This window comes from Paenibacillus nuruki (genome assembly GCF_001721045.1).
In the GTDB taxonomy this organism is placed as follows: Bacteria; Bacillota; Bacilli; order Paenibacillales; family Paenibacillaceae; genus Saccharibacillus; species Saccharibacillus nuruki.
Genome location: NZ_MDER01000024.1, coordinates 1 through 57671, shown reverse-complemented (window position 1 = coordinate 57671; position 57671 = coordinate 1). Strand labels below are relative to the sequence as shown.

52 protein-coding genes (1 of these 52 running past the window's edge) are annotated in these 57671 nt (G+C 39.1%); 7 read left to right on the top strand and 45 right to left on the bottom strand.

Features of this window, described 5'->3' with window-relative positions:
* The 11 genes from PTI45_RS02180 to PTI45_RS02130 all read right to left on the bottom strand — a co-directional run.
* Positions 1–670, bottom strand: partial view of a Gfo/Idh/MocA family protein gene (locus PTI45_RS02180; protein ID WP_069325895.1) — the 5' portion only. It extends 338 nt beyond the left edge of the window; only the first 670 of its 1008 coding nucleotides appear in the window; its start codon is at positions 668–670; its stop codon lies beyond the left edge, outside the window.
* Positions 671–761: 91 nt separating this feature from the next.
* On the bottom strand, positions 762–1124 hold the full coding sequence (locus PTI45_RS02175) for a replication termination protein (protein WP_069325894.1): 363 nt from the start codon (positions 1122–1124) through the stop codon (positions 762–764).
* Between the two features lie 480 nt (positions 1125–1604).
* Entirely contained in the window at positions 1605–4781 is a 3177-nt protein-coding gene (locus tag PTI45_RS02170; RefSeq protein ID WP_069325893.1) for a bifunctional cytochrome P450/NADPH--P450 reductase, read from the bottom strand.
* Positions 4782–4793: 12 nt separating this feature from the next.
* Positions 4794–5372 carry a TetR/AcrR family transcriptional regulator gene (locus PTI45_RS02165; protein WP_069325892.1) on the bottom strand — a complete coding sequence of 193 codons (579 nt, stop codon included), beginning with the start codon at positions 5370–5372 and terminating at the stop codon, positions 4794–4796.
* Positions 5373–5614: 242 nt separating this feature from the next.
* Complete coding sequence (locus PTI45_RS02160) at positions 5615–6775, bottom strand: acyltransferase (RefSeq protein WP_069325891.1); 1161 nt, start codon at positions 6773–6775, stop codon at positions 5615–5617.
* A gap of 46 nt (positions 6776–6821) precedes the next feature.
* Complete coding sequence (locus tag PTI45_RS02155; RefSeq protein ID WP_069325890.1) at positions 6822–7031, bottom strand: hypothetical protein; 210 nt, start codon at positions 7029–7031, stop codon at positions 6822–6824.
* Between the two features lie 230 nt (positions 7032–7261).
* The gene (locus PTI45_RS02150) at positions 7262–7945 is read right to left on the bottom strand and encodes a general stress protein (protein WP_069325889.1); all 684 of its coding nucleotides are present in this window, start codon (positions 7943–7945) and stop codon (positions 7262–7264) included.
* Positions 7946–8092: 147 nt separating this feature from the next.
* Positions 8093–10639: an ATP-dependent helicase HrpB gene (hrpB, locus tag PTI45_RS02145; protein ID WP_083243295.1), complete on the bottom strand. Its 2547-nt coding sequence runs from the start codon at positions 10637–10639 to the stop codon at positions 8093–8095.
* 105 nt (positions 10640–10744) lie between these two features.
* Positions 10745–11110 carry a DnaJ family domain-containing protein gene (locus PTI45_RS02140; protein ID WP_069325936.1) on the bottom strand — a complete coding sequence of 122 codons (366 nt, stop codon included), beginning with the start codon at positions 11108–11110 and terminating at the stop codon, positions 10745–10747.
* 156 nt (positions 11111–11266) lie between these two features.
* Positions 11267–12073 carry an SDR family oxidoreductase gene (locus PTI45_RS02135; protein WP_139129204.1) on the bottom strand — a complete coding sequence of 269 codons (807 nt, stop codon included), beginning with the start codon at positions 12071–12073 and terminating at the stop codon, positions 11267–11269.
* Positions 12074–12250: 177 nt separating this feature from the next.
* Positions 12251–13084, bottom strand: coding sequence for a hypothetical protein (locus PTI45_RS02130; RefSeq protein ID WP_069325887.1), 834 nt, complete (start codon positions 13082–13084; stop codon positions 12251–12253).
* 378 nt (positions 13085–13462) lie between these two features.
* Between PTI45_RS02130 and PTI45_RS02125 the strand changes: the two genes are divergently transcribed.
* Positions 13463–13702, top strand: a complete 240-nt coding sequence (locus PTI45_RS02125) for a hypothetical protein (RefSeq protein WP_069325886.1) — start codon at positions 13463–13465, stop codon at positions 13700–13702.
* Positions 13703–14058: 356 nt separating this feature from the next.
* On the top strand, positions 14059–14412 hold the full coding sequence (locus tag PTI45_RS02120; protein ID WP_069325885.1) for a winged helix-turn-helix transcriptional regulator: 354 nt from the start codon (positions 14059–14061) through the stop codon (positions 14410–14412).
* 171 nt (positions 14413–14583) lie between these two features.
* Here the strand turns inward: PTI45_RS02120 and PTI45_RS24005 are convergent, their stop codons facing one another.
* The 3 genes from PTI45_RS24005 to PTI45_RS02110 all read right to left on the bottom strand — a co-directional run bounded on the left by PTI45_RS24005 (position 14584) and on the right by PTI45_RS02110 (position 17534).
* Positions 14584–14727, bottom strand: a complete 144-nt coding sequence (locus tag PTI45_RS24005; protein WP_175425102.1) for a hypothetical protein — start codon at positions 14725–14727, stop codon at positions 14584–14586.
* Between the two features lie 269 nt (positions 14728–14996).
* Complete coding sequence (locus PTI45_RS02115) at positions 14997–16469, bottom strand: aldehyde dehydrogenase family protein (RefSeq protein ID WP_069325884.1); 1473 nt, start codon at positions 16467–16469, stop codon at positions 14997–14999.
* Between the two features lie 255 nt (positions 16470–16724).
* Entirely contained in the window at positions 16725–17534 is an 810-nt protein-coding gene (locus tag PTI45_RS02110) for a class I SAM-dependent methyltransferase (protein WP_069325883.1), read from the bottom strand.
* Positions 17535–17682: 148 nt separating this feature from the next.
* On the opposite strand from PTI45_RS02110, the gene PTI45_RS02105 reads away from it, so the two are divergent.
* Positions 17683–18906 carry an MDR family MFS transporter gene (locus PTI45_RS02105; RefSeq protein WP_069325882.1) on the top strand — a complete coding sequence of 408 codons (1224 nt, stop codon included), beginning with the start codon at positions 17683–17685 and terminating at the stop codon, positions 18904–18906.
* Between the two features lie 3 nt (positions 18907–18909).
* Here the strand turns inward: PTI45_RS02105 and PTI45_RS02100 are convergent, their stop codons facing one another.
* From PTI45_RS02100 to PTI45_RS02090, 3 genes are read right to left on the bottom strand one after another with little or no spacing between them, the layout of a single operon-like run.
* A complete protein-coding gene (locus PTI45_RS02100) occupies positions 18910–19275 on the bottom strand; it encodes a hypothetical protein (protein WP_069325881.1) in 366 nt (121 codons plus the stop codon).
* Between the two features lie 25 nt (positions 19276–19300).
* A complete protein-coding gene (locus PTI45_RS02095) occupies positions 19301–20188 on the bottom strand; it encodes an NAD-dependent epimerase/dehydratase family protein (RefSeq protein WP_069325880.1) in 888 nt (295 codons plus the stop codon).
* A gap of 12 nt (positions 20189–20200) precedes the next feature.
* Positions 20201–20797: a hypothetical protein gene (locus PTI45_RS02090; RefSeq protein WP_069325879.1), complete on the bottom strand. Its 597-nt coding sequence runs from the start codon at positions 20795–20797 to the stop codon at positions 20201–20203.
* A gap of 203 nt (positions 20798–21000) precedes the next feature.
* Between PTI45_RS02090 and metE the strand changes: the two genes are divergently transcribed.
* Positions 21001–23301, top strand: coding sequence for a 5-methyltetrahydropteroyltriglutamate--homocysteine S-methyltransferase (gene metE, locus PTI45_RS02085; protein ID WP_069325878.1), 2301 nt, complete (start codon positions 21001–21003; stop codon positions 23299–23301).
* Positions 23302–23437: 136 nt separating this feature from the next.
* On the opposite strand, the gene PTI45_RS02080 is transcribed toward metE, so the two are convergent.
* From PTI45_RS02080 to PTI45_RS02070, 3 genes are all read right to left on the bottom strand, one after another.
* Positions 23438–23743, bottom strand: coding sequence for an NIPSNAP family protein (locus PTI45_RS02080; RefSeq protein WP_069325877.1), 306 nt, complete (start codon positions 23741–23743; stop codon positions 23438–23440).
* Positions 23744–23758: 15 nt separating this feature from the next.
* Positions 23759–24313 carry a nitroreductase family protein gene (locus tag PTI45_RS02075; RefSeq protein ID WP_069325876.1) on the bottom strand — a complete coding sequence of 185 codons (555 nt, stop codon included), beginning with the start codon at positions 24311–24313 and terminating at the stop codon, positions 23759–23761.
* Positions 24314–24737: 424 nt separating this feature from the next.
* A complete protein-coding gene (locus PTI45_RS02070) occupies positions 24738–25196 on the bottom strand; it encodes a DIP1984 family protein (RefSeq protein ID WP_069325875.1) in 459 nt (152 codons plus the stop codon).
* A gap of 136 nt (positions 25197–25332) precedes the next feature.
* Here PTI45_RS02070 and PTI45_RS02065 point away from each other — a divergent pair, with 136 nt between their 5' ends.
* On the top strand, positions 25333–25818 hold the full coding sequence (locus PTI45_RS02065) for a CYTH domain-containing protein (protein WP_069325874.1): 486 nt from the start codon (positions 25333–25335) through the stop codon (positions 25816–25818).
* A 116-nt stretch (positions 25819–25934) separates the two neighbouring features.
* Here the strand turns inward: PTI45_RS02065 and PTI45_RS02060 are convergent, their stop codons facing one another.
* From PTI45_RS02060 to PTI45_RS01990, 15 genes are all read right to left on the bottom strand, one after another.
* The gene (locus tag PTI45_RS02060; protein WP_069325873.1) at positions 25935–26339 is read right to left on the bottom strand and encodes a hypothetical protein; all 405 of its coding nucleotides are present in this window, start codon (positions 26337–26339) and stop codon (positions 25935–25937) included.
* Positions 26339–26770, bottom strand: a complete 432-nt coding sequence (locus PTI45_RS02055) for a ribosomal maturation YjgA family protein (protein ID WP_083243294.1) — start codon at positions 26768–26770, stop codon at positions 26339–26341. Before PTI45_RS02055 ends, PTI45_RS02060 begins: the two co-directional genes overlap by 1 nt.
* Before the next feature lie 168 nt (positions 26771–26938).
* The gene (locus PTI45_RS02050; RefSeq protein ID WP_069325872.1) at positions 26939–28357 is read right to left on the bottom strand and encodes a sugar porter family MFS transporter; all 1419 of its coding nucleotides are present in this window, start codon (positions 28355–28357) and stop codon (positions 26939–26941) included.
* Positions 28358–28765: 408 nt separating this feature from the next.
* Positions 28766–30040: a 2-oxoglutarate dehydrogenase complex dihydrolipoyllysine-residue succinyltransferase gene (gene odhB, locus PTI45_RS02045; protein WP_069325871.1), complete on the bottom strand. Its 1275-nt coding sequence runs from the start codon at positions 30038–30040 to the stop codon at positions 28766–28768.
* On the bottom strand, positions 30037–32937 hold the full coding sequence (locus tag PTI45_RS02040; protein ID WP_069325870.1) for a 2-oxoglutarate dehydrogenase E1 component: 2901 nt from the start codon (positions 32935–32937) through the stop codon (positions 30037–30039). Before PTI45_RS02040 ends, odhB begins: the two co-directional genes overlap by 4 nt.
* A gap of 495 nt (positions 32938–33432) precedes the next feature.
* On the bottom strand, positions 33433–33882 hold the full coding sequence (locus PTI45_RS02035) for a GNAT family N-acetyltransferase (RefSeq protein ID WP_069325869.1): 450 nt from the start codon (positions 33880–33882) through the stop codon (positions 33433–33435).
* Positions 33883–34182: 300 nt separating this feature from the next.
* A complete protein-coding gene (locus tag PTI45_RS02030; RefSeq protein WP_069325868.1) occupies positions 34183–36591 on the bottom strand; it encodes a glycoside hydrolase family 94 protein in 2409 nt (802 codons plus the stop codon).
* 111 nt (positions 36592–36702) lie between these two features.
* On the bottom strand, positions 36703–37527 hold the full coding sequence (locus tag PTI45_RS02025; protein ID WP_069325867.1) for a carbohydrate ABC transporter permease: 825 nt from the start codon (positions 37525–37527) through the stop codon (positions 36703–36705).
* A 51-nt stretch (positions 37528–37578) separates the two neighbouring features.
* Positions 37579–38484 (bottom strand): carbohydrate ABC transporter permease, encoded by a 906-nt coding sequence (locus tag PTI45_RS02020; RefSeq protein ID WP_069325866.1) that lies wholly within the window; start codon positions 38482–38484, stop codon positions 37579–37581.
* A gap of 145 nt (positions 38485–38629) precedes the next feature.
* Positions 38630–39892, bottom strand: a complete 1263-nt coding sequence (locus PTI45_RS02015; protein WP_069325865.1) for a sugar ABC transporter substrate-binding protein — start codon at positions 39890–39892, stop codon at positions 38630–38632.
* 111 nt (positions 39893–40003) lie between these two features.
* Positions 40004–41263 (bottom strand): sugar ABC transporter substrate-binding protein, encoded by a 1260-nt coding sequence (locus tag PTI45_RS02010; RefSeq protein WP_069325864.1) that lies wholly within the window; start codon positions 41261–41263, stop codon positions 40004–40006.
* A gap of 69 nt (positions 41264–41332) precedes the next feature.
* Positions 41333–42328 (bottom strand): LacI family DNA-binding transcriptional regulator, encoded by a 996-nt coding sequence (locus tag PTI45_RS02005; protein WP_069325863.1) that lies wholly within the window; start codon positions 42326–42328, stop codon positions 41333–41335.
* Between the two features lie 332 nt (positions 42329–42660).
* Positions 42661–42963 (bottom strand): hypothetical protein, encoded by a 303-nt coding sequence (locus PTI45_RS02000; RefSeq protein ID WP_069325862.1) that lies wholly within the window; start codon positions 42961–42963, stop codon positions 42661–42663.
* A 132-nt stretch (positions 42964–43095) separates the two neighbouring features.
* A complete protein-coding gene (locus PTI45_RS01995) occupies positions 43096–43371 on the bottom strand; it encodes a hypothetical protein (protein WP_371748214.1) in 276 nt (91 codons plus the stop codon).
* Positions 43372–43607: 236 nt separating this feature from the next.
* The gene (locus PTI45_RS01990) at positions 43608–44687 is read right to left on the bottom strand and encodes a lactonase family protein (protein ID WP_069325860.1); all 1080 of its coding nucleotides are present in this window, start codon (positions 44685–44687) and stop codon (positions 43608–43610) included.
* Positions 44688–44892: 205 nt separating this feature from the next.
* On the opposite strand from PTI45_RS01990, the gene PTI45_RS01985 reads away from it, so the two are divergent.
* Complete coding sequence (locus tag PTI45_RS01985) at positions 44893–45573, top strand: S-layer homology domain-containing protein (RefSeq protein ID WP_069325859.1); 681 nt, start codon at positions 44893–44895, stop codon at positions 45571–45573.
* 118 nt (positions 45574–45691) lie between these two features.
* Here the strand turns inward: PTI45_RS01985 and PTI45_RS01980 are convergent, their stop codons facing one another.
* From PTI45_RS01980 to PTI45_RS01935, 10 genes are all read right to left on the bottom strand, one after another.
* Positions 45692–46249 (bottom strand): GNAT family N-acetyltransferase, encoded by a 558-nt coding sequence (locus tag PTI45_RS01980; RefSeq protein WP_245703393.1) that lies wholly within the window; start codon positions 46247–46249, stop codon positions 45692–45694.
* A 226-nt stretch (positions 46250–46475) separates the two neighbouring features.
* The gene (locus tag PTI45_RS01975; RefSeq protein ID WP_069325857.1) at positions 46476–48191 is read right to left on the bottom strand and encodes an ABC transporter ATP-binding protein; all 1716 of its coding nucleotides are present in this window, start codon (positions 48189–48191) and stop codon (positions 46476–46478) included.
* Positions 48192–48512: 321 nt separating this feature from the next.
* A complete protein-coding gene (locus PTI45_RS01970) occupies positions 48513–49226 on the bottom strand; it encodes a GntR family transcriptional regulator (protein WP_069325856.1) in 714 nt (237 codons plus the stop codon).
* Positions 49227–49279: 53 nt separating this feature from the next.
* Positions 49280–50365, bottom strand: a complete 1086-nt coding sequence (locus tag PTI45_RS01965) for a CehA/McbA family metallohydrolase (RefSeq protein ID WP_069325855.1) — start codon at positions 50363–50365, stop codon at positions 49280–49282.
* A 4-nt stretch (positions 50366–50369) separates the two neighbouring features.
* A complete protein-coding gene (locus PTI45_RS01960) occupies positions 50370–50816 on the bottom strand; it encodes a hypothetical protein (protein WP_069325854.1) in 447 nt (148 codons plus the stop codon).
* Positions 50817–50878: 62 nt separating this feature from the next.
* Entirely contained in the window at positions 50879–52231 is a 1353-nt protein-coding gene (locus tag PTI45_RS01955; RefSeq protein WP_139129203.1) for a hypothetical protein, read from the bottom strand.
* A 5-nt stretch (positions 52232–52236) separates the two neighbouring features.
* The gene (locus tag PTI45_RS01950; RefSeq protein WP_069325934.1) at positions 52237–53070 is read right to left on the bottom strand and encodes an ABC transporter permease; all 834 of its coding nucleotides are present in this window, start codon (positions 53068–53070) and stop codon (positions 52237–52239) included.
* A gap of 2 nt (positions 53071–53072) precedes the next feature.
* Positions 53073–54230: an extracellular solute-binding protein gene (locus PTI45_RS01945; RefSeq protein WP_069325852.1), complete on the bottom strand. Its 1158-nt coding sequence runs from the start codon at positions 54228–54230 to the stop codon at positions 53073–53075.
* A 39-nt stretch (positions 54231–54269) separates the two neighbouring features.
* Positions 54270–55352, bottom strand: coding sequence for an ABC transporter ATP-binding protein (locus tag PTI45_RS01940; RefSeq protein WP_069325851.1), 1083 nt, complete (start codon positions 55350–55352; stop codon positions 54270–54272).
* A gap of 52 nt (positions 55353–55404) precedes the next feature.
* Positions 55405–56229, bottom strand: a complete 825-nt coding sequence (locus PTI45_RS01935; RefSeq protein WP_069325850.1) for an ABC transporter permease — start codon at positions 56227–56229, stop codon at positions 55405–55407.
* A 409-nt stretch (positions 56230–56638) separates the two neighbouring features.
* On the opposite strand from PTI45_RS01935, the gene PTI45_RS01930 reads away from it, so the two are divergent.
* The gene (locus tag PTI45_RS01930; RefSeq protein ID WP_245703392.1) at positions 56639–57658 is read left to right on the top strand and encodes a tyrosine-type recombinase/integrase; all 1020 of its coding nucleotides are present in this window, start codon (positions 56639–56641) and stop codon (positions 57656–57658) included.
* Positions 57659–57671 lie beyond the last annotated feature (13 nt).

The following is a 57671-nucleotide window of genomic DNA, read 5'->3' as shown; positions in this document are numbered from 1 at the left end:
GAAATTCAATCAGACCGGATGCCATCATATCGACATGATCATGTTTAGAAGAAAAGAATCCTTGTACGGTTACAGCTACAGGTTCAGACCCGAAATACATACGTGCAGCAGAGACAGGATAGACACCCAAATCATATAATGAGCCGCCACCCATTTCACGGCGATATCTTACGTTATCAATATCTTCTGCATTGTTAGATGTAAATCGTCCATGCATCGAACGAATCGTACCAATCTCGCCGGATTCAATAATATCTCTGACACGTGCATGCTTCGGATGGTAACGATACATAAATCCTTCGGCAAATAACACCCCTGATCTACGACATACGTCCACCATTTCAGCCGCTTCTTGCGCATCCAGTGCCGCAGGCTTTTCACATAATACATGTTTGCCAGCTTCTGCTGATTTGATCGTCCATTCTTTGTGCAAATGATTCGGCAATGGAATATACACGGCATCAATATCAGGATCAGCTAATAACTCTTCATAGCTACCATAGGCTCTTGGAATATTGCACTGTTCGGCTACTACTTGCGCCAGTTCTAACGAACGACTTGCAATCGCTAATGTTTCATTACGTAACGATTCATGAATAGAAGGGATGACGGCGCTTACAGCAATCCCTGCGGTGCTCATAATGCCCCACTTTAATTTACGTTCAGTCATGATTGTATTCCTTCCCTTCGTTTTAAATTAAATGATTTTAACTTTCCGGCAAGGAGTTTAACTCATTTCTACACTATATACCCATTTGTAGTTATTTGTAATTGTCTGTGGCGGCTTTGGTGAGCATTCCGATACATCGGTCCAGATCGACCTTTACTTGTTTCTTATACAGATTCGCTTTCTCATGCCCATCATCTGTAAAATGATAAATAACAATCTCCTGAAAATCGACTTTGGGATCATTACCTTTTAATTGCTTCGTCCGGTAAAGTACACCATCATGCACCAATTCGTGCAAAGCTCGATAAATTTCGCTCTGTGGAGGAGAATAACCAAACGACTCAAATCGTGCTTTCATCTCTTCAAGCATCTCATATCCATATCCATGATGTTCTTCAACCATAGAAATCAGATACAATTTGATAAAGGCTCGTTGTGCAATCATAAACGCCATTTTCTCGTCCCCCTTCTGCATACTGGTGTGTGACCCGTTATCCAAAGGGTTATCCCATCAGAACATCTGTCCATGTTCTATTATATGAAATTTTCACTGGTTTGAAAAGTTAAGCAGTCTTTAATGACATAACTAGAGATCGTGGTGTTGGAATATAGCCATTAATACGTGATTTTTGGTTTTCTATTGTGAATTTTTCATATATTGAAATAATCATTAATTACTTTTGTACTCATATACGTTCTGTTTAAATGAGTTGCTCATTTCCGGCTATCCCTCGTCGGTTCTAGCCATTTTGTGATTGTTATATCCTTCTATTCACTGTTTCGAATTTTTCATGTCATTAAATTTAATAATAAATAAAAAAAAACACCTTCAAATATTCAATCCAGCTCGAATACAAAAGAACTGAATAAAATCTTGAAGGTATTCTGTTTGAAGGTAGTTTAACGATTATTTTGAGATTCTTGGTTCTACTTTTTAGATCCCTGTCCATACATCTTTAGCATATTGACCTTTACTGAGTAGGTCGTCTAGCCATTGTACGGATTGTTCTTCACTTGCTCCATGCACTTCTTGATACGCTTCTCGCAAAGTTTGCTCTACATCTGGAGCCATCTTCGTTCCATCTCCACAGATATAGAAATGAGCACCTTGATCTATCAGTTCGATTAGCATAGGAGTATCTTTCTTCATTTGATGTTGAACATATACTTTGACTTCTTCTTTTTCACGAGAAAAAGCAGTATGCAATGTCACAATTCCTTTATGTGCATATTGTTCTAATTCTTCACGATACAAAAAGTCGTGTTCTGGATGACGGCAACCAAAGTATAGATGAGCTTGTCCCAGTGTTTTGCCTTCTTGTTGTAATACTTCTCTGGCTTGTAAAAAACCGCGGAAAGGAGCTACACCTGTACCCGGTCCTACCATAATGATCGGTGTTGCTGGATCATCAGGTAATTGGAAACCTGATTGCGGTCTACGAATAAACATAACGATAGATGAACCGATGGCTTGTTCTGCAAGATAATTAGAAGCAATACCACGATATTCTCCTTTGCCACTACGCGCAGCTCCACGTACAACACTTACCGTAATACTGATTCGATCGGAATGAACTTTAGGCGAACTTGAGATTGAATAGTAACGTGGTTTGAGTGGTGGCAATAATTCCAAGAAACGGTCGAATGGAATTTCGCAAGCTTCATATTGTTCGATTAGATCCAGCATAGTGATTCGCTTAGCGAGTACTTCTGTTTTGTATTTTTCTTCATCTAATAATGCTTCTAGTTCTTTACGATGTGGTGGACATACAGTATATGCAGCCACTTCTCGAATCTGTGCACGTGTAGCAGCATCTTGTAATTCGACGCTGTGTCCTAATAAGTCAGGCAAGCTTACTGGACGTTCTAATGGTAAATGAGCTGCACTACGTCCACTACCTTTAAGCAATAGATGATCTGACAATTTCAAATGAAAACGATCGGTCACTCGCTTAATCAGACTGGCTGGATTCTGTGGCAATATGCCTAAATGATCACCTTCACGATAGGATGCTTCGGCAGGCAAAGACACTTCAATATGTCGTGTGCTACGACCGCTATCATAATGTTGCAATTCACGATTGTCTAGAATCTCGGAATGGAACGCATCATAGGTCTCAGCGAGTGGTGTACCTACCATCCCACTAACAAAACTAACCGATAGATTGCTGTGTTCTTTCTTGTCACCACCCGCATAATTAAGATCGAATGCCCCCATCAATTGCGGCCATAATTGCTCTTTCCAATCATCTAATTGCTTTTCAAAATCATCACTTGCATCGCCTTCACCTTGCTCATAAAGACGCTGTGCTCCCAGTTCATTCAATCGTTGATCTACCCAATGAGGTATTTTCTGATAGGTGCTTGCCCAGTTATGATCTCCACAACCAAATACAGCATATTTCACACCTTGTAATGCGCTTGCTTCTGCTCCTTGCAACCAGTCCACAAAGTACTTCGCATTATCTGGCGGATTGCCATTATACGAAGCCGTAACGATTAGTACAGCACCTTCTGTTGGTAGTTTGGCTGCGTATTGATCCAGTGTTCCGACTTCACTATGGAAACCAAGATAATGACCAGTTTCTGCTAGTTCACGTGCAATCCCTTCAGCTGTGCCTAGATTAGAACCGTACAATACCAATAATGGGGTATTATGACCTGCTAATTTGGGATCAGCTTCGATTTTTTGCGCTTTTTCTTGCTCTTGCTGACTTTCTTCCATAATAGCGACAGCTGTTGGATTTTTGCGTACTTTCACTTTCATTGTAAAATTGTCCGGTTTGAGGGTTAGCGTTTCTTTGATTTTGAGCTGATAATCGGTATGATCAATAATCTCAAAATGTTTTAACACCATTCCTAATACTAATGTCGCTTCATGCAAAGCAAACTGTTGACCGATACAGGCACGTTGCCCATTACCAAACGGTTTGTACGCATGATGAGGAACTTTACTGTCATCTTCAAATCGTTCAGGACGGAATTCTTCTACATCTTCACCCCATGCTTCAGTATCCCGATGTAACTTGGGAATCAATACACTAACTGCATCGCCTTTATTCAAATGATATTGACCATCCAAAACCGTATCTTCTTTGGCATATAGTGAAAAGGCAGGCGCTGTTGGCCACAGACGCAATGCTTCATTTAAGATCATTCGTATATAATCTAACTGTCTGACTTGCTTATACGATGGCAATGGATCCACTAATACACGATCTACTTCTTCATATGCTTTTTGCAGTTTATCTTTATTTTTGAGCAAATAATATATCGCAAATGATAGCAATCCACTGGTTGTCTCATGTCCAGCAATAAGGAAGGTAATCATCTGATAGCGAATATTTTCATCGTCTAATGTCTCGCCCGTCTCAGGGTCTTTGCCGTTAAGCATATGAGATAACAGATCGTCCTTGCCTTCGGTCAATCCCTCGCGGCGTTCAGCAATAATTTTATCAACAGTAGAGAACATATGCTCAATATCATGCTTGTACTGCCGTTTTTTCGTAATCATTAATTTATCTTGAATACCTAGTCGTTGCAATTGACTCATCGCTTCATCTAATGCACGAGTCATACTTACAATAAATGGATGAGGTTGATCACGGTAGAAGCTATTAAAGCGATAATTAAAACCACATAATCCAATCGTATCCAGTGTCAGGCGGGTCATATCTTCAGGTACATTGACACTTTCGTCTGGATTCAATCGTGCCCATTTCTGAACTAATTGAGTAGCAATATCGACCATCATATTCTGATACCCTTGCATCGCTCGCTGGCTAAAGCTTGGCAACAAAATATGGTGTGCTTTTTTCCAATTGGGTTCATGCGTCCAACTTGTAAATAATCCATCGCCTGTAAATGGACGGACATTTTGCAGAGGTGCCCATACATTTTTATCAAATCGAGATTCATCACATGCTTCCTGTACTAATTTGTGTCCGGAAAGGTAAACTTGCTCTCTTCCGGGCAACTCCATTCGAAAAATCGGTCCATATTGATAAGATAACTTTACAATCGATTGCAACGGAGCTTCAGCATCGATCAAGGGTAAATTACCGAGTAAGCCTACTTTTTTCGGTTGTGGAATATCTGTATAGGTGGTCATTATGATTCCTCCTTATTTCTTCTGCTCTATCGCGTTCCAGCAACATTCCTCCACTTGCTCTATCAATTCTGCGGACAGTATTACACCGCCCAGACGTACTGCATTATACAATTCTTTGAAAGCACCAAATACGATCGCTATTAATACAGGTGATGGCAATGGACGAATCATCTGTTGCTCAATGCCATAATCACAAAAGGCATAAAGTCCATGTTGTAACTGTTCAAATAATTGTTTGTTAGCATCTGTCAAATACCATCCTTGTGCATGTGTGACAATAAAGTGCAGATGATTGATATCTTGTTTGGCGAAGTGTACCATGCCATAAAATAAATGCCTGAACTGTGTGCGTACATCTTCACCATTTTGATACAATTGACCTACTGTCGCTTCTGTGAGTGATAACGTCCCTTGCTCAAATAATACATTCACCAGTGCTTCTTTATTTTCAAAATAACGATAAATCGTGCCTGCTCCTACTTTGGCGGCTTCGGCAATAACCGGTACTGTCGTACCATCGAATCCACGATCAGCAAATAATTGAAGTGCAGCCGATAAGATTAAATCTTGCTTGTGAAGTGTTGCTTCCATCGTATTCACTCCTTTCTATCCTGTGTGGTCTATCTCTATTTTGCTCTACATTCATCAGCTAATCTTTAAGTGATGTTAGCGGAATGAACATTCATTCCGTAAATACACTATAAACTTCTTAACCATTTGATTTCAACTTTGACACTCTTTAGCTTTATACATTCTCTTCTTTTAGGGATAACAAATAAGAACTTAAAAAAGCAGACACCTTTTATAAACGGATGTCTGCTTCTTTGGATACACTATAGTTTAACTGGATTCTTTTTACGTAATGACATGCCTGTTAGCCAGTGTCCGTAAGGAATATGTGAGATCACATAAGTAACGAATACCGATAATACGAGCGTAATTATCCATACGATAATCATTCTTACTGTAATATTCATTCCTGCTAATAACGACTCTTCTATGATATAACTTATTCTTAACATCAAAGCATGTGCCAAATAACCACCATATGAATATCGACTTAGTGTAATCCATAATTGTCGATGATACGTACCACCACTAGATAGGATACTCAAAGCTATAATATAGATCAGCAATAAAAATGAAATCAGGAACAGTCCCATGGCAGGTTGTAATAAGGTTAATGCGATAAACCGTCTACCAAATGGAGCTTCTGGAGGAAAATGTCCTAAGACCAGCCCTGTATAATACACCGCAAACAACCCGCATATCACTATCACAGGAAATTTCACCCGTTTTAGGATATCCAGGAACACATTGATATGTAGTCCAGCTAAAGCACCTAATAGAAAATAAAACAAGTAATAGATCACATTACGATCAGCATAGGTTGTAAAATATGCACTAAGAATCGGAATATTTAACATGGTGGCTGTATCGGTAATATAAGGTCTTGCAAATAAAATAAGTTCATATCCTACAACTAACCCGATCATCAATATCCATGCACGATAACGTTGTCCATTAATCCATGCTATCGTTTTTCTTACACCTATACGTAGCGGCGGAAACAACAGATACATCGGAATAATCATCACAATATACCATAAGTGATAACTTGATTTACCTGTGAGCCAGAAGCGAATCATGGTCGTGATCCATTCCCACGGTGGATTATTGTAAATACCTAACATAAACGAATAAATAACTGACCATAACAGATAAGGCACAATAATGTCTTTAAATCGTTTGCGAACAAACGATACATAATTGATTTTGTCTTCATAGTTATAAAAAAGCACCAGCCCTGTGATGAAAATAAAGGCCGGTACTGCAAATTTGGCCGCTAATAGCAATAAAGTAAGCCGAGCCCCATCCTCCATTTTCAATTCTGGGACTACAGAAAAATGAGCAATCGAATGCTGAAGCACGACAGCGGCAAAAGCCATACCACGCAAAATCTCGATTTCTCTTAATCTAGGTTTTTTTGTCATAATGTTACTCCTGAGGGAATATTCAATAGTTCTTCATAAGTCGGTCTTATGAAGTTAAACGTGATCCACAACCCCAGCTTGCAGTGTTAGACATTGTTGGTGTTGGCATGCGTTGTGATTCATTTCTAGGCGATGGTGATGGTGCACCTGGAAGACGAAGTTCGTTACGTAACTTGTTGATCCATTTACGACGATTTCTTTTTTTGTCCTTTGCAGAACCAGATGTGGGCTGAGTCAGTTTATCCTGTACGTCCATGATTATAACCTCCTCATTCATAAAGTAAAGGGAACATAATATATACCCTTTCACTGTCAGTATACCTCTTCTAGCGATAATCTAACAGGGCATTTATAACCTAATGCACGTTTTTTTGGCAATTACTGTAGCGAATCTAGTAGAATAATGACGAAAAGCCTATCTCTGGCAGAAAATCTGACCAAAGATAAGCTTTTGAATGTTTCTTTATATAATTTAGGAAAAATCAATTATACGCCGTAACCGCCATTAGAATATGAAGTCAATTTGTTGTCTGATCCTTGACTATCATCGTTAAGACTGTCTTTATCTATTTCTTTGTGAACTTTAGACGCATTCGGATCTTCTTCTGTACGTCCTACCGGTTGATCTTGCTTTGTTGTAGACTGGTCTAGCGTACCTTGACGGTCTGCTTGTGTACGGTAACGAGTCTCATTCAATGTACGGTTATTACGGAATACGCCGTATACATTGTCATAACGGTCATCATCTTCTACAAGTACAAGAATTTTACCATTATTCACATAACCTTCGTATTCAGTAGCTTCCTCTTCCGGTATACCCATACCGATTAGTCCGCCCAACAATCCACCTGCTCCAGCACCTACAGCTGCGCCAGTAATTGTCGCTGCAATCGGTCCTGCTGCTAGAATTGGTCCGATACCCGGTATAGCTAGCGCACCAAGACCTGCTAACAAGCCTGCTGTTCCGCCAAGTACTCCGCCTGTAGTCGCTCCTGTTGCTACACCTTCTGGTGCTTTGGTATCTGTTTCTTCTGTAATATTACGTAATTCTTCACGGTCTTTGGTAATCACAGAAATTTCATCTGTAGAAAATCCTTGACCTTTTAATTGTTCAATTGCATTAGAAGCTTCTTGTTCTGTATTAAATACGCCTACGATTTTTTTATCCATTGTTGTTACCTCCCGAGTATTAACCTTTTATCACCTAATTTGGTATCAGGTTGCATGTGAAGTTATTACCCTTGAAGGCATATTTTCAATCGGAATCCCCAAAAAAGTGTTGACAAAATCATATTTCTGTAGTTAGACACTTAGCATTTAAGATTGACGTGGTTTAGCACGATGTGTAGGTTCAGCTGTTAGCGGATTTTCAGGCCAATAATGCTTGGGATATCTGCCTTTCAAATCTTTTTTGATTTCAAAATAGGCTTCTTGCCAAAAGCTATTCAAATCGTTCGTGACCTGTACCGGTCGCCCTGCTGGAGATAATAAATGGATCGTCAGCGGAGTATGATAACCTATAGTCGGTGTAGTGAGACAACCAAATAACTCTTGTAATCGTACAGCGATAAATGGACGCAATGGATCATGATAGTTAACCGGAATTCGTGATCCGCTAGGAACGTCAATATGTGTAGGTGCCAATCGCTCTATCGCTTGACGTTGTTCCCATGATAACTGCTGAGTTAGCAGCTCTGTGATATTTACCTTACGCAATTCACTAAATCGACGGATTCCTTCTATATAAGGGAGTAACCATTGATTCATATCTGCTAATAATGTCTGATCATCCATAGCAGGATAATCGGCTTGAAGATGATGCATAAAAGATATTCGTTCTCTCCACTGCACAGCTGTTTTGGTCCAGTTCAAGCTATCCAATCCTTTGCGCCGAATAGCTTCTATCATTGCCTGCTGAATCTTTTCTGCTGAAGGCTTAGGATCAGGCACCGATTGCAAAGTAATAGATCCCAGACAAGTATCAATACTTGCAGATATCCTTTCGCTCTCTTCATCGTAGTGAACTTGAGAGACCAATTGAATATGAGCTTGATGGACTTCCCGAATGTGTGCTTCACTTATAACTGCGGCTAATCTAATCATACTATCTGTGCCTGTACCATCTAATTCGGCGGCGACAAGATACGAAGCAGTTGCTAAATATTCAGAATGAGCCAGTTTCTTATTCCATACAGCTCCTTTTCCCATACGTAATAGAAAGGTACCATTCCCACGATTTTTGGCTATTCGGTCAGGATAAGCAAGTGATAATAACAGCCCTGTATGGAATTTAGAAGAAAGATGTTCTAATGGAGCATCCTTAATATCCACTTTAACTAAACGTGCTTGCTTCTCAAATCGTTGACTCCATTCACGAATACGTTTGATTGCCGCCTGATCTACTGTATACGATGTATTGCCATGAAGAGCTTGTACACGATGTTCCAAATCTGCACCTACTTCATGAAATGACAATATATCGCGTTCTTGTAACAAAGCGGCTAGATCACACGCTTGTTGAACCAGACCTAAAGGAATAGCTTTTACAATCATATGAGCAAGACGAGGATGAACCCGAAGCTTAGTTAATTCACGTCCATGCGCTGTTATACATTTCTGATCGTCCAGAGCTTCCAGATGGATCAATAATTGACAAGCTTGCTCATAAGCGGCTCTCGGTGGCTGATCCAACCAGTTCAATTCATTCACCTCTGTTCCCCAGAGTGCAATTTGCAACGCCGTCGAAGCCAGATCACTTTGCATGATTTCCGGTAAACGGGTAGGCGATAAATACAATTGTTCTTCTTCACTCCACATGCGATAACATATGCCAGCATTTTGTCGTCCTGCTCGGCCTCGGCGTTGATCTGCACTATCTTGAGATACACGTTCTGTTGCCAAATGTTGCATCCCTGTCCGAGCGGAAAAGATAGGCGTACGCATCAGACCGCTATCAATAACAATATGGATTCCATTTATTGTAATACTGGATTCTGCTAACGATGTGGATAATACGACTTTACGTGTATGTTCTATAGAAGGAGCAAGCACTTGATCCTGTTCTGATGCGCTCATACCACCATGTAAAATGACTATTTCTGCCTTACTACCCATCAGATGAATTAAAGATGCACATTCTCGATATACTGATCGAATCTCACGTATACCTGGCAAAAAGACCAGTACATTTCCTTCATGTTGCTGTAATGCTTCTTGGATAGTCGAAGCTACTTTTTTAGCCCAATCAGAATATGGACGTTGATACATATTAAAAATCGACTCGCCTGCCACATAATAAGTTTCTACAGGATATGTTCGTCCTGCACTTGAAAGTATAGGCGCATTCCCTAATAAAGCTGCAATAGGATGTGGATTCATCGTAGCAGACATAACGACTATCCTTAGATCTTCACGCAAAATAGACCTGCTCTCTATCGCCAGAGCAAGCCCCAGATCAGCATGCAGATTCCGTTCATGAAATTCATCAAAAATAATCAAACCTACTTGTTCTAATGAAGGATCATGCTGGATCATTGCTGTCAAAATACCTTCAGTCACCACTTCGATCACTGTATGCTTACTTACTTTGCTATCCAAAGCTACTCGATAACCAACCGTTTGACCGACTTGCTCTCCTAAGGAAGCCGCCATAAAGCGTGCCGCAGCAATCGCAGCTACACGGCGAGGTTCTAGCATAATAATGCGCTTATGTTCTAGCCATTTTTCATGGCGCAAAGCAAGTGGAATACGCGTTGTTTTACCCGCTCCCGGTTCCGCTGTTAATACGGCTATTCCTTGTTGCTCTAAATATAATTTCAAGTCCGGAATCAACGTATCTACTGGTAAATTCAATAATTCAGTCAAATCATAATTCCTTTCTGTAAACGTCTGATTATCTATATAAACGCTATCTAATAAAATGAGAATTAAATATTCCAAGCGAACCTTTTTCAATCACATATTACTATTCTAAGTGAATTTACGACGAATTTGATGTTCATATCGTTGATAAGAAGCATTATCATACAATCCTCTTTGAGCTGTAATCATCTGTAAACGCAATGTTTTCTCATCTAATCTACGATGTAAAGCTTGTCGTTCACCTGCATGCTGACAAGCTGCGATCAGATCGGTTAAGGTTAACATCTCTTGTCGCAATTGTAACTCTTCTGGAATGACACCTGCATTTTTCATCAATTTATAAGCGGCACGTAATTCTTCAGGCACATGAGATAAATCTTCCAATTCCAGTGGCTTTCCTTTTCCCGGAAGATCATCGAATTCTCCTTGTTGTATCGCTTCATTAATCTTCTGTTCAGCTAACCAAGATAACATATGGTTGTCACCTCTTTGATTATTATCTATATCTATTACAGTAATCATTTCAATAGCCTCATAATATAACAAAAGAAGCTCCTATAACAGAGCTTCTTGATCATTATTTGTGATATACATGATTATTAATTATCTATTTAGAGAGTCAGCAACAGATTAACACAACAACGATTCTGCGCCATCAATCGTAATCTGCGCTCCTGTGATATGAGCCGCTTCTGGAGAAGATAAGAAGGTAACCAGATCTGCTACATTATCCGCTGAACCCGATTGCCCTGCCAAAGGTTGACGACCATTCGGGAATTCGATAGGAATAGCAATATTGCGTACCAGTTCATTCATTTCTGTACTTTGATCAATGTTCGTTGAGATTGCTCCCGGACAGATTACATTGACACGAACTTTGAATTGAGCCAGTTCAAGAGCAGCCATTTTAGCAAAAGCGACTTGACCTGCTTTGGAAGTACTATAAGCTGACATACCAAAGCTTGCAAATGTGGTATTACCATTAATCGAACTGGTAATCACAATACTTCCGCCTCCATGCTCTTTTAAGAAAGGAAGCGCATACTTGATCGTCAGAAAAGTACCGCCTAGATTGGTATTAATCGTACGTTGCCAGTCTTCGAATCCAATCTCATCAATAGGAGCAAGTACTCCATTAATCCCTGCATTAGCAAAAACGATATCCAGACCACTAAAATGTTCTGCTCCTGCCTGAATTGCATGTTTCACTTGTTCTTCATTTGCAATATCCATCTCAAAAGCCAATGCTGCATCAGGACGAATCGCATTTGCTTCTGCTTCTGTTTCACGTATACGTTCAAGCGATAGATCACATAAGATCACATTCGCTCCCTCAGCTACGAATTTAAGAGCAGTCGCTTTACCAATGCCAGAACCTGCTCCGGTCACCAACGCTGTTTTACCTGCAAAGCGATGTATATTAATTGTAGATTCCATCATTTACTCCACTCCTTTTAAATAAAATATGTATACACAAGTATTGCACCCTCGTGCTTCAACAATTTACCCAATATAGGTACTCATGGAATCACTTTTTCATATTTTTTTAACAATTTTAACAATAAAAAACCGAACAGATATCATCTGTCCGGCTCATAGGATCTACTTCTACAATTATACAGGATCAGGTTGTTGTACCCAATCAAGCAACATACGACGTAACTGCTTTTTATCAACAGGCACAGCGATCACCCAATCTTCATGATCTTGATTGCTCATACGAACAATCCAATTGGTATTCTGATCAGCCAATAACACTGCGCCTTGACGTTGCCAACTATCTTCTTCCCATTGAGAAAATTGAATCTCAGCACGAAGACTATAATTATGAAGCACTTTTGCAAAAATACGTGAACCTTCAGAATCTCCGGTCATTTCAGTTAATTCTGAAATCATCTTTTCTAATTGAATAGGTTCACCATCACGAAAATACTGATCAAACCATTGCCGCGAAAATGTTAATGCAGGCATTTCACCTATTTTGTTATTACTTAATTTCATTCGTTTTAACAATAATGTGCATGCTTTATTAAGACTTCCTAATTCAGTTAACGTATAGCTTCCCGGTAAAGTAGGCGTTTGCTTAATATCAACTACCGTTTCATGCGTAAAATAGCTATGCCCTTCACGGACTTTACTATTAGCATCTGTAGCACAAAAGTAACGTATACAGCATCCACGCTTATAGGTGCCGATAAACTTTCCTTGTAAATATGCATCTGGTGGAAGTGACGCTAATTCATTATTATCTTCTATAATTAAGCATCCTTTTTGTAATAAAGATGTACTTGCTTGCTTCCATATATCAGCCAGTTCTTCAGCAGTACTATGGTGGAATGGATTGTCTATACCCATGATCTGATCGAATCCAAGTATGCCGCCTAAAAAGAACAATTCTTTGTCTGTCAACGTCATCATTAGTTCTTTGGAAGAATTTAAAGTTAACATGTGGACTATCTTCTCCCTTCCGTACCGGCATGTGAGCTTTTATAACTATATAAAGGGCGACTATTTACGAAAATAATAGAATACAGGTTCTTAGTACCTATTCAAATGTAGCACTATAGGCTTAATTTTGTCAATTGTTTCCCGAAATATATTCCATTTTTAACCATAAATGATTATTATAAGTAATAAGTAATGTAGGTTTATTGAACATTATGTGTCTTGCTTTAAAATTCATACTAATGTTTTAGGTGAAAATCATGTAATTTTAAGTTTTCTTTAAGGAAAGGTGATTACAATAAAGTCAAGTTAGTCGAGAGGCTAAACCTACACAATCTTTTGAATTCAAATTACTTATAAAAATAAACGAGGTGATTAATAGTGAAAACGACAATTCTTTTAGAGAACAAGATGGTTCCGGTTTACTTTAACGCCGAGAATACACAACCAATGTCCAAGCTGTTAAGACTATTACGCAGAACGATTGAACACAAAGTTGTAAATGGTAAAAAAATGATTAAAACATGTCTAGATACAGTGATCAGTATCGAAGTTGTGGGTTCTGAAGCGATTTTGCACACTTATCGTGAAAGCGATACTTTAGCTTTATCTCTATACTAAACAAAATGAATCTCCATGCACTTCTATAGACATTACGCTGGGCCTGAAAACGGAACATTTCCGTTTGGCCCTTTCTGTCTGAGCTTTCTTAGTCATTACATAAAATAGTGTATTCTTGTCATTTAGCCGGTGTTACATACTGATCTTTACGGATCTATATGTAATACCGGCTTTTTGTGAGCAATTCGATCATTTTAAATAAAAATGCAGGTAAATCAATTGCACACCAATTAACTTTAAGTAATCTAGTGTACTTTTAAAAGAAATATCTTAAAAGTTATTAAATTACTGAAGTGATAGTCTGTATCAAATGTATATTATGTGATATAATAGGTTTATTAAAAGAGGTGATATAGATGGATACATCAATGCTTTGTCCTCGATTCGAAAAGGGGATGCAGATTTTAAGTAAACGTTGGAATGGCTTAATTATTTATCAACTGATGGGTGGTCCTCAACGCTTTTGCTCTATTCAATCATCACTCCCGGTAAGCGGTCGTCTTTTGTCCGAACGCCTGAAGGATCTAGAGCATGAAGGAATGGTTGTCCGCCATGTATACCCTGAGACTCCGGTACGGATTGAATATGAATTAACTCAAAAAGGATTAGCATTAGAATCTGTTATACGCGGTATTCAGGACTGGTCTCAATCATGGGTAGAGCCAGAAGCAATGGTTTTAGAAGCCGAGTATTCTCAAACAGCTAAATAACACAACCATTATAACTATAAAAAAACATCCGGCTCCTTTAAGGAGAACGGATGTTTTTTTGTGAACTTTAAGCATCTACTATATACATCATTAACTCTCATGATTATCTAGACAATCAAAAGAATAATGATGAGAATGTCTCATTAAAGTGATTGATAATCTAAAATCATTTTAGCTAATATATTGATGTTTTCTAACGGCTTCTTGCTTTTCTGCACTCCGGATACGGATAACAAATAAGCGCAATAAATTGGTACGAGTATGCTCATTGGCTTCACGGCTTAATTTATGGAGTATAAAACGATCTATTGACATACCTGCTCAACTCCTTCTCGATTCACCAGAAGCTTCGTTACCAATATACAGTCCATAATAAGATTATGGTAAATCTTCCGGTAAGAATTAATAACCGCATTTCAGATCTTTCAAACCCCTTTTTGATCTTTTTGCTAGGAAATATATCTATGATTTAACATATACGATCATGCAAAAACGACCTTATCATCCATACGCAGGAATAATAAAGCCGTTTAGGTTGAACAGATCTATGATTGCATTATAGAATACTTGTTGAGTCGATTGATTTAAATATTAGGAAATTCACGGTATTCATGTTGAATACTAATCCAACGTGTACGTGTAAATTTCTCAATCGCCCAATCGCCGCCGAAACGTCCCAAACCGGATGATTTTTCGCCACCGAACATCACATGTGCTTCATCATTTACAGATTGATCATTCACATGCACCATGCCACTTTCTACTTCTTGAGCGACACGATAACCACGTTCGATATTCGATGTAAATACAGATCCACTCAGACCATATTCACTACGATTGACGATTTCAATCGCATCTGCTTCATTTTGGGCACGAATCAATAAAGCAACAGGTCCGAACAATTCATGTTGTGCTACTGAATTGTCAGGAGACACTTCACTTAATACAGTTGGCTCAAGCACGCTTCCTTTGCTTTTACCACCATACAGTAATTTAGCGCCTTCTTTTTGCGCTTGTTCGATAACTTCTAATAGACGATCTACTTCTTTTTCATGAATCAAAGGCCCAACTAACGTTTTCTCATCAGCAGGGTCACCGAATTTGAGACCTTTGACTGTATTCGTAAATTTCTCTACAAAAGTATCATAGATTGAATCATCAATCACAATACGATTAAGTGCCATACAGATCTGTCCTTGATGGAAAAACTTACCGTATACAGCGGCTTCGACAGCTTTATCAATATCCGCATCATCCAATACGATCATTGCATTGTCGCCGCCTAACTCTAGCGCTACATCTTTCAAATGTTCGCCTGCTAATTTACCGATCCCACGTCCTACTTCTGTTGAACCTGTAAATGAAATCAATTTAGGAATCGGGTGTTTGACAAAAGCATCGCCTATTTCGCTACCGCTACCACTGACAACACTAAGGACTCCTTTAGGTAATCCTGCTTTTTCAAAAATATCAGCGATCAATAATCCTGCTGTGATCGGTGTATCTGAAGCAGGCTTGATCACTACACCATTACCTACAGCAAGTGCTGGAGCGACAGAACGCATACATAGATGTAGAGGGAAATTCCACGGTCCAATTACACCAATTACACCTTTAGCTTCACGAACAACACGGTTTTCTTTGCCTGGGATATCTGAACCGATCAATTCCCCTTTCATTCGATAAGGGAACGAAGACGATTCTTCCAAAATACGTACTGTTGTCATCCATTCACGTTCTGCTTTGAGACGGGTACTACCTGATTCAGCAATCAACAGATCTACGATTTCTTCTTTACGTTCATTCATTTGCATCATCGCTTCACGCATGACTTTAGCACGTACAGCAAGAGGCGTTTTAGACCATTTCTTGCCTTCAGTTTGCGCTGTTTTGTACGCTTTATCTAGATCATTCTCATCCGAAGAACGCCATTCTACTAATGTTTCACCTGTATAAGGATTTTTATTTTGCATCATTTTGTCAGAAGAACCTTCTACCCATTCTCCAGCTATAAATTGCTTGTTCCAATGTGTATATTTCGATTGTACTAGTGTCATAATAATATCCTCCTTAGGATAGCCTTAATACGTAATAGGCATATATAAATATCGAATAATAACAATTAGTTAGTATATTACTATTATTTCAATTGCTTCTCGTATACTTTACCCTTGTCTTTAGTGAAACAAACATTTAGAACAAATTTATATATCATTATTGGTATATAAAAAAGCCAGAACCTTTAAGGTCACTGGCTTTTGACATGTATTTATTTATAATATCTATTTTACAATTTTAAGATATATATACTTTTAACTTTTACGTCCTACAATCAATCCATGCGTACTTAATCCTAAAATACTACGCTCCCGGCATGTCTGAAAATGATAGTTGATCCATGTGTTATATGTATCTTTATCCATAACATCTATCGAACCATCTATAGTATGCGTTATTCCATCTGCTCCTGCATGATCGACAATCTCAGCCTGAGCAGACAGCAAATCTTGCTCCATCTGTTCTGGTGATGTGACATACAAGTCTGTCCAGAAGCTATCTTCTTCACCATCGTAAAATACACCTTCTTGCAATACTTTCTCTATAACAGAAGGACGCATATAACCTTGTTCTTTCACTGCTAACATAGGTGCAATCGAGTATTTATTAATATAAGCCACAATAAGTATTCCACCCAAGCGGAGTACTCGCATACTTTCAGACAAACAAGATGCACGATCTTCAGCTGAGGTCAGATGATAATAAGGACCTAGACACAATACCATATCAAACGATTGGTCTGCATAATTAGATAAATGAATAGCATTACCGATTTCTGCTTGTACAGATAATACTTGCTTAGATTGCACGATTTTGGCTTGAATTTGCTCAATATGCTTAGGTGTAATATCAATAGCTGTTACAGAGTGTCCTTGAGCTGCATAATGAAGAGCATATACACCACTTCCTGCTCCGCTGTCTAAGATCGCAGATGCTGGAGGTAACTGAGATAACCATGTATCTATCATATGTAGAGTCGTTAGATATTCAACTGCTCGAGATGGACGTTCGAATCTTGAATCTTCATTGTAAGATTGATAAAACTGAGACACTGCATCGGTCATGTCTATTCCTCCTTTGTCGATTTCATACCATTATATGACAATTCGTTTCTAAAGATAAGTATAGAATAGTAAGTGATCTTGACAGCCTTTTATAAGGGTGAGAAAATAATTTTTTGTATCATCTATAAGAAAGGAGTACCTCTATTCTATGAAAAACTCTTTATTATCGTTACGTCATATTCACCCTTTAGCATGGACAATCATTATAGGAACGTTATTTGGAAGAATGGCGACTTCGATGAGTATTCCTTTTTTATCGATTTATCTTACCCAGTCTTTAGGAGCGACACCTACACAAACAGGGATTACAGTAGCTGTCAGTTCATTAGTAGGGGTATTTGCTAGCTTTTATGGAGGTTATATCTCAGATCGGATCGGGCGTAAAAAAGTAATGATTTTATCAATTACAGGGTGGAGTATTGTGTTTTTTGCTTTTGCTGCTTCCAATCAAATCTGGATGTTTTTTATAGTAAATACGCTAAATGGGCTTTGTCGTTCTTTATTCGAGCCTACTTCTAGAGCACTGTTATCAGAAGTGACTCCACAAGAGCAAAAATTGCTAGTATTTAATATGCGTTATACAGCGGTTAATGTAGGCGTTGTTTTCGGCCCATTGCTAGGATTATGGTTAAGTCGTGATGGATCAAGCAGTGCTTTTGTAATGGCAGGGTGTATCTATGTACTTTATACGATTATCCTTAGTTTTCAATTTGGTAAACATCCTGTGCATAGCAAATCTTCAGTAACAAATGAACAACGGATTACGTTAAAAGAAGCATTACGCATTATTTCTCAAGATCGAGTCTTTTTATACATATTGATCGGCACCACATTCTGTGTACTGGGTTATGGACATCTCAATTCAACTTTACCGCAATATTTAGCATTGGTTCCTCATTTACAAAATGGTACAACATGGTTTGCTTATATGTTAACACTCAATGCTATTACTGTACTGGTTGTACAATATCCATTAGTAAAATGGGCTTCACACTTTGCGCCTGTTGTTTCTTTGATTGTGGGCAATGTGTTTGTAGCGACGAGCTTACTTCTATATGGATTAGCAAGTACTGGTGTAGCCTTTATGTTAATTACCGTTATTTTCACAATCGGTGAAGTATTGTTATTTACGATGATGGATATGTTAATAGATCGTATTGCCAAGCCAGAATGGAAAGGAACGTATTTTGGAACGATTGGATTTAATAATCTGGGTAGTGTCTGCGCCCCTATACTCGGAGGTTTTTTACTTGATGCTAGAGGCGCAGCACACAGTGTCCAGATATTTGTACCGTTAGCATTGACTTGTGCGCTTGGTCTACCATTTCTGATTGCAGCTTATCGTCGTATGAATAAATCTAGTCATATTTGACGATTAACGCTGAGTCCGTATTTCACTAGCTGCAATATCCAAAATAGAATGTTCACCCCAGCTACTAATGAAAGAATAGATTGAAAGACTACTTAATAACTCTTCGCTCAATTCTCCTTGTTCTACTTGTGCCATCAAAACATCACGTATCTGTGCATCGCTACGTGACCAGGGAACCGTCCGCATTCCGCCTATTTCTTGTCCGGCGGAGCGGCGATCCCATACTCCTGCTACTTGCTCTAAAGAAAATACAGTAGATATCCCTTGATCGGTTCGGAAGTATACTTTCACTTGATCGGGTAAAAGAATGACTTGTTCAATCACTCCATCTACTAAAGGAATATCACCTATAAAAATATCATTGACCATCGTCAAGCTCCATTCTGTGATCACTTTATCTATTTGTTTGTGTAGCCATTTGCTTTATCAATGCAGGCATCCATTCCGATAATACATAGAATTGAAATCCATCTTGTTTCGCTTTGGACGTATCCATAATCCATGAATCAGGCACACCAAAAGGAGACTGTGCTTCATCATCTGTTTCGCTTTGAATAATCGCTTGTTGTTCGGTACCCTGCTCTATCCACTCTACCAATTCACGTAGACTGACTTCTCCGTCAGAACGGGCATTAACAGGTCCTGTCAATTCGGAAGAAATGCCTAACCAGAATAAAAATTCAGCGGCTTCTTGTTCATGAATGAAGTTCATCTGTGCTTCAAGATTCGAAATGCCAATCACTTTACCACTTAATACACGTTCGACATGAAAATGTAACCGCTTGGTATAATCATTAGGCCCTAACACAATTGGAAATCGTACCGCCGCTACTGGAAAATCAGCCTGTTGGAAAAAAACAGCTTCTGCTTGACGCTTGCCTTCTCCATAACTAAGCTCTGCTTCTGGATCTGCATCAATTGTATAATGATGTGTATCTACATCTGATTCGTGGCATATACCTGTGCCGAAATCATAGACGGATAAGCTAGAAGTCAAAATATAACGTTTGGCTTTGTTTTGGAAAATAGACACTGCTTCACGTGCTTGCTGTGGTGTAAAGCAAATATTATCGTAGACAACATCATATTGCTGATCACCGATCGCCTTTTCCAAAGCTACTGCATCTTCACGATCTACCACTAAGCGCTGTACTTGATCTCCAAATTCATCTTCCGTTTTGCCACGAGTCAGTAGTGTTACTTTGATCTGTTCTTTCAATAGCAATTCCACTAGATTTTTGCCGAAAAAGCGTGTGCCACCTAATACCAATACGTTAGTCATTAAGAACTCCTCCTATTTGATATCTAATAGTTTATAAGCTTTCCAGATGAATGTAGCCATTAAGATATACACAAGTAGACCAAAAATAACGTATATAACTCCTAGTAATCCTGCTAGTATAACCAAATTGCCTTCACTTGTAGAGGATACAAAAGCACTGATCGCTAATACAGCCAACGCTACAATCTGATTACATACATAAATGATCCAGCGCTGATAAGATACTTTTTTGAAATCTGGTAAGTTCTGTGCTTCTGCGAGTTCACCGATACCTTTACATACGGTATAAATAATAAATAAATCAGCAATAATCACGAGTAATGATACGATAGCCAGCCACCACGGTAAAGGTAATACATTGGCTTGACCGGGTAAAAAGATCTGAATAATCGCAAGTACTGCCGCACTGATAGCAGCTATTTTACCTTTGGCGAATTGTGGATTTACTTTTTCTAATTTCATAAATCCAATAAAATACAAAACGCTTACAATAACAGTAGGTACATAATCTAACCAGATTGCTGCTAATCCGAATCGGTTCAATCCTGTAATCAATATCCCTAGTATAGCTTGACCTAAAAACGCCCAAAATAAATACAAAATACTCATGATGATCTCCTTTCATCTTCCCTGCTTCAATTATGTATAGATATGTCTTCTCTTTCATCTTACCATCAAATGACTTTTTGACCAAAAGGCTATCTAGCTATAGCGTGTAATCATGATAGGATATAGGCAAAACGTATAACCATATCCTACCAGAATGCGCTATGATGATTGTAACAAACAATCCACTTTCAGGGGGAATAATAATGCCAAAAGTACTGAGTAGCAATATCGGTTATCCACGTCTAGGGGAACAACGGGAATGGAAAAAAGCACTCGAAGCGTTCTGGAATAACAAAATTTCTGAAGCTGAATTTTTGCAAACGATGAAAGATTTGCGCCTCGCTCATCTGAGTAAACAAAGCAAAGCAGGTATAGATCTGATTCCTGTAGGCGACTTTTCCTATTATGATCAGGTTCTAGATACTGCGGTCACTTTCGGATTAGTTCCAGAGCGATTTGGCTATACAGGTGGTGAAGTATCACTACAACAATACTTTGATATTGCTCGTGGGACAGACAATGCTACAGCAGGTGAAATGACCAAATGGTTCAATACTAATTACCATTATATTGTCCCAGAACTGGGTGGAATCACACCACAATTAACAGAAAACCGTCCACTGCGACTATACTTAGAAGCCAAAACAGAACTAGGCATTGAGACCAAACCTGTAGTGATTGGCCCGTATACCTTCCTCAAACTGTCTAAAGGATATGAAGCTTCTGAATTCAAGCATTGGCTGGATCAGTTAGCTCCACTTTATATTGAAATATTGCAAGGATTGAATAAAGCAGGTGTACGCTGGGTTCAGATGGATGAGCCATCCCTTGCGCTAGAAGTATCTACAGAAGAATGGCAATGGGTGCAAGACATTTATGCTCAGTTCAATCAAGCGACTCCTGATGTGAACTTGCTAGTACAGACTTATTTTGAAGGTGTCGATGATTTTGGTAAATTGATCGATCTACCTGTACAAGGAATTGGCTTGGACTTTGTACATGGATTAGAGCAAAATCTGAACAACCTTGATGATTGGGGATTCCCTGAAAACAAAATTCTAGGCGTAGGTCTAGTCGATGGTCGCAATATCTGGCGTTCCAAATTAGAAGATAAAATTGAATTGATTCAAACTATTTCTCAAACTGTACCTGCCGATCGTTTACTGATTCAGCCGTCTTGCAGTCTACAACATGTACCGGTAACCACCAACAGCGAAACGTCTCTTGATCCGATTATCAAAGACGCTCTTGCTTTTGCAGATCAGAAATTAGAAGAATTGGCTTTGCTAACGAAAGCCGCTAATATCGGTGCAAGTGCGGTACAAGAAGCATTGGATCGCAGTCGTGAAGCCGTAGAACGTATTGCTCATTCGTCATGGCGTGCTCCACAAGAACAACATCTACAACAAGATGAAGGTTCCGCTACACGCAATGTTCCTTTTGCACAGCGTCAAGTGATACATGCAGAAAAATGGAAATTACCATTATTGCCTACAACGACGATCGGTAGCTTCCCACAAACGGTCGAAGTACGCCGTGCTCGTCAATTATGGCGTAAAGGAGAATTGTCTCCAGCAGACTATAATCGTTTTATTGAAGAGCAGATTCAAGATTGGATTTCGATTCAAGAAGAGTTGAAATTAGATGTATTGGTACATGGTGAATTTGAACGTACTGATATGGTTGAATTTTTCGGAGAACAATTAGATGGATTTACATTTACACGCTTTGGTTGGGTTCAATCATATGGTTCACGTTGCGTGAAGCCACCGGTGATCTATGGTAATGTCCATTTTGTAAAACCAATGACCGTAACGGAAACAAAATATGCTCAATCATTAACCACTAAGCCTGTTAAAGGGATGTTAACAGGTCCAGTAACGATTCTAAACTGGTCATTTGTACGTGACGATATTCCTCGTAGTAAAGTGTCTTACCAGATCGCACGCGCTATTTCAGATGAGATTCTAGCACTTGAAGCGGCGGGTATTGAAATGATTCAGGTAGATGAGCCTGCTCTACGTGAAGGATTGCCTCTAAAACGTAGCAAATGGCAAGAATATCTGGATTGGGCAGTAGGTTCGTTCCGTCTATCTACAGCCGCTGTACAAGAAACAACACAAATTCATACTCACATGTGTTATTCCGAATTCCATGATATTATTGATGCGATCAAAGATATGGATGCTGATGTTATCTCTATTGAGACATCTCGTAGTCATGGTGAATTGATTTCTTCTTTTGAAGTTCATGGGTACGATAAAGGCATTGGTCTAGGTGTCTATGATATTCATAGTCCTCGTGTACCTGCCAAAGAAGAAATGGTACAGTTGATCGAACGCGCTCTACGTGTACTTGATCCGAAATTGTTCTGGATTAACCCGGACTGCGGATTAAAAACTCGTGCACATCCTGAGACTGTGGCTGCTTTGAAATTAATGGTTGAAGCCGCAGATGATATTCGTCAAAAGCTAGGTCAAGAAGTGAGCGCAGGTAAGCTTTAATTGCCAAAAGGATGCTAATTTTCAATACAATGTCTAATAAGCTGATAGATTAACAAATAAAAGCCTTTCATGATTAGAGCGGATTCCGACGAATGCTCTTGATCGTGAAAGGCTTTTTATTCAAATAGAAATAAGATTATTCGAAAACAGGACGCATAAAGCTACGCTCGTAACTGATAATACACTTGTTTTCATTAGCAAATTCAAATGCTTGCTGGCATTCTTCATCTACCGCCATCTCCTGACGATAACGTTCGTAATCCGTAAGACTCGGAAAAGAAAATAAAGCATAAGCGATATTATTCGCCCCTTCATGTGGAAGAAAGTATCCGTGATGGGTGCCCCCTAATTTGTTAACTAGCGGTATCCACATCTTCGCATATTGCTCAAATTCTTTCACTTGGTAAGGATCGATCACATATTTGAGATAGCATGTAATCATCGTATTCCTCCTACCTTATTCACTAATCCAGACTGTTTTTTCAACAAATGGAGTCCGCTTACTTTGTTGATCCTTATTTTCCGGTACACCAATATAAATAAAGCCTAGCATTTTACCTTTTTCACTTAAATCAAAAGCTTTACCCATCAATTCGTGATAACAAGGTTCGCCACTTCTCCACACTGCGCCTAGTCCTAACTCGTGAATTTCAAGCAACATATTTTGAATGGCTGCAAAGACTGCACCATATTCTTCAAGTTCGATAATTTTAGGATTGTCCTCAGGTTCTACCGCTACAGCGATAATTAATGGTGCACGTTCTACCTTTTTGCGTGCAGAAGATAGACTTTCTTCAGTAACTTCACCATTACCTGCTACGCTAGCTAATGCTTCTGCTAACTTATTACGTCCATTACCTTCTAATACGAAAAATTTCCACGGTTCAGTTAGACGATGATTCGGTGCCCAGATCCCTGCTTCCAAAATACGCTCAATACTTTCGCGTGGAATAGAGTCCTGCTTTACTTTACCAATCGAACGACGATTACGAATACTTTCTGAAATACTCATCTATAATTTCCTCCTCTATGATAATCATTCTCAGTCTCTTGTTTATTGTACACGAAGTGGGAAGAAATCTCTAATTTTAACTTTTCCGATCAATGGATAAAAGAATAATCAACTCAAAACATGACCCTGTATATCATAGAGTCATTTTTGAGTTGATTGTATTACCGCTCAATTATTATGTAAACAGATCTTACAAATCCCCGAACCCGCCCTCGTCTATATCTATAATCAGCATGTGGTAGTAACAATAATAGGTGAGTTGTACTCATGTAACAATACAAGGCTAATTTATCATTAAAGGACTCGAACCTTCAGAAATTGCCCCTCATTTCTACCCAGCGGTCCAACTTAAACCAGTTGGCGGTTTGTATGCTCGCCTTATAGATAATAGATTACCAACTTGTAAGTGTGTACAGTATGATCTTTAATCAACCAAATCGGTTTTCCAATTCAGTTCTTGAATACGAGTATCCAGTTCACGATACGTTTTGGCCAGATGATCCATCTCTTCTTGCAACGTTCCAATATTTACGGTCGCTAGAAAACGGACTTCTGACTTGGTATAACGATCTTGCTTGATACTGGCTGTATGCATAAGATCGTTTAGTATATTGCGACGTAATCCAAGCGTATCTCGATCAGCTAACGCATCAGCTAATGTCGTCTCATTTTCAAAAATCACTTGTGCATTGGTACGATTAATTCGTTTGATCAGTACATTTAATTCGGTTAATAAATGACCCATTTCTTTTAGCAATTCATTGGGGCGCTCAGGTGGCTTTTCACCTTCTTGTACTTTAGCGCTTCGGCTCAGACGTACTTTCATCTGCTCTATTCTTTTTTGCACATCAGATCGTACTATTAATGCTTCTGCTAACTTCATTACTTTCACCTCCATTACATATTTCTTTCCTATTTCCGCAAATGTCCCTATCATTATAGGTATAACCAATCACTATGTAAATAAACCTTTTGCAATATGTTAAAATAGAGAAAATCGATTCTCAGGAGGATTTATGATGGGTAAAGAAATCGAAAAAAAATACGTATTACATACTTATCCTACAGATTTGGATATTGTAGAGACACAAGAAATTCATCAGACCTATTTGGCTACCAGTGAATCAGAGACGTTGCGAGTACGCAAATTAGTCATTAATGGTCAAGAGCAATTCACAATGACGCACAAAGCAGGCAAAGGGCTAGTACGTGAAGAAACAGAATTTGATATTGGTGCTGGTATTTATGAACAGCTAATAGGTAAGTTAGAGGTAACTCCTTTAATCAAAACACGTAAAAAAGTGAATTGGAATGACTATCATTTTGATCTAGATATTTATCATAATACGGTACAAAAGAATCTTATAACCATCGAAATAGAATTTGCAGAAGAAGCAGATGTAGAACATTTCCAAAAGCCCGATTGGTTCGGTGAAGATGTGACGGGTGAAAGCCAATATGTGAATAGCGTACTATGGGAACATATTCAATCCGCAGCTAAGTAAAAGGTATATATTCTCCGCCTTCGATCCAGTATTGTCATATAACATAGAGTGATTTATGCTAAAAAAATAGCGTATCATCTTGGCGAGTACTACCTTGAGATGTTACGCTATTTGGCTTACTGTGTTTCTTCTTTTAAGAGTAAAGTTAGACGATTCCATTCTTGTTCAAACGCTTCTGGTTCTACAAATGGACATTCACCTGAAAAATACCAATCTGTCAGTAAAAAGATTAATTCATACATACCCTGATAATACAATTCTGGATAAGCATTGCGAGAGCGGAAATTGTCATGTGATGACCAATCTTTGACAAAATTCGTGAAGAACCAAAATCCACTTGCTATATGCCGTTCCAAAGGTGCTGTCGGTTCTAATTGCTGGATATACTTTACCATTAATTTGAATACTTTTACCAAATGTGTATGATCCCAGTCGAGATCTACTCGTAAGTGCAATATAAAGCTTTCTTTCTCTCCTTCTAATTCATGTAAAAGTTGTCGGGTGATATCCTCTTTATTCATCATCTGACCCTCCTTAATTTCAACATCATATCATCAAGTCCTACAGCGAGCAGTATACCGAATGTGTATCGAACCAGATCAATCCACAAAAATCCTTTGCCTAAGACCAATCCGCCAAGCATAGTATGACGTATGTCGTTAATCCATATGGCTTGATATAGCTGACTACATTCAATTAGATAACAAAATAACAAACTTAATATTGCAACAAATAACAGACTTCTATGTACCCATATGATACGTATTCCTATATAAATCATTATCGCCCATAGCACATCTCCTGCATGATCGGATAGAATATCAGGTAACGTAGACGCATATATTCGTGATGCTAATCCAAGTGCAATAGTTATTATAATAGCTACACTGTAATAAAATCGTACTCTTTTGCTCGCAGATGAAAGCTTATGCACAGGTTTAGAGGTAAACACTATCTATCCTCCTACTTGATAGTTATGTATTTTGTAAGTATACGTATGGTAATCATACCGAAAAAATAAAGTAAAAGCGACTTCATAAGGATTATCAGAACCTTAGAAGTCGCTTCAGTATTTATATATAATGATCTATTCAATGATTTACTATTAATCTGCAATTTTTTACTTGGCTGGTGCAGGTTTCACTTTAGCTTTTTTAGGTTTCTTTTTACCATAATTGCGGAACTTCTCTTCCAATTCTTCTAATGTAAAGCCTTTGGTTTCTGGTAAATATTTTTGTACAAATGTAATCGCCAGTAATCCTAAAGCTGCGAACAAATAGAATGTTGCAGATAGTCCAATACCTGCCATTAATATAGGGAATGTTAATCCAACTAAGAAGTTAACAATCCACAAGCAGAATACGGTCACACCCATTCCGAACCCACGTAATTGTAACGGGAAAATCTCAGATAACATTAGCCAGGTTACCGGAGAAATCGCTCCTTGTTGGAAAGCAAGGAAGGTAACGGTTAAGGATAAGATTACATAAGGCAATGCAGGCGAACCTTCCAATACTGCTGAGAAAATCGCAATCAGTAATAATACGCATGTTGTACCGATTAGACCCGTTCTAAGCATAGGACGACGACCTACTTTACCTAACAACCACATTCCCAAAAACGTTGCGGCTACCGAGATTACACCGTTCGCAATATTACTAATCAAAGCTGCTTTAGTTTCAAAACCTGAATCTTTGAGAATCTCAGTACCATAATAAATAATCGAATTAACACCCGTAATCTGCTGAACAACTGCGATACCTAATCCAATAAACATCAGACGGCGTATCCAAGGTACAGCAAGATCTTTAAAGCCTGCTTTTTCTGTACTTTCTTCTGCATCAAAAGAAGCTTTGATTTCTTCTACTTCTATTTTCGCTTGTTCTTCTGTACGAATTTTGCGAAGTGCTTTTAATGCACGTTCATTTTTACCTTTTGCCACTAACCAACGTGGACTTTCAGGCACACGTAACATTCCAAAAAATAAGAAGATTGCTGGAATAGACGCGATCGCTAACATATAGCGCCATACATGGGTATTATCGCCCATCGTTATCCCTAGAATGGCATTAAAGATAAAGGCAAGCAATTGACCGCTCACAATCATCAGTTCATTACGGGTAACAATACCGCCCCGTTTGTTCGCGGGAGACATTTCTGCTAGATACGAAGGTACGGTTACTGAAGCACCACCTACAGCAAGTCCCAATAAGAAGCGACAAATGACCATAACGGTAACGTTAGGAGCAAGAGTTGAACCGACGGTAGCGACGAAAAACAAAACTGCTAGATAGATAATATTTTGCTTACGTCCCAAGTAATCAGAAAGCCGTCCGCCTGCGATCGCTCCGAATGCTGCACCAAACAGTAGAATACTAGCGACTAATCCTTCTGTAAACGAGTTCAGCCCGAGTGCCGCTGACATAAATGGTAAAGCCCCGTTGATTACCCCTGTATCATAACCAAATAGCAATCCACCCAATGTAGATATCAAAATAATTTTACGTAAAAATGCCTTTTGACTGGCTCCCTTTTCCATCATCATCTCTCCCTATTCATTCCTAAAACGTTATTGCCACTTATTCTGTCTATGTACTTACATATATTGAGTTCATCGATTGACACATTTTCCACTTAAGAAAGATGTAATTTCGATTGAATCAAACAATGACTGACGTACTTTAGTTTCAGAAAAAAAGCATCTATTTTCAGCCTGTAATCAATATACCCAAATGCATACATATTGAATAACAGTATCGAATGAAAAGAATGACATAGGGTAGAGTTGGATTAATACGATATTACTTTTTCGATTTAAAATATTATGTAATCTCAATATATTCGCTAACACTTGATTCTAATAATTCGATCAATTCTTCATCCATAAACAAATAAAATATAAAAAAGGAACTTCCAACGATCTGGAAGTTCCTTTTTTGATAATAAATTAGCCTTCGATCAACAATGTTTCTGGATCTTCAAGCAATTCTTTGACTTTAACAAGGAAGCTTACTGCTTCGCTACCGTCAATAATACGGTGATCATATGACAATGCGATATACATCATCGGACGATTTTCCATACGTTCTGCATCAATTGCTACCGGACGAAGCTGGATTTTGTGCATACCCAGAATCGCTACTTGCGGTGCATTCAAGATTGGCGTTGAAAGCAAGGAACCAAATACACCACCATTGGTGATTGTAAATGTACCACCTTGAAGCTCAGACAATCCTAATGTGTTTGAACGTGCTTTAGAAGCTAACGTTGCGATTTCTTTTTCGATTTGAGCAAAACCTAGACGGTCTGCATCACGAACAACAGGAACCACAAGACCTTCTTTAGCAGATACCGCAATACCAATATCATAGAATTTCTTCACAATAACATCATCGCCATCAATCTCAGCATTGACCATAGGGAACTTTTTAAGTGCCCCTACAACTGCTTTGGTGAAGAAAGACATAAATCCTAGACCTACATCATATTTCTCTTTAAACGCATCTTTACGGCGTTTACGAACATCCAAGATCGCTGTCATGTCTACTTCATTAAATGTTGTTAACATTGCAGCATTATGCTGAGCTTCAACTAGACGATTCGCAATCGTGCGACGACGACGTGACATCGGTTGACGATCTGCCGGTTTAGCTGGATTGTTCTCAACAGGTTTTTTAGCAGGTGCAGCTTCAGATTTCGCTGGTGCTGGTTTGTCACCATGTTTGCGTACATCGTCTGGATTGACTCTGCCGATCGGATCGTTGCTTTGTACCGATCCTAGATCAATACCACGCTCACGAGCTAACTTGCGAGCAGCCGGTGTACCGATAGCATCCCCATTATCTGGTTTGCTTGTTACAGCATTTGTCGATTTATCGGTTGCTTTTTCAGCAGCAGGCTCAGCACCTTTTGCTGGATAGTTAATTGTAACGACATCATCTGATTTACTTTCAGACTTGGATTCTGGAGCTGGTTTGCTACTTCCACTTCCAGCACCGATCACACCTACAGATTCACCGACTTGTACCGTTTCACCTTCTTGCTTGGTGATAGACTCTACAACTCCATCTTCTTCGGCACTGATCTCCAAGTTGACTTTATCTGTCTCAAGTTCAAGCAGTACATCTCCTTGACTGACAGTGTCTCCTTCTTTCACAACCCATTTTGATACCGTTCCTTCGGTTATAGACTCGCCCATTTCGGGTACTTTAATTTCACTCACAGCCGACTACCTCCCAGGGATATGTTGTTCTGTAAAGAATTTTGTTTGAGTGCTAATCCTAGTATACGCTGTTGTTCGATGGCGTGAATATGTTGATAACCACTAGCCGGGCTAGAACGTTCTGGACGACCGATATAACTTACAGCTACACCTTCTTGTGCCAAATCGCGCAAGCGTGCATCGGTATATCTCCAGTATCCCATGTTTTGCGGTTCTTCTTGTAACCAGATAATTTCTTGCAAGTTCGTAAACTCTGCTAGAACAGCATTGATTTCTTCTTTAGGGAATGGATACAGTTGTTCTACACGAATCACATGTAACCAAGAGTAGTCTTCTTCTTTGTTTTTATCCAAAGCCTCTTCGAGATCGATCGCTACTTTACCCGTACAAAGGATCACACGTTGTACAGCATTCTTTTTGTCGCCCAGACCTTTTTGTTGCAAAATCGGTTGGAACGTTCCTTCACTAAATTCCGCAGGTGATGAAGCAACACGCGGATTACGAATTAGACTTTTCGGTGCCATCACGACTAATGGACGTACATTTTCTTCCTGAGTACTACGTGCCTGACGGCGAAGTAGATGGAAGTATTGTGACGCAGAAGTCAGGTTAGCTACAGTAAAGTTATCTTCGGCTGCCAATTGCAAGAAGCGTTCTGGACGAGCACTAGAATGCTCAGGTCCCATACCTTCATGACCATGTGGCAACAACATCACAAGACTGGATTTTTGTGTCCATTTACTACGTCCAGCTGAGATAAACTGGTCAATAATAACTTGCGCTGCATTAGTGAAATCGCCGTATTGTGCTTCCCAGATTACTAATGTTTCCGGTGCATACACATTGTATCCATATTCAAATCCAAGTACTGAAGCTTCAGACAATGGACTGTTATGAATAGCGAATGATGCTTTCGCTTCTGGCAAACGATGTAACGGACAGAAAGGTTCACCTGTCTGTGCATCATGCAATACCAGATTACGATGAGCAAATGTCGCACGTTCTACATCTTGTCCAGTAATCCGAATAGGCTTACCATCTGCTAAGATTGAAGCAAATGCCAGTGTTTCTGCATGTCCCCAATCAACTTTGCCTTCTGGACTAAGTGCAGTTGCACGACGTTCCAGAATACGCTGTAGTTTAGGATACACATTGAAGTTTTCTGGCCATTTCAGCAATCCCTCGTTGATCGTGTTGAGTAGATTAGCAGGAACTCCAGTAGAAGCTTCGGGTGTTTTGCTATCTGCTTCCAGACGATTTAGAGGTGCATTGGAATCTTCAGTATGATCTGTTTTCACTTCTTCGTAGATCGATTTTAGATGATCTTGGATTTCAGCTTTGAACTGCTCATAACGTTTTTCATCCACAACACCTTGCTTCGCCAATTTGTTACCATATAGTGAAGCTACACGAAGATGATTTTTCACTTTGCCATACATAATGGGTTGAGTCGTTTCAGGATCATCTGTTTCATTATGACCATAACGACGATACCCAATCAGATCAATCAAGAAATCTTTTTTAAATAAATTACGATATTCAGTCGCCATAGCTACAGCACGTAGACAAGCTTCTGGATCATCTGCGTTCACATGGATAATTGGAATCTCATATCCTTTAGCAAGGTCACTTGCATAATGAGTCGAACGTGAATCTCCACTGTCTGTTGTGAAGCCTAGACGGTTATTAACAATAATATGAATTGTACCGCCATTTTGATAACCTGTTAGCTGATTAAAGTTAAGCGTCTCTGCGACAATGCCTTCACCTGCGAATGCGGCATCACCATGCATGATGATAGCTGCTGCTTTGTCAGGGTCTTGGCGAGGATAACCTTTGTCTGTACGATCATCCTGTGCAGCACGAGTAAATCCTTCAACCACCGGGTTAACATATTCCAAGTGACTTGGATTGTTTGCCAGTGTCAGACGAGTTTCAAAGCTTTGTCCTTCTGGGGTAACAGAACGATGTGCACCTAAATGGTACTTCACATCACCTGTCCAGCCAAAAGTAACACCCATCGAGCCTTCAGAAGGCATTGTGTCTTTATTTGGTGAATGATGGAACTCGGAGAAAATCTTACTGTATGGCTTTCCAAGAACATGAGCCAATACATTTAGACGACCACGATGCGCCATTCCCATTAAGACATGTCTTGCGCCACTACGTGCAGCAATACGTACGATTGAATCTAGCATCGGTACAAGGACATCATTACCTTCGATTGAGAAGCGCTTTTGTCCAATAAATGTACGATGTAAGAATTCTTCAAATTGTTCGACTTCCACTAGACGCTTGAACAATTCAATGCGTTCTTCGTCATCCAATGAAAGTGTAGACGATCCTGTTTCAACTTGACGGTTGAGCCAGTTACGCTCCTTTTCATCATGTACATGTGCAAATTCATAAGCCAGTGGACCTGTATACTTCTTACGCAACATCTGGATAGCTTCCCATCCGTCTTTTGCTTCAGGAGGTGCATTTTCCCAGATCAATGATGCTGGTAATTGTGCAAGGTCACGTTGTCCCAGTCCGTATTGCTCTGGATCAAGTAAACGAACATCAGTCGCTGTACTTAGTCCAAGCGGATCAATGTCCGCTGCCAGATGCCCGTATGTACGGATATTCCATACTAAACGTTCGGCTGCAACCGCTTTCTTAAGCAAATTAGTGTCTACTTTAGCTGGTGTTTCTGTACTACTACTTACCACTGTTTGACCAGATGATACGGTAACAGGAGCAACAGGCTCTCCATAACGTTCAAAAAGTTCACGGTATCCTTCATCTACAGAATTCGGATCTTGTTTGTACAGTTCATATTGTTCTTGTACATACCCCAAATTGGGTCCGTAATACGATTCCCACAGCCATGGTTGGTTTGATTCGTCGATTGTCATCGAGGATTCCCTCCGTCTTGAATTTTTTGTGAATATATTTGTGACGGAATTGCAACATATTTAATTATACCTCTATATGATTGATCACAAAATAGCCTAGAATTAGACTATGAACGAGTAAAACGTCTTTTTTTCAAGAAAACGTTTTCTCACGCTGCACATAAAGAGTTATTCAGGTTTTTTAGCCCTTTTACGGCTATTTTTAATCCAAATACAGGAAAACAGAGATTTTGAGAATAGACATATCGCATTTTGTATATATCATTCTGCACATTCTAGTTGAATACTGAGCAGTGCATGCCCCCTCATTCGTACTAAATTACTCTTTACTCTTCCCATTCTACAATACATAGGTATGAATTTCCAATTTAAATGCTTACTATTTTTACCCAAATCTTCCTGAGATTGATTTCGTAGCAAAAAGGACATGCAAAAAAGTGTCACCACTACTTCACACATCCTCCTTTTTTTGTTCACTTTTGAGATCATTTGCGATTACGATGTTGTGATACGCATCATATCGATATGAGGAATATCGTCTTCTAGATACATTTCTGAGATCGTTTCAAATCCATAACTGCTATAAAATTTCTCTAAGTAATGCTGAGCTTGGATTTTAATTTTGTCTTCTTTCAATTCATGCTGAATAAATTCGATACTTTTACGGAATAGCTCTTGCGCTAATCCTTTTCCACGATATTCACGCTTTACAATCACTCGACCGATCGAAGCTTCTGGATAGGCTACACCGGAAGGAAGAAGTCTTGAATACGCAACAATCTGACCCTCTTCTTCTTTGTAAAGATGATAGCTGGCGATATCTTTACCATCTACTTCTTGATAAGGGCAGTTCTGTTCAACCACAAAAATAGCTGTTCGTTCTTGCAAAATGCGATACATTTCTAAAGATGTTAATTCATCAAACGTTTTGATATGCCAACTCATCGTATCTCTCCTCTTACATTCACTTCTTCATGTTTACGTTGGATGAATGAAATTTGATAGGGTTATTTGTAATTCACTTTAACATTTCAGATCATTATTCGTAAAATATTTTGTGCATCTTTATGCATCTACAATCTATTTTCAAAAATGATATGGATAATATAGAGAAAAGCTCTGTCTGTCCGAGTATACGACTTCAGATCAAGTCAGTATCACGAACAGACAGAGCTATTTATAATTTGTTTATGATTTCATGTTTACATATGCTTCGATCTATTCAGACAAGATCGTTAGAACATATTAACCCATAATGACTTTAACTTCGTGTTCTTTACCATCACGGAAATCTGGCAAGATATTGCCTTCGATTACTTTACCATCGACTTTAATTTCTTTAATACCACGAGCTACTCCTGCTGCATTATCTACATGCAGATTATACGTAGCTCCACGGAAAGCACGACGATACGTGAACTCTTTCCAGTCTTTCGGAATACTTGGATCTACCAATAGACCTTCGTTCTCAGCACGTACGCCTAGAATCCAGTTGGTTGCCATACGTTGTAACCACTGCGAAGAGCCGGTATACCATGTCCAGCCTCCACGACCATAGTTAGGTGAGATTGGACCATCCGAGTTACCTGGTGTTACATACGGCTCGCCTACATAACCATTAGGATCATCAGAACGGTTAGGTGGACAGATTTTGCTATACGCTTCATACGCTTTCTCTGGTTGACCAATCAGTGTATACGCCCATACTGCCCAAGTAGCTGCATGCGTATAGACACCTCCATTTTCACGTAAGCCTGGAGCATAGCGAGTAATATAACCGATATCACGACGAACTTTAGTATAAGCAGGGTACAATAGCAAAGCACCATGATCACGTAGTAAATGTTTACTTACGCTATCCATTGCTTGTTGGCCACGCTCTTGATCAGCTACGCCAGAGATAACAGCCCACATCTGTGGATTCAAGAAGATTTGACCTTCTTCATTTTCTTTCGATCCTACTTTTAAACCATCATCGTTGGTCGCTTGTAGATACCACTCGCCATCCCAACCATATTTGTTCAATGCTGCTTTTAAGCTACCTTGTACTTCAACCATTTTATCTGCAAAGACTTGATCGCCACGTTTGGCTGCTACTGGTGCAAAGTTACCTAGGATAAGGTATAAGAACTCACCTACCCAGAAGCTTTCACCTCTCCACTCATAACCAATCGCACTTAGACCATCATTCCAGTCATGTTCACCCATTAACGGAACACCACGCGGGCTAAAGCGTAAGAATGTTTTCTCAATCGCTAATTTACAATGCTCATATACTGTTGCTTCTCCACCATCAAGGAACGGAGTAACTTCATCTAAGATATCGTAGTCCTGTGTTTCTTTCAGATACGCATCCATGATGAACGGAAGCCATAACAAATCATCTGAACAACGTGTACGAGGACCGCCGCCACGAATCGTGAACCACCAGTGAAGTACATCACCTTCTTGGAATTGTTGAGAAGCATGCATAAGAATTTGTTTACGCATCAGTTCTGGCTTGCTTGTTAAGAAAATCTGAGAATCTTGCAATTGGTCACGGTAACCATATCCTGCACTTGTTTGATAATAGGCTGTTTTACCCCATAGACGACAAGAGATAGATTGATACTTCAACCATACATTAGTCATAATATTCATCGCTGGATCAGGAGTGTGAATTTCTTCAACATCAATGAGTTCACTCCAGAATGCATGTACATCTTGAAGTGTACGTTCTGCTGCTTCTACGGTTGTATATTTTTGGATCAATGCATCTGCATCTTCTTTTTCTTGCTCTGCTGCACCAATTGTAAATACAACGGTATGTGAAGCGCCTGCTTCTAAGTTAATCGCTACACGTAAAGAAGCTGTAGCATCACCAAAGCGTCCACTATTACCTGCTAATTCTTTATCAATCATTGCTTGTGGACGAGATTCTTCTCCATACATACCTACAAATGATTCTTTGTCTGCATCAAAAGAAGAAGGGGTTTCACTTGCCGCATGGAACGCTGTATAAGGCCAGCTTACATTGTTACTGCGTCCTTTTTCATCCGGGAAGCTCCATAAGTATTTTTCAAGCTGAATCGCGTTCAGGTCTTGTTTATATTCAGAGTTCATAAAAATTTTGTGGAATTCACGATGCTCATCTGGCGCAAAACCTGGAGCCCATTCAAAATAAGTCGTTGCATCCAGTTCACGCGCTGTTGTGCTGTTATTAGTTACTTTGAGTTGCATAATTTCAAGTGGTGCATCAGGAGCTACAAATACGGTTAACTCACTGCGAATGCCGTCCACTTGTTGTGTAAATACGCTATAACCAATACCATGACGTACTTCGTAAAATTCATATTCTGCCATAACGGGTTTCCAGCCTGCTGACCAGAACTTACCCGAGTTACGATCACGTAGATAAATAAATTTACCCCATGAATCTTTAATAACATCTTGGAAAAGACGAGTGATTCGGTTCTGCCCTGCATTACCACGCCATGAGCAACCGCCACCTGCTTGCGATACCATAAAGGAGTAATCGCCATTACTAATAATATTGCTCCACGGACGTGGTGTACGTGGATTGGTAATTACATATTCACGACCATTTTCTGTAAAATAACCATATTCATTTTGGAAAAGTCCTGTTTGTTGTGTTTGATTTTGTATTGTTGACATTCAATATCCCTCCAAAAAGTAAACTTGTATTCTTCTATCCAAAATACGTTCTCGTAGAACGAATTGTCTCTTGTGCTGCTACAGCATTGTAATCATGATTCAGGTATGAAATTACTTCATACCTGAAATGGTGTATCCTTCGATAATATGACGCTGCATAAAGATAAACAGAATAACAATCGGTACAACCATGAATGAAGCACCTGCCATCTGAATAGCAAAGTCACCACCATATTGACCTTTCAATAATGATAATCCAACTGATAACGTGTATAGATTTTCATCATTGGCAATAATCAACGGCCACAAGAAACTGTTCCATCCGCCGATAAAGGTTAAGATCCCTTGTACTGCAAAGATTGGCTTCGCAATCGGAATTACCAATTGGAAGAATGTACGTAATTCACTTGCTCCATCCAATCGTGCTGCTTCGATCAAGTCAGCCGGAATGGTTGTCATAAATTGACGGAATAAGAAAATACCAAACGCATTAACCATACCTGGCAAAACAATACCTGCCATTGTATTCGTTAGGTTCATCTGATTCAGCAATAGATAGACTGGAATCATTGTAACTTGAGAAGGAATCATCATTGTTCCTAATACAAGATAGTAGAGAACATTACGACCCGGGAATTCGAACTTAGCAAATGCATACCCTGCTGCCGCATTTAAAAATAAACCGATAAAGGAGAAAAATACGATAACTAATGTGTTCCACAAATAGGTCGCAAATCTCATCTCTGTAAATAGACGTACATAGTTCTCAAGCGTAGCTTGTTGTGGCCAGAACTTCGGTGTTAAGGCTACAACTTCACTTTCTGGTTTGAAGGATGCAAGAATCATCCATACAAAAGGGATACACATCGCTATACTCCCAAGAAGTAGCAGCGTAATCACTATCGTTTTGTAGACCGGTTTGACTTGAATATCCATTTTGGAACCTCCCTTCATACTTTGTTCTGTTTATTAAGCTGACTACAGAACTTAGTATTCTACATCGCTGTCTTTTTTACGTACTTTGAACTGGATCATTGTTACAAGAATAATAATTGCAAATAGAACAATAGAACCTGCTGCTGCATAACCAAAGTTATTGCGTTGGAACCCTGTGTTGTAGATAAATAATGCCATAGACATCGTGCTGTTAATTGGACCACCTTTGGTCATAACAAGCGGCTCTTCAAAAAATTGAATCCAGCCGATTAGTGTTGTAATCGATACGAAAAAAGTAGCAAAGCTGAGCAAAGGAACCGTAATCTTAGTCAACTGTTCCCAACGGCTTGCTCCATCAATCTGAGCAGCTTCATAGTACGTACGCGGAATCCCTTGTAACGCTGCTAAGAAAATGATCATATTCAGACCGATCGCTTTCCACACTGCCATAATAATCAGTGAGAACTTAGCAATAACAGGATCTTGTAACCAACTGACAGGATCGATCCCGATAAAGCCTAACATCTGATTAATGAGACCATATTGAGAGTTATACAAATATCCCCAGATTACAGCTACAGCTACGATATTTGTAATTGAAGGCATGTAGTAAATCACTCGGAAAGATTTGAAAAGCCAACTGGTACCCTGATTAATCAAAATCGCAATGGCCATCGAAATAAGAACAACTGAAGGAACACCAACGACTACAAAAATAAGAGTATTGAACATCGACTTCTGGAATGTTGCATCCGAGAACAATCGAACAAAGTTATCAAATCCATTAAATTTGATATTCGAGAAGTCAGCCAATCCCGATAAGTTCATGTTGGTAAAACTGATGAAAATAGCGATAAAGATAGGAATAAATGAAAACAAAAACAAAATAATTAGCGTGGGTGCAATAAACAAATACGGATATTTATATTTGTTTAATTTTTGCAAAGCGTTTTGCATATTGGATTCCCTCCTTCACAGAAGTTTTGACGTTCTGGTGTACTATCGATCTCATCCAGATTCACCGTAGATCATTTCATCTAAACTGGAATCGGATGAGAACAATAGCTAATGTAAATATTTTAAAAATAGTTTTGGCAAGTGCTTATTCTGCGAGTAGACTATCTGCGCCTGTGTTTACTTCTTCCATCTGTTCTTTGATATCTGCTCCACCAATCGTAATTTGTTGTAGAGCGGCTTTGATCAGATCACCGATCGATTCCCATGATTTCACAAATGGAGATGGGCGTGCTGTATCGAGTTGGTCACGGAATGTTTGAACAATAGGTTTATTGTTAAAGACTTCGTTATCCCAAGCTTTCATGTTGGCAGGTAGATCCTGATCATGTTTATACTTAGCAACTTGTGTTTCAGGATCACTCATGAAAGCAATAAATTTAGCAGCATCATCTTTGTTGGCTGCACTACTGAATACACTCCAGTTAGATCCACCTAAAATAGAAGCGCTTTTGCCACCTTCTTCTTTTGGAGGAATTACAGCTGTTGCCCATTGATCTGATTTCAGATCAGGTAGATCTGTTTTGATCTGATTCGCAGACCACGGACCACTCACGAACATTGGAATTAAGCCTTGACCAAATGAAGGTAATAATTTGATATCGCTCTCGTTAGGTGTTAATCCTTCTTTAAAGAAGCTAGTCAAATACTCAATCGTTTCGATATAAGCAGGTTGATTGAACTGTGCTTTGTTATCACTACTGATGACTTCACTGCCATTTTCCCAAGCATAAGGCAAGGTGAACGCTGCATCCTGAGTATCTAACAAAATACCGTATCTTCCTTTGCTTTTATCTGTTAATTTGGTAGCGGCATCTTTCAGTTCAGCCCAACTCTTAGGAGCTTCGTTATAACCTACTTGTTTCAACAAATCTGTACGATAGAACAGTACGCGAGTCTCCAAGTACCATGGAATACCGACTAATTGATCATTAACCGTCATGGTTTCTTGAGCACCTTTGAAAAAGTTCTCTGGTTTGAGATTAGGAAATTCTTCTGTGTATGGAGTCAGATCAAGCAATGCTCCGGCTTCAGCAAATTCTGGAATCCATGTGGTACCCATTTGGATAACATCCGGTCCTTTTTTGGAAGCGACCGCAGTTAGCAATTTATCATGAGCGTTATCCCATGGAATAAACTGAGTTTCTACTTTAATGTCTGGATATTTTTTTTCAAAAGCAGGGATCAGTGTCGAAATAGCATTATCTTCTCCACCCATTCCCCATACTTTCAATACACGTTTACCATCTGAAGTTGTGGTCACGCCTGCTTCTTCTTTATTTCCACAAGCAGCTAATACTAAAGAACTGATCAGTAACAATACCAACATTGATTTCCACATTTTAAACATTCATTTCACCCCGTTTATTTAGTAAAGGCATATGAATCTTTGGCAAAGGATACTACACGAACTTGTAAAACATGTATCGGGCAGCACCTCTGCCCTGTGGATATCATGAGATTAGTTGGCCAATAAATCATCAGCCTGGCTGTTCACCTGATCCATTTGTTCTTGAACGTCAGCGCCACCGATTGTAATTTCTTGCATCGCTGCTTTGATTAGATCAGCAATACTTTCCCAAGGTTTTACGAATGGAGCTGGACGTGCTGTATCCATTTGTGTACGGAACGTTTGAATATCTTTGTTAGAAGCAAGTGATTTGTCTTCCCATGCTTTGGTTGTAGAAGGTAAATCTTTGGTCAATTCATACCATTTCACTTGTACAGATGGTTCATTCATGTACGAAATAAATTTAGCTCCATCGTCTTTATTTGCTGCACTGCTGAATACCGATAGACTAGATCCACCTAAGATAGAAGCACTTTTACCGTTTTCATCTTTAGCTGGAATCGTAACCGTACCCCATTGATCGTCTTTTAGATCAGGCAATTCATCTTTGATCTGTTGTACAGACCATGGTCCACTGATAAACATAGGGATAATACCTTCACCAAATGATGGTAGAAGTTTCAAATCGACTTGAGAAGGTGCTAGTTTTTCAGTAAAGAAGCTACTCAAGTATTTAACAGCCTCTACATATTGCGGTTGATTAAATTGAGCTTTGTTGTCACTACTAATCACTTCACTACCATTTTCCCAAGCAAACGGAAGTGTAAATACTTGATCCTGGCTATCTAGCAAAATACCATAGTTACCATTGCCTCTAGCTGCCAATTTTGTTGCTGCATCTTTCAATTCAGCCCACGTTTTTGGTGGTTCGTTATAACCAACTTGTTTTAGCAAGTCTGCACGGTAGAACAATACGCGAGTATCGATATACCATGGAATACCAACCAATTGATCGTTGTAGGTCATTGTTTGTTGAGCACCTTTGAAGAAGTTATCTACTTTCAGATTTGGATATTTCTCTGTGTAAGAAGATAAATCTAGCAATGCTCCAGCATCTGCAAATTCAGGAATCCAACCCAGTCCCATTTGCACAACATCAGGACCTTTTTTGGAAGCGACCGCAGTTAGCAATTTGTCATGGGCATTATCCCAAGGAATCGCTTGCACTTCGACTTTGATATCCGGGTTAGCTTTTTCAAAATCAGGTACGATCTTAGCAAGTGCTGTTCCCTCTGCACCCATCCCCCATACTTTCAATACACGTTTGCCATCTGCTGTTGTTGCCGCTGCTTCTTCTTTGTTGCCACATGCTGACAAGATCAGAGAAAAGATCAACATACAAGCTACAACGGTTTTCCATGTTTTTGTCATTCAATTCACCTCTTTATTATTATAGAAAATGCTTACAATCCATCTTGCTTGTGATGAATCAGATGTAACTTATAAAGGAGCTCGTACAGTCCCCCGGGAAACTAACTCAGTATCCAGTTTGTATTGCGGACTTACAGTCTCTCCTTTTAAAATCTGAAAAATCAGATGTACAGCTAATGCCCCTACTTCATAATCTGGCTGTCTTACTGTAGTCAAAGACGGTGTCAAAAATCGGGCTTGCACAATATCATCAAAACCGATAACCGATATATCATCAGGAACAACAATTCCAGCTTCATTCAAAGCCGTAATGCCTCCTAATGCCATCTCATCATTTGCAAAAAATACAGCCTCTGGAATTTCTCCTTGCGCAATCATTAATTTGACTGCACGATAACCGCCTTCTTCTGTGAAATTGCCGATCAGATTCCAGCGTGGTTCAATCGTTAAGCCATGCTTATTCATCGCTTGTACAAAGCCGTTATAGCGGTCTTTGTTGTGCTTACTGCTTGCCGGACCGGATACATAAGCAATTTTGCGATGTCCTGCTTCGATCAGATGCTCAGTAGCTAAAATGCCACCTTTTTCATTATCTGCTTCAACATAACAAACACTTTCATGCTCTAACCTTCGATCTAACATAACAATCGGGAATCCTTCACGAGCCGATTCCAAAATCGTACGATCTGGAATATTGTGAGCAAGGATAATCGCTCCATCTACTCTTTTCTCTTTGATAAACTTCACAGCTGTTGATGATTCTCCACCAATTGAGCTACAAGCAATCAAGTCATATCCATTGTTCAGGCTCACTTCTTGCACGCCTTTGATCAATCTAGAGTAATACGGACCGGATAGATCGCTTAACAGTAGAGCAATCGTATTTGTTTTGGAACGCTTAAGATCAGAAGCAATCCCATTCTTCTGATAATTCAACTGTTTAGCAGCAACAATCACTTTATCGCGTGTTTTAGGACTAACTCTTCCGATTCCATTTAGCGCATAGGACGCAGTCGATACTGCGACACCCGCTAAAGCGGCTACATCCTTGATCGTTGCTCCCATTGACTTCCCCCCTGGTGTTAATTTGCTAATCGAAACGTTTCGATAAAATCATAAAAAAATGATTTACCCTTTTCTACCAACACCTTAAATGTAGATATAAAAAATGGATTTTTATGGATTTTTAGCTAAAATAGCTAATTTTATGCGCTTTATTCACTAATTTATAGTGTATTCTGCATAAAATGAATAATGTATTGTTTTATACCATTTTGTCGAAACGTTTCTACACGCTTATTATATATCTGCTTGTAACCGATTTCAATACCTTTTAAAATTTTTTTGTTATTTTGTCGAATGTAGTGTTGTGAATCGCGGGTTATACAAGATGTAGGTTAACGAATTCTAAAGCGATCGATATGATCTTGAAGTCCTTCTTCTCTCAAAATACGTAATTGCTCTACTCCAAACAAATCAAAATGAGGATAACGATCACGAAAATGGATATACCGAGGGTTTAACTGATGGTCTTTGCACCATTTTTGCAATTTCTCAATATCAGCACAACCGACTTTGGTTACTGTACGCATATTGGGGAATCGATTATCGATCCAATAGTGAGTCAAAAAAGCAATTTGTCCATTACTTACCTGTTGTTTCCAATCATTTAACTGGGATCGATCTATACCAAATGCCATCCTCTTCACCTTTCCTCAGTACAATCTCTCTATTTATGTGTTACAACATCTGTGTAGCAAAAAAGATCAACCCTATAACTAGCAGCTGATCAATTGCTTTATTTAGAAAATCGTGTATTTATTAAAGTAGATTTACTTATTGTTCTCTTTTTCTTTTTGTTGTTCTTCTAAACGTTTAGCCATACCTTCTGGATAAGCATTTTCACTCGAAGACGAAGATTTCGTCGCATCTTTATCTTTTTCTTCTTTTTTCTCCATATTTAAATCTTCCATAGGCATAGGATCTACATTCTGTTCCGACTCAAAACGGTCAAACAAACTTTCGTTTTCAGTAGGATAATGTTCTGGATGATCACGCTTGCCTTGTTGTTCTTCAATTTTATCGTTTTTTCTTGGCTCAGTCATCATTGATCTCTCCTTTGGCTATATCTGAATCGTCTATAGTATAGAAAGAATAGCAGTTACTGTACTTTACCTCTATACGCAAAATTGAAACATTTCACTGACTATTCTCGCCAAAAGAAGATATGATTCACAGCAAAAAATCGTGTCTACCTAGAATGCTATCCAGCAACTAGAAGACACGATTTTCTGATCGATATTATGATGTAAATAGAATTCTATTTAATCAAGATGCAATGCAATTACATGTATACAGACCATACACATACAGGTTTGGAAACTTCTATACTTTTACCTGTGTATGTTAATTTACCACTTTCAGCATCTACTGCAAATGTAACGATATTATTACCATCACGATTAGCCGCTAATACATAGTTACCATTAGGTGTTAAAGAGAAGTGTCTTGGATGACCGCCTTCAGTCGATACATGTTGTACTAACGTAAGCTCTCCTGTCGCCTGATTAACTTCATATTGAACAATACTGTCATGTCCACGATTTGATCCATAGACAAAGCGACCATCTTTGGAAATTGTAATCTCAGCACAACCATTTTCACCATCATAATCTGCTGGTAATGTAGAAATACTATGAATTTCGCTTAATGTACCGTTACTTCCATCATACTGATAAGCTGTAACCGTTGAATTAAGTTCATTAATCACAAACGCATATTTTCCGTTCGGATGGAAAACAAGATGGCGAGGCCCTGCACCAGGTGCAGTCACTTGCTCTGCTACACGCTCTAACTTACCTTCTTCTTCATTTAGTGCATAAGTATAAATGCGATCTAAGCCCAAGTCCTGAACCAATAAGTATTTTCCTGTAGGATCGTAGAATGAAGAATGTGGATGTGGACGATCTTGATTCGGATGTACGCTATGTCCTTGATGTTGTTGTACATCTAACGATTCACCAATCTGACCATCTTCACGAATCGCAAACAATCCTACCATTCCTCCATGATAACTGGTTACGCTCAAGTACTTACTATCTGCTGAGCGCTGAATATGGCATGTAGGTGCACCTACAGTATTTAGACGATTTAATAAATGAAGACTTCCTTTCGCTGGATCAATCGCAAACGAAGAAGCTTCACCAATTTTAGTGCCATCAGAATAAGCAGCTTCACCGATAGCATATAATCGACCTGCGGTAGCATCGACATTTACAAATGTAGGATTTTTAAGTCCCATAAAAGCATCAGTCTGAGTCAATTCACCGGTTGCTTCGTCCAAACTATATACATATAACCCGTTATCTGTTGATTCTGCATAAGAGCCTGCAAATACAAGCAAGCGTTCATTTTGATTGTTCATGTGTGATTCCTCCACTCTATTTATATGTTATTTATGACGGATGAACAAAAGTTCCTCTATATAAGGTAACGCCTTCTGCACAAAAAATCAAAGTTCGTGATCGGAATCATCATATAGATTTATATTCAACTGTCAGTTACACTAAATATAATCCAACTTTTGTAAAGTCTAAGCATTCCAATCTATCTAAGCAGGGGTGAGTTCAATGATAGTTCGTAAATGGTTAGTAGGGCTTGCAGGTGTTTTATTATTTGCTTCAGGTAGCCAAGCTTTTGCCGCTTTCGATGATCTGGATAACACATTAGACAAAAAGAAGATTGAATATTTGGATGAGTATCATATTTTGACAGGCATGACTGATACGAAATATGCGCCAGAACGTGCATTAAATACCGCACAAGGTGTAAGCGCACTTGTTAAAGGGCTTGATCTTAATCTCGATAATATGCGATTTATCAAAAAGCCGGAAGCTAGTGATTACTATACACGTATCAGTAATGAGGCATGGTATAGCAATGATATGATTGTCGCTTATCTCAATGGACTCGATATTCCCGCAGATGTAGATGTAACTGCTGCGATGACGCGTGGTCAATTTGCTACCTTGCTCTGGCAAGCGGTAGAACAAGTCGATCCTGATATTAATGAATCGGGTGGTAACAATATTGCTTCGGCGACTGCCAACGAAGAAATAGCAGACGATAATTCGTTAACTGCAATGGATCAGCAAATGCTACAACAAGTTATTCACAGAGAAATTGCTACACTTGATTCCAAAAACAAATTTTATCCCGATGAACCTATTACCCGTGCCGAAGCCGCAGTTATGTTGTACAATGCGATTGAACTCACAGGCAAGCTGGGCAATGTAGGGACAATAGAATAATATAGTAAATGATATGATCGAATAAGAATATTTTTATACGTTTCAATTAGCTAACTAGTTAAATCAAACTCCTTTGATATTGAGCTTAGAAGTGCTCATTGTCAAAGGAGTTTTTGTTTCATTTGTAATTAAGATTCAGACGTTGCCAATCTTCTATCGTGATCGCATACAAAGCATGATCTTCCCAGTTGCCATTAATATGTAAGTAACGCTCAGCTAGTCCTTCACGGCGAAATCCTGACTTTTCCAAAACACGTAATGACGGCGTATTCCATGGCATTACACCTGCTTGTAACCGATGAAGTTGTCCTTCGGTAAAAGCGAACTGTAAACACTGTTGAACAGCCATCGAAGCATACCCTTTGCCATGATGATCTTGATCTACAAAATAACCGATATTTCCATTTTGAAAAGGGCCACGAGCAATTCCACTAATCTCGATTCGTCCTATCAATTGATCATGAACAGATTGAAATATACCAAATACATATCCTTGACCTGCTTCAAAATTCAGTTCCCCGTTGATTAGCATTTCTTGCTGAACTTCAAGTGTCCAATACGATTCCGGACGAATAGGCTCATATGTTTTTAAATAATCTCGATTGCGATGACGTAACTGCAATAATGAATCAGCATGCGTCAGTGTAAGTGGCTTTAAATAAATTTCTGATTGCATAAAATATTCCTCCTCCTTTGTTGTATGTATCATAAAACAATTCTTATTTCTGTTCTACGTAAACCATCAGTTATTTATTAGAGTCGTCTATTGTAGCCGCTGTAGATTGTGTTCAACAGACCCATCAAAAACCAGTATCGATCTCAAGAACAATCTGTTCTGAATAAAGACACTGGCTTGAGGATTGTATAGACTGAGCTACATCATAGTTTTACTTCACTACCTTTTACGTACCAAATTGAGCGGCATGCAGACGACTATATGCTCCACCCGCTTGAATCAGTTCATCATGAGCACCTTGTTCGGCGATACCTTCTTTGGTCACTACAATAATACGATCTGCATTTTTGATCGTTGCTAGACGATGGGCGATAATCAAAGTCGTTCTACCTTGCGACAATTCATTGAGCGATTGCTGAATTGCGGCTTCTGTCTCGGTATCCAATGCAGATGTCGCTTCATCTAGAATCAAAATCGGTGGATTTTTGAGGAACATGCGAGCAATCGATAGACGTTGTTTTTGACCACCAGATAGCTTCACACCACGTTCACCTATAATCGTATCCATGCCTTCTTCATAGGAAGTAATCACTTCTTCAAGCTGTGCTTGACGTGCGGCTGTCCATATTTCTTCTTCAGTCGCTCCAAGTTTGCCATAAGCGATATTTTCACGAATAGTACCATCAAATAAAAATACTTCTTGTTGTACCACACCAATCTGTGAACGTAACGATGATAAGGTCATCTGACGAATATCAATACCATCAATCGTCACTTCCCCTTCGGCAATATCATAAAATCGTGGTAACAAGCTACAAATCGTTGTTTTCCCTGCACCTGAAGGACCTACAAGAGCAACTGTCTCTCCTTCACGAATCTGAAGATCGATTCCTTTCAAAATATAATCTTTACCTTCATATCCAAAGCATACATTGTTGTAGGTGATATTGCCTTTCAGCCCACTCACTTCTTTGGCATCAGGTAGATCATGAATTTCTGTATCGGTATTTAGCAATTCTTCAAAACGACGGAATCCAGCTATTCCTTTAGGATACGTCTCAATCACTGAATTCAATTGCTTGATCGGCGCTAGAAATACATTCGACAATAGAACAAATGCAATAAAATCACCGTAACTCATACCTTTTTCAATAACAAACCATGTTCCACAAACAAGCACAAAGATCGATACAAATTTCATCAAAATATAACTAATCGACGAGTTCCATGCCATAATCCGATAAGCGACAAGCTTGGTACGACGAAAACGTCCATTATTGATTGCAAATTGACTAATCTCATGATCTTCATTAGCAAAAGCTTGGACTACACGCATACCTGTTACGTTATTTTCAACACGGGCATTAAAATCAGCTATATCTCCAAACATACGCCGGAAAGCAACTGACATTTTGCGTCCAAAAAAGAGCGATAAATAAATCATCAAAGGCACTACCACAAACGTCAAAATCGCCAGATCCATATTAATACTAGCCATCAAAGCAAATGCACCAACAAGTGTCATCACAGCGATAAACAAATCTTCTGGCCCATGATGAGCAATCTCTCCAATATCCATCAGATCATTGGTCATACGTGATACCAGATGCCCTGTCTTCGCATTATCGAAAAAGCGAAATGGTAACCGCTGCACATGGTCAAACAGCTTTTTACGCATATCGGTCTCAATATTAATACCTAGTTTGTGTCCCCAATAGGTAACCACGTAATTCAGAAACGAACTGACTACGAATATGCCTAACAATCCAATACATGCCCACAAAATCACACGCCATTCCCCGCCTGGAAGCAAATCGTCAATCACTCGATTTACAGCCAGTGGGAAGGCTAGCTCCAAAATAGCTGCAATAATAGCACAACCAAAATCGATAATAAATAGTCCTCTATATGGACGATAATAAGAAAAAAAACGTTTTAACATTACTGTCTCCTTTTCTGTTCCTCATTGATGTGTAGTTCGTTATGGTTGTATAGACTTCAAAATGTATGTATACCTTCATCAATACAGGTATATAATGCGTACGGACTCAGACGATTTCTTACTAAACGCAATAAAATACTTGTATGTTGATAGCGTTGGACTAGAGTTCTCCTTTCTTTATTATATAGGTATGATATCTACAAAATATATGTAAAATATCTACAAAAAATAACCATCTCAGTAGTGTAAAACTACATCTAGATGGTTATTATAGCATTCTTTTTCGCAATTGATAATGATTATCAATTAATTTTTAAATTGTTATCGTGTTCGTCTTATCCAAAAGGTAAAAATATCGCTACGGACATAATCATATGAATATAATATTTTGCGATTCATTTCATCATAATGAGTCTGCTTTAACAATAAAACAGAGGATTGTGGGTGCACAAGTAATTTACGACTATGAGGATCGGTAGCCAGTGGAACCGTTAATTCAGAATCGGCACCTACAATCTCTATGCCTACCTGTTGTTCTAAATGTTGAAATAAAGAACCTGTAAATACACTTTCATCAAATGTATTACCGACCAGTTGAACAGGCATATAATTGATCGAATGTGCAACAATTTCTCCATTAGCCATTCGTGAACGTTCTAAAACAATCATCGGTTCATCCACAGACAACTCCATACGTTCGGCTACTTCAGGAGGACACTTTTCTAATATAATATAAGCTAATCGTTGATCTTCGATAAGCCCTGCTGAACGAATCATATCCCCTATACTATATAATCGATCTAGTGAACTTGGGATATGTTGAAGGGCCTGAGTTAGAAATGTTCCACTGCCGTGTTTGACAACTAATTTCCCTTCATCTTGAAGCTTACGTATAGCTCCACGAACGGTCGTACGGCAGACTTTAAATTGAGTCGCCAGCTTGGATTCAGAGGGTAGTTTGTCTCCAGCATGAACATTATGTTCTGTTATCCATTGCTCGATACGGGATTTGATCGTTTCCTGCTTGGCAGACATCCTGTACAATTCATCCTTTCTATACGTATGATCACATGCAATAAGTTATATATTTAAGATGAATGTGTAATATAAATCGCATTCGTGAACGCAATCATGCTATACATGTCGGCAAAATACCCATACAACTCTACACGTACCCAGCTTAATGCCTCTGCTTGTACCAATTCACAATCATAGACTTCTGTCTGTACAGGAATCTGTTGTTCGAACAATATTCCTTGATTACTGTTCACCACCAAGCGTAACGATTGATCCACTAACAGATAATGTTTTTGACGACAGATCGTATCTAATGCTATTTCTAACTTTAAGATTTGATCTTGTGGACAATCGATTTCTTGCCCAATGCTATACCGTTTCGCATGATTATCATGGATAGGATTAACTACATGAGCTGTAAATGTAAGTAGTGGCCCCATCGTAATCGTGACTGCTCCCTGACGCATAGCTGTAAGAACCGAATTATCTTTAGGCTCCAACTCTACATGATCGGTAAACGGTGTATCGGAAGTCTGTACGATATCTAATGAATACCACAACTGATCTTCATCTTCTGTGCCCAAATACGTAATAGCCGCAGGTGCATCATGATCTTCTGTTCGATGCCAATCCCGCCCGCTAGTCGCTGTAATACGATGCCCTTCATTAAGTAAAGATGTCCACCAAGCATATGCACGCTGACTATCCTTTTTTATAGCAGGCATTAAGGTAGACCAGACTTCAATATAATCGACTTTTTCCCAGTTATAGATAGGATATTCCCAGTAACAACCCGTACAGATAGGGCTACCAATACGAAATGGGTGAGCAATCCCCACAAGTCCACCTTGTGCATGTACTTCATCTATCCCTTGTTCAATATCATAAATACCATAACTACGCCAATCTACATAATCGTGAATACCGAGTGTAAGCATATGTCCATAAAAAGTTGTCCATTCCATCCCGGGCACGATATGAATACCTGTCTCTGCTTGTACACGTTGACGATCTTGTAGCCCTGATTGTGTATTGTGATCGGTTAACGCAATGCAATCAATGCCTAGAGCTAGCGCCGATTGAACAAGTTGATCTAATGTATGTTGTCCATCACTATGCAGTGTATGGGTATGTAATTCAGAAGGTATCCATTTCATCTTGTTAGTTCCCCCATACTTCAAGCTGATAATCACATTCAGGTGTAACAACAGAATGAATACTTAACGTTACTTTCCATTGCCCTACTGGATTGAATCCTTTCCAGAATCCAGGAGAAGCATGATCTGCTGATAAAAAGTGTGTCTGTTGCGGATCTTGCCGATGAGCTTGACCGCGATGTGTCTGCGGATCATCAATAGAAAGAGTAATCAGATTGTGTAAAGGCGCATACTTCTGCCAGTCTTGCACTTGTGGATCGTTATAGCCATATTTCAACATGGCAGATTCAATCATTTCTTTGGCCTGATGGGTATCTGTTAATGTTTTGGGTGTATAGTTGAACTCAATCCGAATCATTGAGGACTGTTCTAGTATTGGAAAAGTATACGTAATATGAGTCTGTGTAGCGGATGAATCAATACGACCAGACACATTCAACCATTTCTCCATGTATAAATATCCCCTTTCCTATTCACTGATCTGTCTGGGTCGCTATGTTATCGCATTTATCTCTATATAAGTGTCATACAACTCCATAATGTCTGTGTAGGTGCATCTGAAGTGAGTTCGACCTGTGTAGAAGCTTGAATCCCTTTAGTCGGTACATATTCATGATCAAGCATAAAGGCATAGATCCCTTTCACTCCTATACGATTAACCCCTTCTGGTAAAAGAGTGACTCGAATCTCAGCAATCTGATCTACGTATATACCAGAACGCAACTTAATGGTCGTCGAAAAATGTAAATCAGGGCCTTGATAAGCAGCACGAAAATCAGCTACTCGTAAATCGCCAAAGCTAGAAGAAAACCATTCATCTTGTCCCTGCAAACGTACTTGATAATCAAGACAAGTCTGCTGTACGTCTGCTCGTGAATTATAGACATCTAAAGCAAACTTGGAGCTTTGGATAAACAAATATTGACGCTGATCGCCAAGTTTCCATGAAGAAGCATCGTGATTACGTTCTACAATATACTGACGATTCATTTCCCAATTGGTGACCTGATACGTAAATGGATAATCACTCATAATCTGCTCACGAGGTTCTTGCTCAGGATACCAGCGATATGATGGTGGCAAAATCAACCGATAATCAGAACGAACTTCATCTACAAAATTTCCGTTGGCTGTTGCTGCTTGCAAAATAGGTAGACCTCCACAATCGGTATTTCCTTGAAAAGCAGTTGTGACGTGATTAGGGCCTTGATAAGTCGCTGTAAGAAGATGACCTGCAAGATCAAGTTCTACCCGATACATCCATTCAATATCTGTTGTTCTGCCCCACTTACTCATCAATAAACCTGACGGTGTGCCTTCATCTTCATGACTAAAAACCATATGATATTCAATAATGGTTCGACTTTCCTTCTGTTGCATCCAGTACATCAGTAGCAGTGGTGTATCTGTAAATGTGCTTTCATAATCATGAGTCAAATTACGTCCGTACAGAATCGGAGTATGCTGATAAACGAGCGCTGATGAAGAGGCAGGACTGATCCAGTGAAATTCACACTGCTCCAAATAAACAAGATTCACTTTGGAAGGTGATTCTTGCTCACGAAACTCTAATTCGATCTCGTACGTACCTGCTTCTAATTGCCCGATCAGGCGAGTATATACAAAAGACTCTTTGCCATAAAACAAAATCAAATCTTGATTATATTGTTGATTCACATACATACGAACTATTGCAGATTCATGATTCTTCTGTTGCCAGTGACTATTGCTCATTGCCTTCAGATGAAGTTCTACGAATCCTTTGGCAGTCACTTCGCATTGCATATAACAACGTTGTGAACGTTCTAATGATGTATTCAGTTGTATAGTACTGATAACGGTAGAGTGGCTTTGAGTTTTATTCATCACGATTATCCCTCTTTCCCCATCGTTCGAATATAGAAATACCCCATGACAGAGCATAGTAAGAACATCAACACAGCCATAGCACTTGCTGTATGTGTCTCCTGATAATTAGAAAAGACTTGTTGCATGGCTACACCTAATACTTGAGGTGAATTAGCTCCGATTAGAAAAGGAGCAGTAAAGCTTCCGATCACACCCATAAAAATAAACGTGATAGCTACCCACATCGTTTTGTATGAAAGGGGTAATACAAAGCGGAAAAATAATTGCCCTATATTCGCTCCAGCATCACGTGCGCTTTCAATTACCGAGTTAGGGACTGCCGCCAGAGCAGAACTAAGCAACATCGTAGCAAATGGAATATTGAACCACAGATTGGCAAGCACTAAACCGTTATAATCATAGATAATTTTGGGAAAAGTATCGATTCCGATCAACAACAGTAGGCGTGACAACCAACCATGATTACCATACATCGTGATCAGACCGTAAGTCGCAATAACACCGGGTACGAACATCGGAATAAAGTACAATCGGTTAATCCATTTCACAACCCAACCATGACCAAAACGTAAATAGACAGCTAAAGAGTAACTAATCACTAACGATAATAAAGTAGACACAATCGTTACATTTAGGGTATATATAATATTTTTACGCATCGTCGGTTCAGTGAATAAACGAATATAATTGGCTAATCCGAAGCCACTACCATTTTCATCAATCAGACTTTCTCGAATAGCATATACAATAGGCACAATCACGACAAAAAACAAAATAAGAAAGGAAGGGATGACTAGAGCAAGCCCTAGTATCCCTTTTTTCACACTAGCATTCATCATCATTGACCAGCGACATCTGTCTGCCAGCGTTTGTAAATCTCTTGTTGAAGATCTCCACCGTTAAATTGGCGGTATGAAGCGGAGACACTTGCAAATTTATCTTGTAATTCTTTAGACATCAGATCCCATTTAATTCCTGGGTATCCATACATTTTGTTCACCACAATCGTTTGTGCTTCTGGTGTCAGGACATAATCAAGCAGTTTTTGAGCAGCTTCTTTTTTGGTCGACATTTCGGGAACCATTAAGTAAGAAGGACCACCTGTAAAAGCAGGGCTAATCTGCGTCAGCTTAGTCGTGTCAGGTAATAATTGCTTGCTAGTCTGTTCAAGCGCCATATCTGACCATGCAGGAACCATATCAACTTCACCGTTAGCGAGTAAATCTAGAGTGCCTTGATTCTTTTTCGGATAGACTCCTTGTTGATACATAGAAGGCCCTAGTTCTTTCAATAAGTTAAATCCTTGATCCCATTTCTGGGCGATAGCAGGATCACTACTGTTCATATCTTCAGCAGGCAAAAAGTTATAGATCGCTGTAGTTACAAATGAACTACCTGCTCCACCTGTAGATGGATCGTTATAGGCAAATTTACCAGGATGTTGACGAATCCAATCGTATAGCTCGTCTGCTGTTTTGGGAGGATTAGGTACATTTTGACTGTTATACGCCAGTACGACAGAAGAAGCACGGTAAGGCACAGCCATATCATCTACTTGTTTAAGTACACTAGCATCAATATTGTTGAGATTAGGCACACCTGTTGTATCCAGTTTCGCCCAGATTCCATTTTTGTTGCCTTTTGAGATATCATCCAAGCTACCTTCATACAAATCGACATCCACATTGGCTTGTCCACTTTGCTTGGCAGCTAACAATCGATCCAGTGCTGATTGTCCACCTGTACCTGAAGGAAGATAGACCAATTTTACTTTGATCGTTGGATTGGCTTGTTCAAAAGCTGGAATCAACGTTTCCCATAACTCTTTTACATTGAGAGAACCACCGGTATACAATGAAATTTCTGTCGATGGTGTAGAAGAATTACTGCTTGCACTTGCTGCTTCTGTAGCTGATTTGCCACCGCATCCTGCCAACCCCATTGCTAGACATAATCCAAGAATCAATAGCATACTCATTTTAGCTTTGTTAAACACAAGAACATCCTCCTTTAAAATAACTGCTTTTAAAATGATTTAAGCGTGAGCTTCTTGTCTTGGTGCTACTTCGGATACACTGATGGCTGGAAAAACATTCATTTTATGAAACATCAGTGAGATGGATTGACCTGGATGTAAGGTAGCTGCTTGTTCGCGAGGCACAAATACTTTTAACGTTTCTTCTTTATAATTGACTGATATTTCTGCATAATGACCGAGTACCATCACCTGACGAATCTGACCTTCTAAGCCCCCTGCTTGCGTTGACAGATAAATGTCTTCTGGACGGACAGCAACGATACAATCTCCAATCGGTAATGCTACATTGGGATTCGGTACACGTAATTCACCGACTGTAATATGCTGTCCATCACTCACCCCCTTCAATACATTGATACGACCGATAAAGCTAGCTACAAATGACGATTGCGGAGCATCATAGATCTCTTGTGGTGTCGATAACTGCTCAATCTGCCCGCCATGCATGACTACAATTCGATCTGAGATCGACAAGGCTTCTTCCTGATCATGCGTGACAAATACCATCGTCATCTCTGTTAATGTCTGAATATCCCGTAATTCTTCGCGCATCTCCATCCGTAGCTTGGCATCCAATGCTGAAAAGGGCTCGTCTAGCAATAACACATCGGGCTTTAACAATAAAGCTCTAGCCAAAGCGACTCGTTGCTGTTGTCCACCAGATAATTGGGTAGGGTTTTTGCTTGCTGCGCTACTGAGTTGCACCAATTCCAACGCTGCTGTCACTTCACGTTCGATATCGGGCTTTTTATATTTGCGAATTTTGAGACCAAATGCTAGATTTTCATACACCGTCATATGCGGCCATAAGTTATAGCTTTGGAATACCATCGCTGTCGGTCTTTTTTCAGGAGGCAAATTCAATACACTATTTCCACGAATCAAAATATCTCCATGATCCGGTTCTAAAAATCCGCCGATCGAACGCAAAACAGTTGTTTTACCGCATCCGGAAGGGCCGAGTAATGTCACCATTTCACCTTTGGCGATATCTAGCGAAATATTTCTCACACCATCGCCTGTTTTGAATACTTTGCTCAAATTCCGAATCGATAATTGTGACTCTACTGTTGTATTCATAGCTCCTCCTGCTCTCTATGTCTTATTTCATCTAGAACATGTATCAAATCGATTATTTCACTTGAAATCCACCGGACAACACATCAGCACTTACAAACTTACGTGCCGCCACTAGCAAGATCACTGTAGGTAATGTGAGAATGACTGAAAATACAGCACCTGTTGTATTGGGATAATCTGCAATAATCGAATACATAATAATCGGCATCGTTTTAAAATCAGGAATCCCGACTAGCAGTGTTCCTTGCGCTTCATCCAAGGAAGCAAGAAAAGTGAAAATGGAAGCGACCATAATACCCGGGAAAGCCATCGGAAACGTAATTTTCCAAAATACTCGAAGTGGTCCTGCTCCAACATCACGTGCTGATTCTTCTTGCGCTTGATGTACACTGCGAAAAGCAGAAGCCGGAATCCATGTCATATACATCAATGTGTTGACCATATGAATGAGCACAATCCCAACAAAGGTGTTCATTAGCCCGAATTTGTAAAATAGAACTGCAATCGATACGTAAAGCCCCATTTTGGGAAACGCATGTGTCAGTAAAAAAGAAAACAAAAACCATTTACTCAGCGGAAATGAAATACGAGCAAATGCATACGCCGCAGGCACACATACAATGATCGAACATACCGTAACGACAGTAGCGATCAAAAAGGACAGAGAGATCGACTGCAATACATCATCTTGACTCAAAACAAATTGCCACCATTGCAATGACCAGCTTTGCGGTAAAGCCGCAGGATACTGCCATTTTCCAGATACCGCTAGAATCAATAGATTGAGCAGCGGCCCTAGAAAGAAAACAACGAACACAATCAACAGTAAAAACTCTACCACTTTGCGTTTACCTAACGCCTGTACATACCACTTCATAATTCATTCCTTTCTCCACCCGATCTGCACATATGTAATCTGTCAAAACGATCATGACTATAAGCGTTAGTACTCCAAGTTGTTTAGACGTCTACATCACTAACACTTCTGAGTATAAGAACCTTTTATCTTCGCAAAATATGTCGAAATATAGGTTTTGGTAAAGGTTGAAAATAATCTGTTTATAAATTTAATATGTAACGAACAAAATAGGATGAGTTTTTACTTTGTAGGTTTACAGTTTATATAGTAGGTAAATTTAAAGTAGATGCTTATGTATGTAAATCTCATTTAAGTCTGTAGACATGCTAAAAAGACCTTTAACGATTGCAATCAATCTGCATGCATTAAAAGCCTCAATCATAATTCATATAAATCAATCCATTTTAAAGCGATTGATTTTGGTATAATGGAGAATCTGTATTTTAAAGATATGGAATGTACAGAAAAAATTGAAGTTAGTATAGACACTGGAGGATGGAAATTGTTAGTATCTCGGATGGATTTAAACGATTATATCGTAAAGTATGTCAATTATTTATTGATAGAAAAAAATTTATCACCAAAATCGATCAAAGCGTATCAATCTGATTTGAACATGTTCAATGATTGGTTAGTAGAGAATGAGATCGAAACTGTCACTGAAGCCGAAATCTATTTGTATTTCAATACATTGAGTCACTTGAATCTATTAAAAGATTCTACCATCAAACGGAAATACATATCCTTTAAAGGATTTTTCTTATTTTTAGCTCAAAAACATTGGATCGATCAATCTCCATTAATTCATTTCGGTAAACGATTTAAAACAGCAAAACGTATTCCTAAAACGTTACCGACCAATGAAATCAAACGTTTATTATCTGCTCCAGAACATGATCGAAATCGCCTCAAAACTGCATTCAGTACTCGATTAAGTATCCGCAATGATGCCATTATCGACTTACTCTTTTCAACAGGTATTCGTATCGGGGAATTAGTACAGATTCGCCTAAAAGATCTCGATCTACGCAATCGAGTGGTTGTGATATTTGGCAAAGGACGTAAAGAACGTCTACTTTATCTATCTAGCAAAGAACTGATTGATAAGATCCAAGACTGGCTTAAAGTAAGAGACGCTTTTGATCCAAAAGATGACTGCTTATTTTTAAATAAGTATGGAAATGGCTTATCGATCTACGGTATTGAAGATATTTTTTGTAAATATAAAGAAATGGCAAAAATCAATCAAAGTGCCACTCCCCACTATCTCCGTCATTCTTTTGCTACTCAATTGTTGGAAAACGGAGCCGACTTGAGAGCTGTTCAAGAAATCTTGGGACATTCTAGTGTGAGTACAACCGAGATTTATACAGAGGTATCCGTCAAAAGAAAGCGCGCTGTATTAACAAAATTCAATCCTAGAAATCGATTAGAGACCTCCAAATAACTATGAATTATTT

Excerpts from the sequence above, each read along its gene's own strand:
- PTI45_RS02175 (WP_069325894.1), bottom strand. The coding sequence starts at position 1,124 with ATGGCGTTTATGATTGCACAACGAGCCTTTATCAAATTGTATCTGATT.
- PTI45_RS02170 (WP_069325893.1), bottom strand. The coding sequence starts at position 4,781 with ATGACCACCTATACAGATATTCCACAACCGAAAAAAGTAGGCTTACTC.
- PTI45_RS02165 (WP_069325892.1), bottom strand. The coding sequence starts at position 5,372 with ATGGAAGCAACACTTCACAAGCAAGATTTAATCTTATCGGCTGCACTT.
- PTI45_RS02160 (WP_069325891.1), bottom strand. The coding sequence starts at position 6,775 with ATGACAAAAAAACCTAGATTAAGAGAAATCGAGATTTTGCGTGGTATG.
- PTI45_RS02155 (WP_069325890.1), bottom strand. The coding sequence starts at position 7,031 with ATGGACGTACAGGATAAACTGACTCAGCCCACATCTGGTTCTGCAAAG.
- PTI45_RS02150 (WP_069325889.1), bottom strand. The coding sequence starts at position 7,945 with ATGGATAAAAAAATCGTAGGCGTATTTAATACAGAACAAGAAGCTTCT.
- PTI45_RS02140 (WP_069325936.1), bottom strand. The coding sequence starts at position 11,110 with ATGTTATCTTGGTTAGCTGAACAGAAGATTAATGAAGCGATACAACAA.
- PTI45_RS02135 (WP_139129204.1), bottom strand. The coding sequence starts at position 12,073 with ATGGAATCTACAATTAATATACATCGCTTTGCAGGTAAAACAGCGTTG.
- PTI45_RS02130 (WP_069325887.1), bottom strand. The coding sequence starts at position 13,084 with ATGTTAACTTTAAATTCTTCCAAAGAACTAATGATGACGTTGACAGAC.
- PTI45_RS02120 (WP_069325885.1), top strand. The coding sequence starts at position 14,059 with ATGGATACATCAATGCTTTGTCCTCGATTCGAAAAGGGGATGCAGATT.
- PTI45_RS24005 (WP_175425102.1), bottom strand. The coding sequence starts at position 14,727 with ATGTCAATAGATCGTTTTATACTCCATAAATTAAGCCGTGAAGCCAAT.
- PTI45_RS02115 (WP_069325884.1), bottom strand. The coding sequence starts at position 16,469 with ATGACACTAGTACAATCGAAATATACACATTGGAACAAGCAATTTATA.
- PTI45_RS02110 (WP_069325883.1), bottom strand. The coding sequence starts at position 17,534 with ATGACCGATGCAGTGTCTCAGTTTTATCAATCTTACAATGAAGATTCA.
- PTI45_RS02105 (WP_069325882.1), top strand. The coding sequence starts at position 17,683 with ATGAAAAACTCTTTATTATCGTTACGTCATATTCACCCTTTAGCATGG.
- PTI45_RS02100 (WP_069325881.1), bottom strand. The coding sequence starts at position 19,275 with ATGGTCAATGATATTTTTATAGGTGATATTCCTTTAGTAGATGGAGTG.
- PTI45_RS02095 (WP_069325880.1), bottom strand. The coding sequence starts at position 20,188 with ATGACTAACGTATTGGTATTAGGTGGCACACGCTTTTTCGGCAAAAAT.
- PTI45_RS02090 (WP_069325879.1), bottom strand. The coding sequence starts at position 20,797 with ATGAGTATTTTGTATTTATTTTGGGCGTTTTTAGGTCAAGCTATACTA.
- metE (WP_069325878.1), top strand. The coding sequence starts at position 21,001 with ATGCCAAAAGTACTGAGTAGCAATATCGGTTATCCACGTCTAGGGGAA.
- PTI45_RS02080 (WP_069325877.1), bottom strand. The coding sequence starts at position 23,743 with ATGATTACATGCTATCTCAAATATGTGATCGATCCTTACCAAGTGAAA.
- PTI45_RS02075 (WP_069325876.1), bottom strand. The coding sequence starts at position 24,313 with ATGAGTATTTCAGAAAGTATTCGTAATCGTCGTTCGATTGGTAAAGTA.
- PTI45_RS02070 (WP_069325875.1), bottom strand. The coding sequence starts at position 25,196 with ATGAAGTTAGCAGAAGCATTAATAGTACGATCTGATGTGCAAAAAAGA.
- PTI45_RS02065 (WP_069325874.1), top strand. The coding sequence starts at position 25,333 with ATGGGTAAAGAAATCGAAAAAAAATACGTATTACATACTTATCCTACA.
- PTI45_RS02060 (WP_069325873.1), bottom strand. The coding sequence starts at position 26,339 with ATGAATAAAGAGGATATCACCCGACAACTTTTACATGAATTAGAAGGA.
- PTI45_RS02050 (WP_069325872.1), bottom strand. The coding sequence starts at position 28,357 with ATGGAAAAGGGAGCCAGTCAAAAGGCATTTTTACGTAAAATTATTTTG.
- PTI45_RS02040 (WP_069325870.1), bottom strand. The coding sequence starts at position 32,937 with ATGACAATCGACGAATCAAACCAACCATGGCTGTGGGAATCGTATTAC.
- PTI45_RS02035 (WP_069325869.1), bottom strand. The coding sequence starts at position 33,882 with ATGAGTTGGCATATCAAAACGTTTGATGAATTAACATCTTTAGAAATG.
- PTI45_RS02030 (WP_069325868.1), bottom strand. The coding sequence starts at position 36,591 with ATGTCAACAATACAAAATCAAACACAACAAACAGGACTTTTCCAAAAT.
- PTI45_RS02025 (WP_069325867.1), bottom strand. The coding sequence starts at position 37,527 with ATGGATATTCAAGTCAAACCGGTCTACAAAACGATAGTGATTACGCTG.
- PTI45_RS02020 (WP_069325866.1), bottom strand. The coding sequence starts at position 38,484 with ATGCAAAACGCTTTGCAAAAATTAAACAAATATAAATATCCGTATTTG.
- PTI45_RS02015 (WP_069325865.1), bottom strand. The coding sequence starts at position 39,892 with ATGTTTAAAATGTGGAAATCAATGTTGGTATTGTTACTGATCAGTTCT.
- PTI45_RS02010 (WP_069325864.1), bottom strand. The coding sequence starts at position 41,263 with ATGACAAAAACATGGAAAACCGTTGTAGCTTGTATGTTGATCTTTTCT.
- PTI45_RS02005 (WP_069325863.1), bottom strand. The coding sequence starts at position 42,328 with ATGGGAGCAACGATCAAGGATGTAGCCGCTTTAGCGGGTGTCGCAGTA.
- PTI45_RS02000 (WP_069325862.1), bottom strand. The coding sequence starts at position 42,963 with ATGGCATTTGGTATAGATCGATCCCAGTTAAATGATTGGAAACAACAG.
- PTI45_RS01995 (WP_371748214.1), bottom strand. The coding sequence starts at position 43,371 with ATGATGACTGAGCCAAGAAAAAACGATAAAATTGAAGAACAACAAGGC.
- PTI45_RS01990 (WP_069325860.1), bottom strand. The coding sequence starts at position 44,687 with ATGAACAATCAAAATGAACGCTTGCTTGTATTTGCAGGCTCTTATGCA.
- PTI45_RS01985 (WP_069325859.1), top strand. The coding sequence starts at position 44,893 with ATGATAGTTCGTAAATGGTTAGTAGGGCTTGCAGGTGTTTTATTATTT.
- PTI45_RS01980 (WP_245703393.1), bottom strand. The coding sequence starts at position 46,249 with ATGCAATCAGAAATTTATTTAAAGCCACTTACACTGACGCATGCTGAT.
- PTI45_RS01975 (WP_069325857.1), bottom strand. The coding sequence starts at position 48,191 with ATGTTAAAACGTTTTTTTTCTTATTATCGTCCATATAGAGGACTATTT.
- PTI45_RS01970 (WP_069325856.1), bottom strand. The coding sequence starts at position 49,226 with ATGTCTGCCAAGCAGGAAACGATCAAATCCCGTATCGAGCAATGGATA.
- PTI45_RS01965 (WP_069325855.1), bottom strand. The coding sequence starts at position 50,365 with ATGAAATGGATACCTTCTGAATTACATACCCATACACTGCATAGTGAT.
- PTI45_RS01960 (WP_069325854.1), bottom strand. The coding sequence starts at position 50,816 with ATGGAGAAATGGTTGAATGTGTCTGGTCGTATTGATTCATCCGCTACA.
- PTI45_RS01955 (WP_139129203.1), bottom strand. The coding sequence starts at position 52,231 with ATGAATAAAACTCAAAGCCACTCTACCGTTATCAGTACTATACAACTG.
- PTI45_RS01950 (WP_069325934.1), bottom strand. The coding sequence starts at position 53,070 with ATGAATGCTAGTGTGAAAAAAGGGATACTAGGGCTTGCTCTAGTCATC.
- PTI45_RS01940 (WP_069325851.1), bottom strand. The coding sequence starts at position 55,352 with ATGAATACAACAGTAGAGTCACAATTATCGATTCGGAATTTGAGCAAA.
- PTI45_RS01935 (WP_069325850.1), bottom strand. The coding sequence starts at position 56,229 with ATGAAGTGGTATGTACAGGCGTTAGGTAAACGCAAAGTGGTAGAGTTT.
- PTI45_RS01930 (WP_245703392.1), top strand. The coding sequence starts at position 56,639 with ATGGAGAATCTGTATTTTAAAGATATGGAATGTACAGAAAAAATTGAA.